This is a genomic window from Streptomyces sp. P5F9, from assembly GCF_057961495.1.
Map to the genome: position 1 here is coordinate 1 of NZ_JBXVPZ010000024.1, position 47,581 is coordinate 47,581.

48 protein-coding genes and 2 riboswitches are annotated in these 47,581 nt (G+C 69.8%); of the genes, 14 read left to right on the forward strand and 34 right to left on the reverse strand.

Annotated elements, in window-relative coordinates; all coding sequences use genetic code 11:
- The coding region (locus tag AC31A1_RS07010) for a hypothetical protein (RefSeq protein WP_489652379.1) at positions 1–300 on the reverse strand (300 nt) is incomplete at its 3' end.
- Between the two features lie 140 nt (positions 301–440).
- Positions 441–1,418, reverse strand: a complete 978-nt coding sequence (locus tag AC31A1_RS07015) for a helix-turn-helix transcriptional regulator (RefSeq protein WP_489652380.1) — start codon at positions 1,416–1,418, stop codon at positions 441–443.
- Between the two features lie 78 nt (positions 1,419–1,496).
- On the opposite strand from AC31A1_RS07015, the gene AC31A1_RS07020 reads away from it, so the two are divergent.
- Entirely contained in the window at positions 1,497–2,084 is a 588-nt protein-coding gene (locus AC31A1_RS07020) for a TIGR03086 family metal-binding protein (RefSeq protein WP_489652381.1), read from the forward strand.
- On the opposite strand, the gene AC31A1_RS07025 is transcribed toward AC31A1_RS07020, so the two are convergent.
- On the reverse strand, positions 2,077–2,949 hold the full coding sequence (locus AC31A1_RS07025; protein WP_489652382.1) for a thioesterase family protein: 873 nt from the start codon (positions 2,947–2,949) through the stop codon (positions 2,077–2,079). The two genes, AC31A1_RS07020 and AC31A1_RS07025, sit on opposite strands and share 8 nt — an antisense overlap.
- A gap of 163 nt (positions 2,950–3,112) precedes the next feature.
- On the opposite strand from AC31A1_RS07025, the gene AC31A1_RS07030 reads away from it, so the two are divergent.
- A complete protein-coding gene (locus tag AC31A1_RS07030; RefSeq protein WP_489652383.1) occupies positions 3,113–4,351 on the forward strand; it encodes an alpha/beta hydrolase in 1,239 nt (412 codons plus the stop codon).
- On the opposite strand, the gene AC31A1_RS07035 is transcribed toward AC31A1_RS07030, so the two are convergent.
- From AC31A1_RS07035 to AC31A1_RS07080, 10 genes are all read right to left on the reverse strand, one after another.
- The gene (locus AC31A1_RS07035; RefSeq protein ID WP_366434180.1) at positions 4,260–4,916 is read right to left on the reverse strand and encodes a trimeric intracellular cation channel family protein; all 657 of its coding nucleotides are present in this window, start codon (positions 4,914–4,916) and stop codon (positions 4,260–4,262) included. The two genes, AC31A1_RS07030 and AC31A1_RS07035, sit on opposite strands and share 92 nt — an antisense overlap.
- Before the next feature lie 46 nt (positions 4,917–4,962).
- Complete coding sequence (locus AC31A1_RS07040; RefSeq protein WP_489652384.1) at positions 4,963–6,354, reverse strand: M1 family metallopeptidase; 1,392 nt, start codon at positions 6,352–6,354, stop codon at positions 4,963–4,965.
- 97 nt (positions 6,355–6,451) lie between these two features.
- Positions 6,452–7,678 (reverse strand): ABC transporter ATP-binding protein, encoded by a 1,227-nt coding sequence (locus AC31A1_RS07045; RefSeq protein ID WP_489652385.1) that lies wholly within the window; start codon positions 7,676–7,678, stop codon positions 6,452–6,454.
- Entirely contained in the window at positions 7,675–8,772 is a 1,098-nt protein-coding gene (locus AC31A1_RS07050; RefSeq protein WP_489652386.1) for an ABC transporter ATP-binding protein, read from the reverse strand. Before AC31A1_RS07050 ends, AC31A1_RS07045 begins: the two co-directional genes overlap by 4 nt.
- Entirely contained in the window at positions 8,769–9,776 is a 1,008-nt protein-coding gene (locus AC31A1_RS07055) for an ABC transporter permease (protein ID WP_033282771.1), read from the reverse strand. The genes AC31A1_RS07050 and AC31A1_RS07055 overlap by 4 nt, the downstream gene beginning before the upstream one ends.
- Positions 9,777–9,851: 75 nt before the next feature.
- Positions 9,852–11,600, reverse strand: coding sequence for an ABC transporter substrate-binding protein (locus AC31A1_RS07060; RefSeq protein WP_489652387.1), 1,749 nt, complete (start codon positions 11,598–11,600; stop codon positions 9,852–9,854).
- 53 nt (positions 11,601–11,653) lie between these two features.
- On the reverse strand, positions 11,654–12,652 hold the full coding sequence (locus AC31A1_RS07065) for an ABC transporter permease (protein ID WP_489652388.1): 999 nt from the start codon (positions 12,650–12,652) through the stop codon (positions 11,654–11,656).
- 343 nt (positions 12,653–12,995) lie between these two features.
- Positions 12,996–13,790, reverse strand: a complete 795-nt coding sequence (locus AC31A1_RS07070) for an enhanced serine sensitivity protein SseB C-terminal domain-containing protein (RefSeq protein WP_489652389.1) — start codon at positions 13,788–13,790, stop codon at positions 12,996–12,998.
- Positions 13,791–13,946: 156 nt separating this feature from the next.
- Positions 13,947–14,732 (reverse strand): enhanced serine sensitivity protein SseB, encoded by a 786-nt coding sequence (locus AC31A1_RS07075; protein WP_489652390.1) that lies wholly within the window; start codon positions 14,730–14,732, stop codon positions 13,947–13,949.
- 64 nt (positions 14,733–14,796) lie between these two features.
- On the reverse strand, positions 14,797–15,480 hold the full coding sequence (locus AC31A1_RS07080; protein WP_489652421.1) for an AAA family ATPase: 684 nt from the start codon (positions 15,478–15,480) through the stop codon (positions 14,797–14,799).
- Between the two features lie 149 nt (positions 15,481–15,629).
- Positions 15,630–15,729: riboswitch (glycine riboswitch) on the forward strand.
- Positions 15,730–15,839: riboswitch (glycine riboswitch) on the forward strand. It abuts the riboswitch before it with no gap.
- Between the two features lie 34 nt (positions 15,840–15,873).
- Here AC31A1_RS07080 and gcvT point away from each other — a divergent pair.
- From gcvT to AC31A1_RS07120, 8 genes are all read left to right on the forward strand, one after another.
- Positions 15,874–17,001 carry a glycine cleavage system aminomethyltransferase GcvT gene (gcvT, locus tag AC31A1_RS07085; protein WP_489652391.1) on the forward strand — a complete coding sequence of 376 codons (1,128 nt, stop codon included), beginning with the start codon at positions 15,874–15,876 and terminating at the stop codon, positions 16,999–17,001.
- 111 nt (positions 17,002–17,112) lie between these two features.
- The gene (gcvH, locus tag AC31A1_RS07090; protein ID WP_019058529.1) at positions 17,113–17,490 is read left to right on the forward strand and encodes a glycine cleavage system protein GcvH; all 378 of its coding nucleotides are present in this window, start codon (positions 17,113–17,115) and stop codon (positions 17,488–17,490) included.
- A 15-nt stretch (positions 17,491–17,505) separates the two neighbouring features.
- Positions 17,506–18,780: a serine hydroxymethyltransferase gene (gene glyA / locus AC31A1_RS07095; protein WP_489652392.1), complete on the forward strand. Its 1,275-nt coding sequence runs from the start codon at positions 17,506–17,508 to the stop codon at positions 18,778–18,780.
- Positions 18,781–18,871: 91 nt separating this feature from the next.
- Positions 18,872–20,239 carry an L-serine ammonia-lyase gene (locus tag AC31A1_RS07100; RefSeq protein ID WP_489652393.1) on the forward strand — a complete coding sequence of 456 codons (1,368 nt, stop codon included), beginning with the start codon at positions 18,872–18,874 and terminating at the stop codon, positions 20,237–20,239.
- 261 nt (positions 20,240–20,500) lie between these two features.
- The gene (locus tag AC31A1_RS07105; protein ID WP_489652394.1) at positions 20,501–21,115 is read left to right on the forward strand and encodes a type IV toxin-antitoxin system AbiEi family antitoxin domain-containing protein; all 615 of its coding nucleotides are present in this window, start codon (positions 20,501–20,503) and stop codon (positions 21,113–21,115) included.
- Entirely contained in the window at positions 21,115–22,014 is a 900-nt protein-coding gene (locus AC31A1_RS07110; RefSeq protein ID WP_489652395.1) for a nucleotidyl transferase AbiEii/AbiGii toxin family protein, read from the forward strand. The genes AC31A1_RS07105 and AC31A1_RS07110 overlap by 1 nt, the downstream gene beginning before the upstream one ends.
- Before the next feature lie 378 nt (positions 22,015–22,392).
- Positions 22,393–25,608, forward strand: coding sequence for a tetratricopeptide repeat protein (locus tag AC31A1_RS07115; protein ID WP_489652396.1), 3,216 nt, complete (start codon positions 22,393–22,395; stop codon positions 25,606–25,608).
- Between the two features lie 211 nt (positions 25,609–25,819).
- Positions 25,820–26,236 (forward strand): hypothetical protein, encoded by a 417-nt coding sequence (locus AC31A1_RS07120; RefSeq protein ID WP_489652397.1) that lies wholly within the window; start codon positions 25,820–25,822, stop codon positions 26,234–26,236.
- Positions 26,237–27,310: 1,074 nt separating this feature from the next.
- Here AC31A1_RS07120 and AC31A1_RS07125 read toward each other — a convergent pair.
- The 9 genes from AC31A1_RS07125 to AC31A1_RS07165 all read right to left on the reverse strand — a co-directional run bounded on the left by AC31A1_RS07125 (position 27,311) and on the right by AC31A1_RS07165 (position 34,406).
- Complete coding sequence (locus tag AC31A1_RS07125) at positions 27,311–28,495, reverse strand: GTP-binding protein (protein WP_489652398.1); 1,185 nt, start codon at positions 28,493–28,495, stop codon at positions 27,311–27,313.
- Positions 28,496–28,501: 6 nt separating this feature from the next.
- Positions 28,502–28,672 carry a 50S ribosomal protein L32 gene (rpmF, locus tag AC31A1_RS07130; protein ID WP_019065309.1) on the reverse strand — a complete coding sequence of 57 codons (171 nt, stop codon included), beginning with the start codon at positions 28,670–28,672 and terminating at the stop codon, positions 28,502–28,504.
- A gap of 119 nt (positions 28,673–28,791) precedes the next feature.
- Complete coding sequence (locus AC31A1_RS07135; protein WP_489652399.1) at positions 28,792–29,208, reverse strand: Fur family transcriptional regulator; 417 nt, start codon at positions 29,206–29,208, stop codon at positions 28,792–28,794.
- Positions 29,208–30,047, reverse strand: coding sequence for a metal ABC transporter permease (locus AC31A1_RS07140; RefSeq protein ID WP_489652400.1), 840 nt, complete (start codon positions 30,045–30,047; stop codon positions 29,208–29,210). The genes AC31A1_RS07135 and AC31A1_RS07140 overlap by 1 nt, the downstream gene beginning before the upstream one ends.
- Positions 30,044–30,949: a metal ABC transporter permease gene (locus tag AC31A1_RS07145; protein WP_489652401.1), complete on the reverse strand. Its 906-nt coding sequence runs from the start codon at positions 30,947–30,949 to the stop codon at positions 30,044–30,046. The genes AC31A1_RS07140 and AC31A1_RS07145 overlap by 4 nt, the downstream gene beginning before the upstream one ends.
- On the reverse strand, positions 30,946–31,866 hold the full coding sequence (locus tag AC31A1_RS07150; RefSeq protein WP_489652402.1) for a metal ABC transporter ATP-binding protein: 921 nt from the start codon (positions 31,864–31,866) through the stop codon (positions 30,946–30,948). Before AC31A1_RS07150 ends, AC31A1_RS07145 begins: the two co-directional genes overlap by 4 nt.
- Complete coding sequence (locus AC31A1_RS07155) at positions 31,863–32,825, reverse strand: metal ABC transporter solute-binding protein, Zn/Mn family (protein ID WP_489652403.1); 963 nt, start codon at positions 32,823–32,825, stop codon at positions 31,863–31,865. Before AC31A1_RS07155 ends, AC31A1_RS07150 begins: the two co-directional genes overlap by 4 nt.
- Before the next feature lie 158 nt (positions 32,826–32,983).
- Positions 32,984–33,376, reverse strand: coding sequence for an SCO5389 family protein (locus AC31A1_RS07160; RefSeq protein ID WP_489652404.1), 393 nt, complete (start codon positions 33,374–33,376; stop codon positions 32,984–32,986).
- Positions 33,377–33,446: 70 nt separating this feature from the next.
- A complete protein-coding gene (locus AC31A1_RS07165) occupies positions 33,447–34,406 on the reverse strand; it encodes an ATP-binding protein (protein ID WP_489652405.1) in 960 nt (319 codons plus the stop codon).
- A 370-nt stretch (positions 34,407–34,776) separates the two neighbouring features.
- Here AC31A1_RS07165 and AC31A1_RS07170 point away from each other — a divergent pair, with 370 nt between their 5' ends.
- The gene (locus AC31A1_RS07170; RefSeq protein ID WP_489652406.1) at positions 34,777–34,917 is read left to right on the forward strand and encodes a hypothetical protein; all 141 of its coding nucleotides are present in this window, start codon (positions 34,777–34,779) and stop codon (positions 34,915–34,917) included.
- 4 nt (positions 34,918–34,921) lie between these two features.
- Here AC31A1_RS07170 and AC31A1_RS07175 read toward each other — a convergent pair whose 3' ends face one another.
- The 8 genes from AC31A1_RS07175 to AC31A1_RS07210 form a co-directional block, all read right to left on the reverse strand.
- A complete protein-coding gene (locus AC31A1_RS07175) occupies positions 34,922–35,242 on the reverse strand; it encodes an ArsR/SmtB family transcription factor (RefSeq protein WP_489652407.1) in 321 nt (106 codons plus the stop codon).
- A 60-nt stretch (positions 35,243–35,302) separates the two neighbouring features.
- Positions 35,303–35,605, reverse strand: coding sequence for a hypothetical protein (locus AC31A1_RS07180; RefSeq protein WP_489652408.1), 303 nt, complete (start codon positions 35,603–35,605; stop codon positions 35,303–35,305).
- Between the two features lie 137 nt (positions 35,606–35,742).
- The gene (locus AC31A1_RS07185; RefSeq protein ID WP_489652409.1) at positions 35,743–36,111 is read right to left on the reverse strand and encodes an ArsR/SmtB family transcription factor; all 369 of its coding nucleotides are present in this window, start codon (positions 36,109–36,111) and stop codon (positions 35,743–35,745) included.
- Complete coding sequence (locus AC31A1_RS07190; RefSeq protein ID WP_489652422.1) at positions 36,098–36,520, reverse strand: (2Fe-2S) ferredoxin domain-containing protein; 423 nt, start codon at positions 36,518–36,520, stop codon at positions 36,098–36,100. The genes AC31A1_RS07185 and AC31A1_RS07190 overlap by 14 nt, the downstream gene beginning before the upstream one ends.
- A gap of 17 nt (positions 36,521–36,537) precedes the next feature.
- Positions 36,538–37,563, reverse strand: a complete 1,026-nt coding sequence (locus AC31A1_RS07195; protein ID WP_489652410.1) for a WD40 repeat domain-containing protein — start codon at positions 37,561–37,563, stop codon at positions 36,538–36,540.
- Positions 37,560–38,576, reverse strand: a complete 1,017-nt coding sequence (locus AC31A1_RS07200) for a CobW family GTP-binding protein (RefSeq protein ID WP_489652411.1) — start codon at positions 38,574–38,576, stop codon at positions 37,560–37,562. Before AC31A1_RS07200 ends, AC31A1_RS07195 begins: the two co-directional genes overlap by 4 nt.
- A 9-nt stretch (positions 38,577–38,585) precedes the next feature.
- The gene (locus tag AC31A1_RS07205) at positions 38,586–38,804 is read right to left on the reverse strand and encodes a hypothetical protein (RefSeq protein WP_489652412.1); all 219 of its coding nucleotides are present in this window, start codon (positions 38,802–38,804) and stop codon (positions 38,586–38,588) included.
- Positions 38,805–38,812: 8 nt separating this feature from the next.
- Positions 38,813–39,286, reverse strand: a complete 474-nt coding sequence (locus tag AC31A1_RS07210) for a Fur family transcriptional regulator (RefSeq protein WP_489652413.1) — start codon at positions 39,284–39,286, stop codon at positions 38,813–38,815.
- A gap of 144 nt (positions 39,287–39,430) precedes the next feature.
- Between AC31A1_RS07210 and AC31A1_RS07215 the strand changes: the two genes are divergently transcribed.
- Both AC31A1_RS07215 and AC31A1_RS07220 read left to right on the forward strand, forming a co-directional pair.
- A complete protein-coding gene (locus tag AC31A1_RS07215; RefSeq protein ID WP_489652414.1) occupies positions 39,431–39,766 on the forward strand; it encodes an ArsR/SmtB family transcription factor in 336 nt (111 codons plus the stop codon).
- Positions 39,766–40,494, forward strand: coding sequence for a cation efflux transmembrane domain-containing protein (locus tag AC31A1_RS07220; protein WP_489652415.1), 729 nt, complete (start codon positions 39,766–39,768; stop codon positions 40,492–40,494). Before AC31A1_RS07215 ends, AC31A1_RS07220 begins: the two co-directional genes overlap by 1 nt.
- Positions 40,495–40,529: 35 nt before the next feature.
- Here AC31A1_RS07220 and AC31A1_RS07225 read toward each other — a convergent pair whose 3' ends face one another.
- Positions 40,530–42,506, reverse strand: coding sequence for a heavy metal translocating P-type ATPase (locus AC31A1_RS07225; RefSeq protein WP_489652416.1), 1,977 nt, complete (start codon positions 42,504–42,506; stop codon positions 40,530–40,532).
- Positions 42,507–42,600: 94 nt separating this feature from the next.
- On the opposite strand from AC31A1_RS07225, the gene AC31A1_RS07230 reads away from it, so the two are divergent.
- Positions 42,601–42,987 (forward strand): ArsR/SmtB family transcription factor, encoded by a 387-nt coding sequence (locus AC31A1_RS07230; RefSeq protein ID WP_489652417.1) that lies wholly within the window; start codon positions 42,601–42,603, stop codon positions 42,985–42,987.
- Between the two features lie 607 nt (positions 42,988–43,594).
- Here AC31A1_RS07230 and AC31A1_RS07235 read toward each other — a convergent pair.
- The 3 genes from AC31A1_RS07235 to AC31A1_RS07245 are packed head-to-tail and all read right to left on the reverse strand — an operon-like array spanning position 43,595 to position 47,500.
- Positions 43,595–44,653 carry a bifunctional class I SAM-dependent methyltransferase/NUDIX hydrolase gene (locus AC31A1_RS07235; RefSeq protein ID WP_489652418.1) on the reverse strand — a complete coding sequence of 353 codons (1,059 nt, stop codon included), beginning with the start codon at positions 44,651–44,653 and terminating at the stop codon, positions 43,595–43,597.
- Between the two features lie 28 nt (positions 44,654–44,681).
- Positions 44,682–46,583 carry an ATP-binding cassette domain-containing protein gene (locus tag AC31A1_RS07240; protein ID WP_489652419.1) on the reverse strand — a complete coding sequence of 634 codons (1,902 nt, stop codon included), beginning with the start codon at positions 46,581–46,583 and terminating at the stop codon, positions 44,682–44,684.
- Positions 46,580–47,500, reverse strand: a complete 921-nt coding sequence (locus AC31A1_RS07245) for a phosphotransferase (protein ID WP_489652420.1) — start codon at positions 47,498–47,500, stop codon at positions 46,580–46,582. Before AC31A1_RS07245 ends, AC31A1_RS07240 begins: the two co-directional genes overlap by 4 nt.
- Between the last annotated feature and the right edge of the window lie 81 nt (positions 47,501–47,581).

Genomic DNA, 47,581 nt, shown 5'->3' on the forward strand with positions numbered 1-47,581 from the left:
GCCCTGGCCGCCCCGTCCGCCGCCCCCGCCGGGGCCACCGGTCGGCATGCCGGAGGCGTTGCCGGTCGGCATGCCCGTCGGCTTGCCCGAGGCCGCGGCGCCCGTGGGCGCGCCGGAGGGGGCGCCGCTGGGCCGTGCCGTGGCGTTGCCGGTGGGCCTGCCGGAGGCGGAACAGGACTGGGTGGAACCGGAGTTGCCGCTCCCGGAGGACGACGACGAGTCGCTCGACCCGCAGGCCGCCAGGGCCAGGGGCGAGAGCGCCAGCAGGGCCACTGCGGGGATGAGACGCGCACGCTTCATGAGAAACAACTCCAAAAACGATGAGGATGTCTTGTGACGGGAACTCAACCAACGCCGCTTAGGGCTTCGTTGTCCGAGCCCTGTCCTCACCCTGTGCGTGGGGTAAAGGGCAACCCAAGAGGCCACCCTGACCTGCGACTTCACGGTCGGGCCGCGCCTACTCGCTGGTACAGCTCCGTGACAGAGGCGGCCGCCGCGGCCACCTCCGCGCGCACCTCCGGCGGCGATACGACCTCCAACGCGTCGGCGAACTGGAGCAGTTGACGGGCCTCGCGGACGACGCCGTACGACAGCCGGGCCGTCACCCACTCGTTCTCTCCCTCGTCCTCGGGGAGTTCGGCGAGCGAGGAGGCGTTGAGGCGCAGGAACATGTCGAGGCGGGAGCGGCGGACGCGGACGGTGACGTCGAGTCCGCCGGGGCGTTCCTCGACCTGGCGGCGCAACTCCTCCCAGGCATCGGCGAGTTCGACACCCGGGCGGCGCTTCACGGGGTCGGGGAGGAGGGTGGCCGAGTGCACGCGGTCGGCGCGGAAGAGGCGGGGGCGCGCACGGCGGTCGGCGACGAGATACCAGACACCGGCCTTGGAGACGAGGCCGTACGGGTCGACGGTGTAGGTGCTCGGCTCCTTCGCGCCGCTGTGTCGATAGCGCAGCCGCAACCGCCGGTCGGCGAAGACCGCGTCCTGCAACACGTCCAGATCCACGGCGGGTTGGGGCCCGCCCTTCCACCGCGTGGCGTCGACGAGGATGCGCCGCGAGGTCAGCTCTGCGGCCGGCCGGTACGGCGCCGGCAGCGCGGCCATCACCTTGCGCAGCGCGGAACCCAGCGCGGCGTCGAGACCGAGTGCGGCGTGGGCGCCCTGCGCGGCCAGGATGAACAGGGCGCGCGATTCGTCGGCGGTCAGTCCCGTGACGTCCGTGCGGAACCCGGCGAGCAACTCGATCCCGCCGTGCCGCCCGCGCTCGGCGTACACCGGCACCCCGGAGGCGGACAACGCCTCGACGTCCCGGTAGATGGTCCGCACCGACACCTCAAGCCGGTCGGCGAGTTCGTGCGCGGGGACGCGCCCCCGGGTCTGCAGAAGCAACAGGATCGAGAGCAGTCGGTCGGCCTTCACACCCCCAGGATCCACGGCCGGAAACCCTCCGGCAAATGCTGACGGAAACTGTCAGGTTATGGATTCACCATCACTGCCATGAACCCCAACGCGAACGACCCCCGCCCCCTGTACGCCCGAGCCACCGAGCAGGCCGCCGCCCTGATCAGGACGGTACGCCCGGACCAGCTCTCCTCCCCCACCCCCTGCACGGAGTTCGACGTACGCACCCTCCTCAGCCACCTCACCGGCGGCACCCACCGCATCGCGACGATCGGCGAGGGCGGCGACGGCATGGCCGTACACCCCTTCGTGGACGGTGTGACCGACGAGGGCTGGCCGGCCGCGTACGAGGAGGCCCGCGTCCGGGTCCGCGAGGCCTGGGCGGACGACACGCGGCTGGACGCGCTGGTCCAGGTCCCGTGGGGCGAGGCACCGGGCCGTATCGCCCTCTCGGGCTACCTCATGGAGGGCGTCACCCACACCTGGGACCTCTCCGAGTCCCTGGGCCACCCTCTCCAACTCGACCCGGAACTGGCGGAGTTCGCCCTCGCGATCGCCCGCCGGGTCCTCCCGGACGAGCAGCGGGACGCCGACACGCCCTTCGACACAGCCGTGCCGGTGGCCGAAGGGGCCGACGCGTACGGGCAGTTGGCGGCATGGCTGGGGCGGAAGCCGGTCAGCTGAGCCGGGCCCGCGCCAACTGCCGTGACTGGGCGACCAGTCGGTCCTCGCTGTCCCAGACCTCCGCGTCCTCCTCCAGGAAACCGCCGGCCAGGTTGCGGGTGGTGATCGACACCCTCAACGGTCCCGGTGCGGGCCGGGCGCGGACGTGGACCGTGAGTTCCACCGTGGGGACCCAGCCCTTCAGGCCGATCTCGAAGGCGGTCGGGGGGAGGGCGTCCACCGCGAGGAGGAGGGACAAGGGGTCCGCGTCCCGGCCGTCCGCGAGGCCGAACCAGGAGCGCATCTCGCCCTTGCCGGAGGGGGCGCCCAGGGCCCAGCCGAGGGTGGACGGGTCGAGCTTGAGCATCAGGCGGTCGGCGATCGCCGAGCTGCCGGAGACGGGGGCCGGCCCGTCCTCCGGGCCGAAGCACTGGTCCATGGGCGGGAACACCGGCGGGCGTGCCGTCGTACGGACGTCGTCGGGGAGCGCGTCCAGGTCGCCGTAGGAGGCCAGGACCCGGATGCGCTCGACCTCCGCGCCCTCGTCGTCGTACTGGAAGAGGGAGGCCTGGCCGGTGGAGAGGGTGCGGCCGGTGCGGACGGTGTCCGTGCGGATGACCGCCGGGCCGGGCTGGGATGCCGTCAGGTAGTGGGCCGAGATCGTGAACGGGTCGTTGTGGGGCAGCGCGTCCGCCAGGGCTCGGCCCAGGACGGCGAGGAGGTAGCCGCCGTTGACCGCGCTGATGATCGTCCAGCCGGCCGAGAGGTCGATGTCGTAGACGCCCGGCGCGCGGCGGGTGACCGCCGTGTCGCGGTCGAACTCGCTGTCGCCGATCGTGGCCCGTCTGGCCCGTGTGGGCGCCGGGGCGGGTGCTGCTTCTCGCATGGATGAACCGTACAACATGACATTACTAAGCGGTAGCTTTGTTGTTGCGGGCAGATGAAAACACCGGCAGACCATCGGCCGGGCGGGTGAGGAACCGGCAATTTCTTGGTAAGTGTCCGAACTCGTCCGTGACGCGCGGCCCGTGATCCCCCTCTTTGGGGACATGAGCCTCACCGGGACTCCGTTCCTCTACACCGCAGTCGTGCTGACGATCGTCGCCCTCATACTGCCGCTCGTGCTGTGGTCGCGGATGCGCGGCCCCAAGGCCGTACGCGTGGCGGCACGGGCCCTGATGCTGCTGTTCGCCCAGGCGACGGCCGTCACCCTGGTCTTCGTCATGGTCAACAACGAGAACAACCTCTACGACAACTGGGCCGACCTCCTCGGCACCGGCAACCACGTCCAGCAGGCCGCCGACCTGGGCAAGAACGGCACCGGAGACATCTCGCTGAAACGGTTGCCCAAGGTGAAGCAGGCCTTCTCCCCCGCCGAGGGCCCCGGCATGCGCGCGGCCGGCGGGGTCGAGGTCACCCAGCTCAAGGGCCGGGTCTCCGGTGTCAACGCCGAGGTGTACGTGTGGCTGCCGCCGCAGTACAAGGAGCCCGCCTACCGGCACCACAAGTTCCCGGTCGTCGAACTGCTGCCGGGCTATCCGGGTTCGGCGAAGGCCTGGTTCGGGTCGCTGCACGCGAACGAGCAGCTGCTGCCGCTGATGAAGAGCGGGCGGGTCGCGCCCTTCATCCTGGTCGCGCCGCGCACCAACCTGCTGGCCGGCGTCGACACCGGCTGCGCCAACATCACCGGCACGGTCAACGCCGACACCTGGCTGAGCGTCGACGTACCGAAGATGGTCATGGACAACTTCCGCGCCGAGGCGGCTCCTTCGGGCTGGGCGGTGGCCGGCTACTCGGCCGGCGCGCACTGCGCGGTCAAGCTCGCCGTCGCCCACCCGGACCGGTACCGCGCGGCCGTGGGCATGTCCGGCTACAACGACCCGATCGCCGAACGCAATTCACTCGCCGCCGCGAGCCCGGCCCTGCGCGCCGCGAACAACCCGTACCTGCTGCTCAAGGCGAAGAAGACGCCGCCGCCGATCGCCCTGTACATCTCCGGCGAGTCCGGCGACGGCTACGAGGCGGGCACCGGGCTGGCCTCCGTCGCCGAGGCGCCGACGACCGTGCACGTGGTGTTCCTGCCGCGCAGCGACGGCGGTCACACGATGGCGCTGTGGCGGCCGCAGGTGAAGGCGGTGTTCCGCTGGCTGACCCTGGAGATGGGCAAGAACCGTCCGCACGCGAAGGCCGGGACGACTACTCCTCACGGACGGTCGACCTCCGGTTCCACGCACGCGGAGCTCGCCAGTGGAACCGCATCGCGAGCAGGCGCAGCACGAAGGCGGTGACGACCGCGAGCCCGCTGGTGAACGGGCCGAGCGCGTCGTAGCGGATGCAGACGGCGACCATGGTGGCACCGACGATCGCCGGGACCGCGTACAGGTCGCGGTCCCAGCGGAGCAGGGACGGAGTCTCGTTGGCCAGGACGTCCCGCAGCACACCGCCGCCGACGGCGGACCCGAGGCCGAGGGCCACCGAGGCGGTCAGGCCGAGCCCGTAGTCGTACGCCTTCACCGTGCCGGTGACACAGAACAGGCCGAGGCCGGCCGCGTCGAAGACGTTGACTCCGGCCTGGATGCGCTCCACGTGCGGATGGAGGAAGAAGACGAGGAGCGCGGCGAAGAGCGGGGTGCTGAAGTAGCCCAGGTCCGTGAAGGCGGCCGGGGGTACGGCCCCGATGATGAGGTCCCGGAAGACCCCTCCGCCCAGCGCGGTGACCTCGGCGAGCACGGCGATGCCGAACACGTCGAAGTTCTTGCGGACGGCCAGCAGCGCGCCGGAGATGGCGAACACGAAGATGCCGACGAGGTCGAGCGTGTGCTGGACGGAGGGGCTGAACAGTTGCTGGAGCACCCCACATTCTTACCTGTAGAAGGGTGCCTCCCTTTCAAAGCAAGGGTTACAGGGTCGGTTTCCCTGGCGTGAACAGCCAGGTCTGGAACAGGTCGTCGAGCTGTTGCCCGCTGATCTTCTCGGCGAGCTTGATGAACTCGGCGGTGCTCGCGTTGCCGTAGCGGTGAAGCTTCGTCCAGGTGGGCAGCAGCTTGAAGAACGCGGTGTCGCCGATGCGTTCGCGGAGCATCTGGAGGGTCATCGCGCCGCGCTGGTAGACGGCCGAGGCGAACATGGTGTCCCGCTGCGGATCGGCTACGACGGTCTGCCAGAAGGCGTTGTCGGCGGGGCGGGAGTTGTAGCCGGCCAGGAACGAGTCGTGCGCGGTGCGGGTGCCCTGGTGTTCGGCCCACAGCCACTGGGCGTAGGTCGCGAAGCCCTCGTTGAGCCAGATGTCCTTCCAGTGCGCGACCGACACGGAGTCGCCGAACCACTGGTGGGCCAGCTCGTGCACGATCGTCGTCTCGTTGCGCACGGCCGAGTAGGCGGGCTTGCTCTGCACCTCCAGCGAGAACCCGGCCTCCGGCATGTCGTCGACGATCGCGCCGGTCTCCTCGAAGGGGTACGGCCCGAAGACCTGCGACCAGTAGTCGGTCGCGGCGGCTGTCACGGCGTACACGTCGACGCTGTTGCTGTTGGCGAGGACCGGGTCGATGGCGACGTAGATCGGGGTGCCGCCGGGGGTCGTACCCGTCTTCACGTCGAACTTCCCGATGGTGGCGGTCGCGAGATAGGTGGCCATGGGCTTGCTCTCGCGCCAGTGGGTGTACGTCGAGTCGCCCTTGTCGTACGTCGAGACGAGCCGGCCGTTGGAGACTCCGGTGAGGCCCTTGGGGGCCTTGATGCGGATGTCGTAGGTGGCCTTGTCGGAGGGGTGGTCGCTGGACGGGAACCAGGTGGAGGCGGCGTTGGGTTCGCAGGCGACGAAGACCCCGTCGGTGGTCTTCATCCAGCCGTAGTCGGAGCCGAACACGATGGGGCCGTTGAGGGGTTCGGGCACCCCGCCGTAGGTGACGGTGACCGTGAAGTCCCTGCCCTTGCGGAGCGAGTCCTTCGGGGTGATGCGCAGTTCGTCGCCGGTGCGGGTGAACCGGGCCCGTCTGCCGTTCACTTCGACCTTGGTGACCTCCAGCTTCTGGAGGTCGAGGTCGAAGGAGGAGAGGTTCTGGGTGGCGCGGGCGGTGAGGGTCGTACGGCCGTCGAGGCGGTCGGTGTCGGGGTTGTAGGCGACGTCGAGGGCGTAGTGCCGGGCGTCGAAGCCGCCGTTGCCGAGTTGCGGGAAGTAGCTGTCACCGATGCCGTCGGCGCCGGGGGTGGGGGCGGAGGAGGCGGCTATGACAAGAAAAGAGGCCGCCGCGGTAGCGAGGGCCCCTAAACGTGCCGAACGGGAGAGTGCCATGAGTCGTCCCTTCGGGTGCGTTTCCGATCAGTCGGACACGCTCGACTCTGCACTCTCCCGTTTCGTCATGGTCATGACTTTACCAACTTGTCATGCCCTACTTGGCAGTTGACTCCTGATCGCCGGATTCCGCTTCGGGGGTCTCCGTCTCGGGAGTCTCCGCCTCCGGGGCCTCCGCCTCGGGAGTCTCCGCCGGCTTCTCCAGGACCGCGGCGCCCACCAGTTCCACCGCTTCCTTCGCGGCGCTCAGCAGGACGGTGTCCTGCGGGGCCTGGTCCGCGAAGTTCTCCGGGTGGTGGCAGGCGACCTGCTGGCCGGGCCGGAGCTCGATCAGCTGGGGTTCCTTCGTGCGGCAGATCTCCGTGGCCTTCCAGCAGCGCGTGTGGAAACGGCAGCCGCTGGGCGGGGAGATCGGCGAGGGGACGTCGCCCTTGAGCAGGATGCGCTCGCTCTTGGCGCCCCGGCGCTTGGGGTCCGGCACCGGCACGGCCGACATCAGGGCCTTGGTGTACGGGTGCATCGGCGACTCGTACAGCTTGGTGCTGTCGGCGAGTTCGACGATCTTGCCGAGGTACATCACCGCGACCCGGTCCGAGACATGGCGTACGACGGAGAGGTCGTGCGCGATGATCACGTACGTCAGGCCGAGCTCCGTCTGGAGGTCGTCCATGAGGTTGACGACCTGCGCCTGGATCGACACGTCGAGCGCCGAGACCGGCTCGTCCGCCACCACGAGCTTGGGCTTGAGGGCGAGCGCGCGGGCGATGCCGATGCGCTGGCGCTGACCGCCGGAGAACTCGTGCGGGTAGCGGTTGAAGTGCTCGGGGCTCAGACCGACCAGCTCCAGAAGGCGCTGGACCTCCTTGCGCACCCCGCCCTCGGGCTCCACGCCCTGGAGCCGGAACGGCGCCGAGACGATCGAGCCGATGGTGTGCCGGGGGTTCAGGGAGCCGTACGGGTCCTGGAAGATCATCTGGATGTCCCGCCGCAGCGGACGCATCCCGGCCGCGTTCAGGGTCGTGATGTCCTGGCCCTCGAAGTGGATCGAGCCGCCCGTCGGGTCCTGGAGCCGGGTGATGACCCGGCCCATGGTCGACTTGCCGCAGCCCGACTCCCCGACGACGCCCAGGGTCTCGCCCTTGCGCACCTCGAAGTCGATGCCGTCGACGGCCTTCACCGCGGCGACCTGACGCTGCAGGATCCCCTTCTTGATGGGGAAGTGCTTCTTCAGGCCCTCGACCTTGAGCAGCACCTCACGGTCCCCCGAGGAGGCCGCCTGCTCCGGTACGACCGCGGTGGCGGCCTGTTTGTTCGTATCGCTCACAGCTTCGGCGCAATCTCTTCGGTCCAGATCCGCGTACGGTCCGCAGCCGGGAGGTGACAGGCGGACCAGTGCCCGCCGGCGACCAGCTCCAGCTCGGGGCGCACGGTTCGCGTGACGTCGCCCTTGGGGATGTCCGCGTACGGGCAGCGCGGGTGGAAGGCGCAGCCCGAGGGGACGTTGATGAGGCTCGGCGGCTGGCCCTTGACCGGGATGAGCCGCTCCGAGGTCTCCCGGTCGATGCGCGGCATCGAGCCCAACAGGCCCCAGGTGTACGGGTGTTGCGGCTTCTCGAAGATCTCGTCGACGGGACCGCGCTCCACGCACCGGCCGCCGTACATGACCAGGACGTCGTCGGCGATCTCGGCGACGACACCGAGGTCGTGGGTGATCAGGACGACCGCGGAGCCGAACTCCTTCTGCAGGTCCCGGATGAGGTCGAGGATCTGCGCCTGGACGGTCACGTCCAGGGCGGTCGTCGGCTCGTCCGCGATGAGCAGTTCGGGGTTGTTGACCAGGGCCATCGCGATCATCGCGCGCTGGCGCATACCGCCGGAGAACTCGTGCGGGTAGCCGTCGACGCGCTTGGCCGGCTCGGGGATGCCGACCCGGTCGAGCATCTCGATGGCGCGCGTGCGGGCGGTCTTCTTGCTGACGTCGTGGTGGACCCGGTACGCCTCGACGATCTGGTCGCCGATCTTGTAGTACGGGTGCATCGCGGACAGCGGGTCCTGGAAGATCATGGACATCTGCTGGCCGCGGAGCTTGCGCACCTCGTCCGGCTGGGCGCCCACGAGTTCCTGGCCGTCGAGCCAGATCTCGCCGGTCATCCGCACGTTCTTGCCGCGCGGGCCGAGCCGGTGCAGGCCCATGATCGCCAGCGAGGTGACGGACTTGCCGGAACCGGACTCGCCCACGATGGAGAGGGTCTTGCCCTTCTCCAGCGAGAAGCTGAGCCCGTCGACGGACTTGACCACGCCGTCGTCGGTCGGGAAGTGCACCTTGAGGTCGCGGACTTCGAGGAACGAACTCGGGGCGTCCGAGGGCGAGTTGACGGGCTCGCCGACCGCGGCGCCGGTCTTGGAAAGGTCGGTCACGAGAGCCTCACCCGCGGGTCGGCGGCGGCGTACAACAGGTCCACCAGGAGATTTGCGATCACTACGAAGAACGCTGCGAGCAGGGTCACGCCGAGGATCGGGGGCAGGTCGTTGCTCTCGATCGACTGCACCGCGTACTGGCCGATGCCGTGCAGGGAGAACACCGACTCGGTGATCAGCGCACCGCCGAGCAGCAGACCGAGGTCCATGCCGAAGACGGTGATGATCGGCGTCAGGGCGGCCCGCAGACCGTGCTTGACGACGACGTTGCGTTCCCGCAGGCCCTTGGCGCGGGCCGTGCGGATGAAGTCCTCGTTCATCGTCTCCAGCATGCCCGAGCGGGTGAGCCGCGCGTAGATGGCGGAGTACAGGAGCGCGAGCGAACACCAGGCCGGGAACAGCGTGTTGGCCCACTGCGCGGGGTTCTCGGTGAACGGGACGTAGGTGCGGCCGAAGATCGGCCACTGGTACGTGAAGAGCAGGATGGCGAGGTTGCCCGTGAAGAACATGGGCAGTGAGACACCCGCGAGCGCCACGCCCATGAAGGCGCGGTCGAAGAACGACCGCGGCTTGAGCGCGGAGATCACACCGACCGTGACACCGGACAGCAGCCAGAGCACGGCGGCGCCGGAGGCCAGCGAGATGGTGACCGGAAGGCGGGAGGTGAGCTGCGGCCAGACCTCGACGTGGTCCTTGAAGGAGTAGCCGAAGCAGGGCGCGTCGCAGTGCACCGTGGTGGGGCCGAGGTTGTAGGTGGCGCCCGCCACGATCCCCTTGATGAAGTGCCAGTACTGCAGGTAAAGAGGCTGGTCCAGACCGAGGTTGTGCTTGACCGCGGCGATGTCCGCCGCCGACGGGCTCTTCCCGATGTACTGCTGGGCCAGCTGGTCCGCGGTCTGGCCGGCGAGCCGTGGCAGCAGGAAGAAGATGCCGAAGGTGACCGCGGAGACGACCAGCAGCAGGATCACCGCTGCGACCGTCCGACGGAGAATGTACGAGATCACGGGGATCGGCGCTGGTGCCCGCGGGCCGCAAAGCCCGCGGGCACCAATGCCTTCACCTGCCTTCCGGGGCTACGACTACTTCGTGGTGCCGATGTTGAGGTAGTCGTACTGGCCGCTGAAGGCCGCCGTCGACACCAGGTTGCTGTAGTTCGCCGGACGAGCGAGCAGGACCTTGAAGTAGGTCAGCGGAACGAGGGCCGCGTCGCTCATGGTCTGCTTGTCGATCTGGGCGTACATGCTGTTGCGGGTGGCCACGTCCTCGGTGCCGATGGCCTTGGCGAGGAGGGCGTTGACCGACTTGTTGTCGTACTGCGACAGGTTGGTGTTACCCGACGCGCCGATCGCCTCACCGTTCAGGATCTGCTGCTCGAAGCCGTAGCCGGAGGGCCAGTCGGCACCCCACTGCATCATGATCAGGCCGATGTTCTGCTGCTCGGTGAACTTCGGGACACCCGCGTAGTCGGTGAAGTACTTGCCCGACGGGTACTGCTTCAGGCTGGCGTTGATGCCGACGGCCTTCAGCGAGTTGATGATCGCGGTGGCCGCGGAGATCTCCTGCGGGCGGTCGCTGCGGGCCGAGAGGTTCGTCGAGATCGACGTCTTGCCGCAGGCCTGCAGCTGCGCCTTGGCCTTGGCGACGTCACCCTTGTTGCCGGTGGTGGCGTACTGGTCGGCCTTCTGGTAGCCGGTGATGTCCGGCGGCAGGACGGTGCTGGCGATCTCACCGCGGATCGGGCCGCCCTCGGCGGTCTGCACGGAGACCTTGTCGATGGCGTACTCGACGGCCTTGCGGCAGGCCACGTTGTCGAACGGCTTCACCTTGGTGTTGATCGCCATGTAGACGAGACGGCCACCGAAGGTGTTGTCCGTGCCCGCCTTCTTGTCGGCGGAGGTCAGCAGCTGCGCCTGAGTCGCGGCCTGGACACCCGTACCGCCCATGTCGATCGCGTTGCCCGCGAGGACGTCCTTGTCGATCGTGTCGGCGTTGACCTTCAGGTTCACGACGATCTTGTCCGGGTACTGCTTGCGCAGCGGGTCCGTCGCCGCGTTCCAGTTCTTGTTGCGCACGAGGACGGCCTGCTTGCCGTCCTGGTAGCTCTGGAACTGGTACGAGCCGGAGGACACGATGTTCTTGACGTAGTCGACGCCGGTGTCCTTCGCCTGCGGCACCGGAGCCGTCTGCGGCGCCGCGACCAGGTAGTCGAACTCCTGGAAGGCCGTGTTCAGGTGGAAGACGATCGTGGTGTCGTCCGGGGTCGCGATGGACTTGAGGCCGTCGGCGCTCTTGTCCTTGTACGGGCCCTTGTAGTCCTTGCCGCCGACCAGGAACTGCTGGAAGTAGTTCGGGCCGAGGGAGAGCACGTCACGCGCGAAGTTCGAACGCTCCACGGCGTACTTGACGTCCTTGGACGTGATCGCCGTGCCGTCCTGGTACTTCAGGCCCGAACGCAGCTTGTACGTCCAGGTCTTGCCGCCGTCGCTGGAGACACCCTTGCTCGCGGCGAGGTCCGGGACCAGGGTGTTGCCCTTGGAACCGGGGCCGGGCTCGAACGTCATCAGCGGACGGGCGTACAGCCGGCTGAAGTTGTACATGTACGCGTAGTACGTGTTGCCCGGGTCGAACGAGTCCGGGACGTCGGACAGTTCGTAGGTGACCGTCCCGCCCTTGTGCGTAGAGGCGTTGACGACGTCCTTGGTCGCTGCGTTGGCCCCAGCCGCCTTCGTACCGTTGTCACTCTTACTGTCATCGGCCTTGCTGCAACCTGCCATGAGCAGTGTCGCGGAGCCGATGGCCGCAACTGCGGCCAGCGCTGACCTTCGCATGATGGTCTGCTTCCTCCATTGTCGGAAACTTGGTGGACTCTCGGGTGCGGGCCCTAGCGGCTGCGGGGGTCGAGAGCGTCGCGGAGACCGTCGCCCAGCAGGTTGAACGCCAGGACGGTCACGAAGATGGCGAGGCCGGGAACGATCATGTACGCGGGGTCGACCTCGTAATAGGTGACCGCGTCCCGCAACATGCCGCCCCAGGATGCCTGCGGGGGCTGGATACCGACCCCGAGGAAGCTGAGAGACGCCTCGAAGAGGATGTTCGTCGGGATGAGCAGCGTCGAGTAGACGATGATCGGGCCGACCAGGTTGGGCAGCAGCTCCCGGAAGAGGATGTACGGCGCCTTGGCGCCCATGCCCCGGGAGGCGTCCACGAACTCCCGCTCGCGCAGGGCGAGGGTCTGGCCGCGGACGATCCGGCCCAGGTAGGGCCAGTTGAAGAAGCCGATGACGAAGATCAGCACGCTCAGGTGCAGCGGCAGGCCGTTGAGGCCGAAGGCGCCGCCCTGGAGGGTCGCCGAGATGGCGATCGCGAAGAGCAGCAGGGGGAAGGCGAGGAAGGTGTCCATCAGGCGGCTGATGATCGAGTCGACCCGGCCGCCGTAGTACCCGGCGACGACGCCGAGGATCGTGCCGATCACGTTCGACAGGATCGTGGCGCCGAAGGCGACCACCAGCGACACCCAGGAGCCTTCGAGGATGCGGGTGGCGACGTCCCGGCCGAACTGCGGGTCCACGCCGAGCGGGTGGTCCCAGCTCATGCCGCCCCAACCGCCCGTGGGCAGCGAGGTGTTGGCGTCGATCAGGTTCTGGTGGAAGGCGTCGGGATCCAGCCCGAACATCGACTGGATCGGACGGGAGAGTGCCGCGACCAGGATCAGCAGGACGACGATGACACCGCCGGCGACGGCGACTCTGTCCTTCTTGAACCGGGTCCAGGCGATCTGTCCAAGGGAACGGCCCTCGATCTGCCCCTTCTCGGCGCCGGCGAGCACAGCCTCCGGCTGCGCCCCGGCTTCCGCCCCCGTGGTCTCGATCGGTGCGGTCACTGTGACCCGACCCCTCTCGCCGGTGGTTACCGGCTTACGCCTGCCGCGGATTAGCGGCTTTGTCGACTTGCAGTGGACATGGGTCCCCGGACCCTGTGTCTGAGTCGCGAGTCTTCAGCGTGGCTGCGATCACCCGCCAGGCCTGACGGCGAAAGTATGCGCAACCGTGATGCTTAACTAGGGATTCCGTTATCCGAACAGCGGGTAACGCCCCCCGGACGCCGGGCACTTTGGACAGAACGGAGATTCGACGTCTTTCGGGGCACCACGCCGCCGTCTACGCGCGAAGAAATGTGTCGTAGACGTAAATCCTGCGGAGAAGCTGGGAAGAGGACTCGCGGGTTCAGTATCCACCACGGACGGGCGGGTAGCCGTACCCACCCGCCGGGGCGGGCGCCGCGTGCGCCTCGCGGTCGTAGAACGGGCGGGCGTTCGCCCGCAGCCACAGCGCCACCGGGTCGTAGTCGTCGGACATCGCCACGGTCGAGACCGGCAGCCCGTCGGGGACCGCGCCGATCGACTGCTGCATCATGCCGCGCACCGAGTCGACGGCCGGGGGGCTGGTGTCGTAGACGTCCAGACCGATCGCGAGATACGGCGCTCCGAGCGCGGGCTGCACCCAGGCGCGGCGCAGCGCGCGGACCGCCGGGGTGCGGTGGGCGTTCTGCGTGAGCAGGGCGTAGAACTGCGGGATCTCGATGCCCGGTTCCGACAGGCGCAGGGGCCCGGCCGGCTGGCGTTCCAGGCCGGTGGCGATCCGGCGGAGGTCGAGCCAGGGGATGCCGACGCCGCCGCCCGGCGCGTGCGGGTTGAGCCAGAGGCCGAAGTGGTCGGGGTAGAGGGTGCGGGCCACGTCCAGGCCGTCGACCACCTCGTAGGAGCGGTTCCAGCCGCTCGCCGACAGTTCCTGGGCGGAGGTGACGCAGGGGGCGTAGCCGTACGTGTCGACCTGCATGTTTCCGTACTGGGCGTCCGGGGAGCCGGACTGGCCGTGCCACAGGAGCATCCAGATCTGACCGGAGTGGGGGGTCGCGAGGGCGCGCAGGAGCGCCTCGTAGGCGTCGTAGCGCCCGGGCGTCACCTGGCGCAGCATGTGCTCGACCTGGCCGGTCGCGGTGCGGCTGCCGCTGGCGCTCAACGTGTACCGCCCCTTCTTCTGGTTGGTTGCCCTGCGTTGGAGACCAGCTTAAGCGCCCAAGGGGTGGGGGCCTGGTGTGCGTTCGCGAGTGGCGGTGCGTTGTGGCTGAGCGCGCAGTTCCCCGCGCCCCTAAGTTGGCTGCCCTTCTCGGAACTTCTAGTGACCCTGTGTATAGAAGGGGCGTACCGTCTGGCGCATCCAGTCCGCCACGGGGTCTTGAGTCACGTCGAGCAGAACCAAGTTGACCTGCCACTGGACCGTTACCTGGCCCAGCGCTCGGGCAAGCGCTTCCATCGGGGCCGCTCTCAAGTCGCCGTCCCAGTTGGTGAGTTCGACGCCTACGAACATCACCGGGTCGGCCGTTTCGATGGCGGCCAGGCAGCGGCGGGCCGAGGCGACCACGCCGAGGGTGGCGAACTCGGCGGAGGCCGCGGCGAGGAAGTCGACCGGGTCGTCCTGCCAGTCGGGTTCGAAGAGGCGGACGCGGCCGCCGCTGGTGGGGCCGTCGAGGGCGGTGCGGCCGATGCGGCACAGCTCGGCCACCGCGAGGGGCGGGAGCGGGACGCCGACCATGCCGCCCGGGTTCACCGCGATGCCGACCTGCGGGGGCAGCCCGCGGGCGAACTCCACCGCCGGCGCGATCGTGAACGACAGATGCGAGCCGACGACCTGGCGGAACTGCTCCTCGGAGCTGAAGACCGGGACGTACGCCTGCCCCTCGATGTCCAGCGTCGGCAGGTCCAGGGGACCGCTCTGCGGGCCGCCGCCGCTGGGGAGCGGGACCCAGACGAAGCTGCGGCCGAGCACCTCGACGATCCGGCCGCCGGCCGAGGGCATGCCGAGGGACGTCGAGAGCACCTCCTCCAGCTCGTTGCCCGGCCAACCGCCGTGCGGATGGGGGTGGGGGTACGCCTGTCCGGGGAAGTCCGCCGGGAAGTCCATCTACCTACCGCCTGCTGGTGAAACCGCCTGCTGTAACCCTGCTGTGGCTGAAAAGGCTAGCGGCTCAGTCCGCGAAGTCGATCCGGCGCAACTCGTCCGCCGCGTCCCGGTCCAGGAGGACCACCGAACCCACTCCGTGCGGCAGCTCGCCGCGCTCCACCGCGCGCAACAGGCGGGCGGCGGCCCTGCGGTGGCGCAGGAACGCGTACCGCGAGACTCCGCGTCCCCGCTCGCGCTGGCCGTCGAGCGCGGTGTCCGGGGTGACGTCGAGGAACACCAGGTGCAGCGTGCCGCCCCGGCGCCCGGCGGCACGGGCCAGCCAGCCGCGCACCCACGTCTGCGTACCGCAGTCGTGCACGACGGCTCCGGACGCGGAACGGAGCACGCGGTGCAGTCCGGCGTAGTGGGCGAGGCGGACCAGGGGACGGTAGATCGCGTAGGGCAGGACTCCCGCTGTGCGGGCGTCCCAGCGGTCCCGGGTGTCCTGACTGTCGACTCGGACGCCGTCGCCGCCCGCCACCGCGCGCCGCATCAGCGTGGACTTGCCGCTGCCGGGCAGGCCGGTGACGACGACCAGGTCGCGGGGGCCGAAGCGGAGTCCGTGCGGGCTGTGGCCGGCGCGCTCGCGGAGATCGCGGACCGTCGGTACCGGGCGGGCCGGGCATGCCTCCCTGGCCGGGGCCGAGGGCTGCTCGGGCAGCGCTACGGCCGAGGTCGTGGCGTACGCCGTGGTCCTTGTCACCGTGATCGTCCTCCCTGCGGGGTCAGGAAAGGTTCTCCCCACTGAACGTAAAGAGAAGGTAATGCACGGTGTCTCGCGGTTCCGTTCGCGTCCAGCCACAGGCCTGTTACAAAGCCTGTGCGATGATGTGGCCGCCTAACTGCATACCGGCCGCTTGAATCCGCGCGGGAGAGTCCCCAGTCGTACGTCACCTGGGGCGCCGAAGGAGCAAGTCCCTCCCTTGAATCTCTCAGGCCCCGTTACCGCGCGGGCGAGGCACATCTGAAAAGCGGACCGCCAGCGACGGTGGTCCCACCCAAGGTGCAACCCATGTTCCGCGTGCGGTCATGGCGAACCTCTCAGGTCCCGATGACAGATGGGGAGGAACGACCTCGCCGTCATGCCTTGGGAGACCGACCGATGAGCAGTACCGCCACCCCTGAGAAGCGCCGCACCGCGCTCGACGCGCTGCACCGCTCGCTCGGTGCGACGATGACCGACTTCGCCGGCTGGGACATGCCGCTGCGCTACGGCTCCGAGCGCGACGAGCACCTCGCCGTCCGCACGAAGGCCGGCCTCTTCGACCTCTCCCACATGGGCGAGATCACGGTCACCGGACCGCAGGCCGCCCAGCTCCTCAACTACGCCCTCGTCGGCAACATCGCCTCCGTGGGCCTCGTCCGCGCCCGCTACACCATGATCTGCCGGGCCGACGGCGGCATCCTGGACGACCTCATCGTCTACCGGCTCGCCGAGACCGCGTACATGGTGGTCGCCAACGCCTCCAACGCGCAGGTGGTGCTGGACGCGCTCACCGAGCGGAGCGACGGCTTCGACGCCGTGGTCCGTGACGACCGTGACGCGTACGCCCTGCTCGCCGTCCAGGGGCCCGAGTCCCCCGGCATCCTCAAGTCGCTCACCGACGCCGACCTCGACGGCCTGAAGTACTACGCCGGTCTGCCCGGCACGGTCGCGGGCGTCCCCGCGCTGATCGCCCGCACCGGCTACACCGGCGAGGACGGCTTCGAGCTGTTCGTGAAGCCGGAGCACGCCGTCGAGCTGTGGCAGGCGCTGACCAAGGCCGGCGAGGGCGTCGGTCTGGTCCCCTGCGGACTGTCCTGCCGGGACACGCTGCGCCTGGAGGCGGGCATGCCGCTGTACGGGCACGAGTTGAGCACGGAGCTGACCCCCTTCGACGCCGGGCTCGGCCGGGTCGTGAAGTTCGAGAAGGACGGCGACTTCGTCGGGCGTACGGCCCTGGAGGCGGCCGCCGAACGCGCCGCCTCGCAGCCCCCGCGCGTCCTCGTCGGACTGGTCGCCGAGGGCCGCCGGGTCCCGCGCGCCGGGTACCCCGTCGTCGCGGACGGTCAGGTGATCGGCGAGGTCACCTCCGGCGCCCCCTCCCCCACGCTGGGCAAGCCCATCGCCATGGCCTACGTCGACGCCGCGCACTCGGCGCCGGGCACGGCCGGTGTCGGCGTGGACATCCGGGGCAGTCACGAGCCGTACGAGGTCGTGGCGCTGCCGTTCTACAAGCGCGAGAAGTGACAGTCGTCGTAGCGTCACGTCTGTGACCCGGGGCGGATCGCCCCTGCCCGCCGATGTCCTCCGTAGTCCCCCATTCATCAGCACTCCCCCGCGTACAGGAGAATTCAGGCCATGAGCAACCCCCAGCAGCTGCGCTACAGCAAGGAGCACGAGTGGCTGTCGGTCGCCGAGGACGGCGTCTCGACGGTCGGCATCACCGAGTTCGCGGCCAACGCGCTCGGCGATGTCGTCTACGCCCAGCTCCCCGACGTCGGCTCCACGGTGACCGCGGGCGAGTCCTGCGGTGAGCTGGAGTCGACGAAGTCGGTGTCCGACCTGTACTCGCCCGTCGGCGGCGAGGTCACCGAGATCAACGAGGACGTCGTGAACGACCCGTCGCTGGTGAACTCGGCCCCCTTCGAGGGCGGCTGGCTGTTCAAGGTGCGCGTCGCGGAGGAGCCGGGCGACCTGCTCTCCGCCGACGAGTACACCGCGTTTTCCGCCGGCTGAGGAGTCGTACACCTGATGTCTGTTCTGAACACGCCCCTGCACGAGCTCGACCCGGACATCGCCGCCGCGGTCGACGCCGAGCTGCGCCGGCAGCAGTCCACGCTGGAGATGATCGCCTCGGAGAACTTCGCTCCGGTCGCGGTCATGGAGGCGCAGGGCTCGGTCCTCACCAACAAGTACGCCGAGGGGTACCCGGGCCGTCGTTACTACGGCGGCTGCGAGTACGTCGACGTGGCCGAGCAGATCGCGATCGACCGGGTCAAGGAGCTGTTCGGCGCCGAGTACGCCAACGTGCAGCCGCACTCGGGCGCCTCCGCGAACCAGGCCGCGCTGTTCGCGCTGGCCCAGCCCGGCGACACCATCCTCGGCCTGGACCTGGCGCACGGGGGTCACCTGACCCACGGGATGCGGCTGAACTTCTCCGGCAAGCAGTTCAACGTGGTCGCCTACCACGTGGACCCGACGACCGGCCTGGTCGACATGGCCGAGCTGGAGAAGCTCGCCAAGGAGCACCGGCCGAAGGTGATCATCGCGGGCTGGTCGGCGTACCCGCGCCGGCTGGACTTCGCGGAGTTCCGCCGGATCGCGGACGAGGTCGAGGCGTACCTGTGGGTCGACATGGCGCACTTCGCGGGCCTGGTGGCGGCGGGTCTGCACCCGAACCCCGTCCCGTACGCCGATGTCGTCACATCCACGACCCACAAGACGCTGGGCGGCCCGCGCGGCGGCATCATCCTGGCGAAGAAGGAGTTCGCGAAGAAGCTGAACTCCTCCGTCTTCCCGGGCTTCCAGGGCGGTCCGCTGGAGCATGTGATCGCCGCGAAGGCGGTCTCCTTCAAGGTCGCGGCCGGCGAGGACTTCAAGGAGCGGCAGCGGCGTACCGTGGAGGGTGCGCGGCTGCTGGCCGAGCGCCTGGTGCGGGACGACGTGAAGGCCGTAGGGGTCGACGTCCTGTCCGGTGGTACGGACGTGCACCTGGTCCTGGTCGACCTGCGGAACTCCGAGCTGGACGGCCGGCAGGCCGAGGACCGGCTCCACGAGGTCGGCATCACGGTCAACCGCAACGCCGTCCCGAACGACCCGCGGCCCCCGATGGTGACGTCCGGCCTGCGCATCGGCACCCCGGCGCTGGCGACCCGCGGCTTCTCGGCCGAGGACTTCGCCGAGGTCGCGGACGTGATCGCCGAGACGCTCAAGGCGCCCAGTCCCTTCGGGGAGGCCGACGTGGAGGGTCTGAAGGCCCGGGTGACCGCGCTGGCGGAGAAGTACCCGCTGTATCCCGGGCTGTAGCCCGTCGGGGACACCGGCGCACACTGGGAGGTGTGCGCCGGTGTCCTACCCCTTGCACCACCCCGCACGTCTTGCGTTCTGAGGAGTCACCGTGGCCATCTCGGTCTTCGACCTGTTCTCGATCGGCATCGGCCCGTCCAGCTCCCACACGGTCGGCCCGATGCGGGCGGCCCGCATGTTCGCGCGCCGGCTGCGCAACGAGGACCTGCTGGACTCCGTCGCCTCCGTCCGCACCGAGCTGTACGGCTCCCTCGGCGCGACCGGCCACGGGCACGGCACCCCGAAGGCGGTGCTGCTCGGCCTGGAGGGCGAGTCGCCGCGCACGGTGGACGTGGAGGGCGCGGACGAACGGGTCGAGCGGATCAAGGAGTCGGGCCGCATCCGCCTCCTCGGCGAGCACGAGATCCCCTTCTCCTACGACGCCGACCTGAAGCTGCACCGCCGGAAAACCCTGCCGTACCACGCGAACGGCATGACGCTGTGGGCGTACGACGCGGCGGGCACCGAGCTGCTGTCGAAGACGTACTACTCGGTGGGCGGCGGTTTCGTCGTCGACGAGGAGGCGGTCGGCGCCGACCGCATCAAGCTGGACGACACGGTCCTCAAGTACCCCTTCCGCACGGGCGACGAGCTGCTGCGCCTCACCCAGGAGACGGGTCTGTCGATCTCCGCGCTGATGCTGGAGAACGAGCGCGCCTGGCGCACGGAGGAGGAGATCCGGGCCGGGCTGCTGGAGATCTGGCGCGTGATGCAGGCGTGCGTCTCGCGGGGCATGTCGCGGGAGGGCATCCTGCCGGGCGGCCTCCGGGTCCGCCGCAGGGCCGCCATGTCGGCACGCCAACTCCGGGCGGAGGGCGACCCGTTGGCGCACGCGATGGAGTGGATCACGCTCTACGCGATGGCCGTGAACGAGGAGAACGCGGCGGGCGGCCGCGTGGTCACCGCCCCCACGAACGGCGCCGCCGGCATCATCCCGGCCGTCCTGCACTACTACATCAACTTCGTGCCGGGCGCGGACGAGGACGGCGTGGTCCGCTTCATGCTCTCGGCCGGCGCCATCGGCATGCTCTTCAAGGAGAACGCCTCCATCTCCGGCGCCGAGGTCGGCTGCCAGGGCGAGGTCGGCTCCGCCTGCTCGATGGCGGCGGGCGCGCTGGCCGAGGTCCTCGGCGGCTCCCCCGAGCAGGTCGAGAACGCCGCCGAGATCGGCATGGAACACAACCTCGGCCTCACCTGCGACCCCGTCGGCGGCCTGGTCCAGATCCCCTGCATCGAACGCAACGGCATGGCCGCGGTGAAGGCGGTCACCGCGGCGCGGATGGCGATGCGGGGAGACGGGTCGCACAAGGTGTCCCTCGACAAGGTCATCAAGACGATGAAGGACACGGGGGCGGACATGAGCGTGAAGTACAAGGAGACTGCTCGGGGTGGGCTCGCGGTGAACATCATCGAATGCTGAGGGAATGGGCCCTGAGCAGCGCGTTCGTTTCTTTCAGTGCTGTCAGGGCCTTCCCTGCTTGCTCGGCGGAAAGTCCCTGGAAACGCCCTGGGACAGGCGTGAAAGTCCCTGAAAAGTCCCTGGGTTGTCCCACGGGACAGGCGCCTGACCTGGGGAATCGCAACACCCTCGATTGCCGCTCCGCTTCGCACAGGCCGCCGACAATCGCGAGGATGTATCAAATCGATCCCCTAAGGCCACCACAGGGGTACCATTCGATACATGAGTGCTGCGGAGAACTCGCGCCTGGAGCAGCGGCTGACCGGCCTCTCCCCCACGTTCACGACGGCGCAGGCACGTCAGGTCCTGCTCTCCCCTCGTGATCTGGCGTCCTTGGTCGCGGCGGGAGAGATAGACGAACTGTCCCGGGGGGTCTACCGGCGGGCAGACGCACCGGAGACAGCGCACGCCGATCTGCTTGCTGTGTGCGCGCGGGCTCCGCGTGCCGTCGTATGCGGTGAGTCCGCTCTGGCTCTGCATGAGCTCATCGACGACATCCCTACAGCGGTACACATCGCCGTGCCGCGCGGTACCCGCCGTCCCACAATTTCCTACCCGCCGACCGTGGTCGCGCAGTACGCCCCGACGACCTTCGCCCTCGGCGTCGAACGATTCGAAGCAGCCCCTGGAGAAACCATCCCCGTGTACAGCGCCGCCCGCAGCGTCGTCGACGCAATGCGCCACCGCAGCCGCATCGGCGAGACCCTCGCCCTGTCCGCGCTCGGCCGCTATCTGCGCCAGGGCGGACGTCGTAACGTCGGCGAACTCCAGGACGTCGCGAGCGAGTTGGGTGCTCTCTCCGTCATCCGCCCTGCCGTTGAGGCGGTGCTCGCCTGATGGCCAACCCCACTCGTGACACCACCGCCGGCCGCGTCTACAACGACCTGCGCAACCTGGCCCGACGCACCAGCCGGTCAACGGACGAGATCATGGTCGAGTACGTCCTCGAACGCTTCCTCTACCGCCTGGCCGCATCGCCCCTCGGCCGCGAACACTTCGTCCTCAAGGGTGGCCTGCTCCTCGCCCAGTTCGGCGCACGCCGGATGACCCGCGACATCGACGTCCTCGGCCGCTCGTTCCCGGGCACCGAAACCGAAACCGTCCACAGGATCGCGGCCATCGCCGCCACCGAGATCGACGACGGAGTCGTATTCGATCCCGCGACGCTCAGGACCGTGCCCATCCGCGAGGAGGACGAGTACCACGGCCTGCGCCTGTCGATGGCCGCATCTATCGCCCGGGCCCGGCTCAAGCTCCAATTGGACGTCAGTTTTGGCGACCCCGTCACCCCTGGACCTCGGACCATCAACTACCCGCAGCACCTCACCGCGGAAAGCTTCCAACTCTTCGGCTACCCGCTCGCTACCGTCATCGCCGAGAAACTCTCCACCGCCGTCTCACTCGGCGATCTCAACACCCGCGACCGCGACTACGGCGACCTCTACCGCCTGCTCGCACTCAACGACCTCGACGGCCAGGAACTCACCACCGCGCTGACCGCCACAGCCGCACACCGCGACATCACCCTGAAACCCCTCAGCACCGCCATCAGCGACCTCGGCGAACGTCGCCAGACCTCGTACACCGCCTGGCGCCGTCGGCAAGGTCCCGCTGCAACCGGCTACCCCGAACGCTTCACCGACGTCGTCCGACAGGTCACCGCCTTCGCGGACTCGCTTCTCAACGGCGAGGCTCTCACTCTCACTTGGAGTTCGGCGACCCTCACGTGGTCATGAACCAGACCCGGCCGACCGGCCAGGCTTCAGGGCGAACCCGAGACGTACGCATTACGAGTTGTCCGATCTTGGCCCACCGGCTTCAACAGGCGTCCACCAAGACAACGACACACCTGGTCAGTGTTGATGTCGGACGACCATGGACGAGAGTGGACCACCCCGGATTCCCCGCCAACTGAGACCACAACTGACCCACCATGAGGAACGCGTACGCTCCGTGCTGGAGGGCAAGACATCCAGCCGTCCTGCAGATGGGACTGAGATGAGGGCACACAGTAGGCCGTCGGTGCGCCACCCTTTTCCGTTCCGGGCCATGCCCCGAAACGGCAGAGAAAAGTCGACGGTCACCGTTGGCCACGAGAGCCGGCGGGTCCTGCGGTGACGGACTTCATTTTCGAGGCGATAGGGACCGGATCCGTCGCCGCCCACCGCATCGGGACAGCGATCACCGGCCCGGTCACCGTTCTGACGGCCGAGTTGATGAACTCGGCGCGCGATGTCCAGGCGCCTGCCGGGCTCACCAACCTGCCGCCGCTCCCTCTGTGCTTCGGCCGCACGAACGAGCTGGGCTGGCTGCTGCATGGCACGCTCGGGCAGCGAGCCGCCGGGACTGCCGTCGTCCAGGGCCTCGGCGGCGTCGGCAAGAGCACCCTCGCACTTGCGTATGCCCACAGACACCGTCGCGACTACGACGTGGTGTGGTGGATTGCCGCCGGATCGCCCGTCCACATCGAGCAATCGCTGGCCGACCTCGCTCTGAGGCTGATCCCCGTGTGGGCAGGCAGCGCATCTACCGAAGAGCGCGCCGCCTGGGCGATGTTGTGGCTGCAGTGGCATCCGGGGTGGCTGCTGGTCTTCGACAACGTTGAGGATCCGGCCGATCTGCAGCCCTACGTCAGCACGCCCAACGGCCACGTCATCGTCACCAGCCGGCGGTCAGCCAGCTGGCCGACCTCCGTCGCAACGCTGGCCCTCGACGTACTCAACCTGGCTGCAGCGAGTGAACTCCTCTGTAGGTGGGTGCTCGGCACGACTCCGCCGACCCACCATCAGATGCAGGAGACCCGAGCCCTCTCCGCTGACCTGGGGCAGCTTCCCATCGCACTGATGCAGGCCGGCGCCTACCTCGCGCAGAATCCGACGATCAGCATCGAACGTTACCGCCAAAAGCTGATCGGCAAGTTGGACAAGGCTACCGAAGGTGTAGACCCAGAGCGCACCGTCGCCCGGATCTGGCGCCAGACGATCAGCACCCTCACAGAGCGCAACCCCTTGGCAGTCTCCGTCCTGTCCACTCTGGCGTGGCTGGCCCCCGACGACATCCCAGTGGAACTGCTGACCCCTATCGCCGACGACAGTGACGACCTTCATGAGGCCCTTGGGATTCTTGCTGTCTACTGCATGATTTCCCTCACCCGGGACACAGTGAGCATCCACCGACTGGTCCAGACCACGCTCCGGAATCAGTCGAATCTCGGTGACACAGCGCCAGCCGGCAGGCCCGAGGCCGAACGGCTGCTGTGTACCGCAGTCGTCCCGCTGGGAGAACCGCCCAGCTCTGGCCGGTCCTCCGCCTGGGATCGGCTGCTCTCGCACCTCGTCGCGCTCGCGGCCACCACTCCTGACGGACACGCTGACACCTTTCCCGCCGGACGATACGCGAGCGCTGCGGGCTATCTCATCAACCTCGGTCACGACGCCCGCGCCGTTCCGCTGCTCACGGCGGCCCTCGCCCGCTGCGAAGCACTCGCCGGCGCCGAACACGAACTCACCATGAAGGTCCGCGCGAACCTGGCCAACGCCTACCACGGCGCCAGAGACCTCGGCCGGTCCATCGCGATCCTCGAACCGATGGTCGCCCAGTGCGCGCAAGTCTTCGGCGACTCTCACCCGGGGACGCTGACCGTCAACTCCAACCTCGCCAACTCCTACCGTGACGCCGGCGACCTGGATCGTGCGGTAGCACTCCACGAGGAGACGTTGGACCGGCGTAGGCAAGCACTTGGCGGCGACCACCCCGACACTCTCGTCAGCTGCGAGGAACTGGCCCGCACCTACAAAGAGTCCGGCGACCTGGATCGTGCCGTCTCCCTGCATGAAGCGACCCTCAAGCAGTACGAGCGATCCCTAGGACCAACCCATCCTGCCACGCTGAGCAGCCAGAACGGCCTTGCGGCGGCCTACCTCGCCGCAGGCAATCTGTCCCGCGCCATTCCGATGTACACCGCCGTCCTCGCCCAATGGCAGCAGGCGCACGGCGACAGCGATCCCGAAATCATCACCAGCCGGAACAACCTCGCCTACGCCTATGCGATCGCCGGACGCCCCGACAAGGCGGCGCAGCACCTCGAAACGGCCCTGGTCAGGTGCGAGGAGGTGTACGGCGAGGCGCATCCGGAGACCATTGCCGTCCGCGCGAACCTCGGCTGCGCCTATCGGGACGCCGGGCACCCGTCCCGTTCGCTCCCACTGCTGGAGACCGCGGCCGCGCAGAGCGCCCACCTGCTCGGCGACACCCACCCCCAGACCCTGACCACCAGGAACGGGCTGGCACAGGCTTACCAGGCCGCCGGCGACGCCGGACGGGCGATCGCCCAGTACGACACCGTCCTCGAACACCGTGCCACGCTGCTCGGCGAGACCCACCCCCACACCCTCGCCACCCGAAACGGCCTCGCGAAGGCTCACCTCGCGGCGGGCAACCCCGCTCGCGCCGTCCCGCTGTTCGAGACCGTCGTCGCCCAGTGCGAGCAGGTCTTCGGCGAGTCCCACCCGGACACTCTGGCCAACTACATCGGCCTGGCGGACGCGTTGCGCCAGACGGGCGATCCGGCGCGGGCCGTGCCCCTCGCGGAGTCGACGCTGGAACGGTGCATCCGGTCGCTCGGCGAGGACCACCCGCACACCATGGTGTGTCGGAGCAACCTGGCCACCGCACACCTCACAGTCGGCAACGCCACACGCGCCGTCCAACTCCTCGAAGCCACCGTGCGGAACTTCAGCCTCATCTTCGGCGACACGCACCCGAACACCGTCACCAGCCGGACGAACCTGGCGGCCGCCCACCTCGAGTCCGGCAACGCGGCGCAGGCAGTCGGCGTCCTGGAGGACGTCCGCTCGCAAGTGGACACCGAACTCGGCGGCACCCACCCGCGAACACTGCACTGCACCACCATGCTGGCCCGCGCCCACGGCAGGTCCGGCGGCCTCACCCGGGCAACCGAACTGCTGGAACACAGCGTCGCGCTCACCGAGAAGGAACTCGGCGCCACCCACCCGGACACACTCGCGCAACGGCAGTACCTGGCCGAGATCTACCGGGCCGACGACCGACCCGATCTGGCCGTGCCAATGTACGAAGCCAACCTCGCCCATTGGCAGCACACCCTCGGCGACCACCCGAATGTCATGAGCGCCCAACTCACCCTGGCGGACACTCACCAGGAGGCTGGCTCACACCGAAAGGCGATCGCCCTCTATCACGTAGCCCTTGAACGGATCGAGCCCGCCCTGGGCCCAGAGAACCCACTCATTGAACAGATCCGCGCAAAGATCGATGCAGCCGAGTACACCACTTTGCGGTCTGACCGTTAGTACTCCATTGAAGTTCTCCATTTCCCTGGTCAGCAGCCTGGCAGTCGGGAGCGTAGCCAAACCGCGCCAGGGGCAGGAGGGTGTTCGCTTGGCTCGCGTGGAGTGAGGCCGGTCGACGGCCCGCGAATGCCCAGTTGCCCCGTGCGCGTCGGCTGAGCGGCTTAGTCTGATGCCTCGGCCTCAGTCAGTGACAGGAATTCAGGGGTGGGTTGTGGGAGCGGAGATCGTGCAGTTTATGGAGCAGGCAGGGCCGTATCTAAGCGCGGCCCTGGGTGCCTATGGTGCGGGGATACTGGCCCGGGCTGAGGACGCTGCGGTAGGAGCCACGGCAAACGCAGGGCGCAGTATTTTGCTCGCGGTCTGGCGCCGCCGGAGCCCGGCCGGACGCCCGGAACTGGAGGCGGCGGTGCGTGAGGCGGCCGAGGAGCTGGAGGACACCGATGCTGCAGCCGCGCTGCGTCAGCAGATCAAGCGGACGCTAATGGAGAATCCGCAGCTGCTTGCGGAACTGGCCGCCAACCTTCCCGCGGCCGGTGCGGTGACGATCACCGCGTCCGGTGAACGGTCCATCGCCGCACAGACAATCGGCACGGCCGTCACCGGAGACAACACCACGATCCGTCCGTGACCCTGCTCGCTATGAAGTTCTGCCGCCAGCCTTCGAACTGTGCGCGATGCCGTCGGCCCTGCTCTGATCCACCCCGCACGCCAGGAACCGTCGGTCGCTGAACCGACCGACGCCAGCCGGAACCTGATGCGCCTTCCGATTCCCTCAGGCTCCTCGCACCCGTGCGGCGCGCTCTTTCATTTCAGCCCGTCCGTAGCAGCTCGTGGTTCGGCTGACCTCCCTGTTGTCCGAGCACCGGACCTTGGCTCTGTGCTTCGACTGCTGCACAGCCACAACTGGTCAACGGCGGCCGTGACCTGCGGCCGTCTCCTCGATCAAAGTCTTGACCTGCTGCTGAGCTGTCGGCAGTGTCGACGTTGGTCATCGTTGAGCGCCCTTCTACTTCCCGGGAGGGCGCTCGCGTATGAACACCGCATTACAAGTGCGGGGCTCACCGAAGTCATCGGATGCCGCCCGAGCATCAACGACCCAACCCCACAGGCGTCTCACGCAGCATGGGACACGTTGTAATCAGCCCCCGATAAGAAGTCCCCAAAAAGTCCCTGACGTGATTCAAGGCAAGCCTGGGTATATCAAAACCGCAGGTCAACCCCATGATCATCAGTCGTCCACACGTACGCGAAGTACAAAGAGACTGCTCGGGGTGGGCTCGCGGTGAACATCATCGAGTGCTGACGGGATCGGCCCTGACTTCTCAAGGCGGTTCGCGGACAACGAGCAGGCGGAACAGATCACCGGGCTGAACAGGGTTGCCGCGCCTCCCGGCGTCCCTTTTCGCCGAGGGGAGGCGCGCCACGCGCCCCGAACATCGCCGAACCGCACGCCTCCGACGACACGGGCCGACGTCGGGCCGACCGCCACCGTGTCATCGCCCGGCCCGACAGCTGCCGTCCCGGTGTCCCGGATGAACTTTGTTCCGCGCGGCCCGGTCTGCCCGGGTCGCGTCAGTCGGCTGTCCCGACTCGTGCGACCCGAACAGGCCCTCGGGAGAACTCAGCGGTGCCGGGTGACGGCCGTGCGGGTCACCTGTGGTGCGGGGAGGTCGGCAAGTCGTCGCCTTCGCGGACACTCCCCTCACGCGACGAGTTCGGGGGGCTCGTGCTCGCAGGTGTGGTCGATGCCGTAGGTGTCCCAGGTGGGGAACGGGTCGACGGGTGGGAGGTTCTCGCTGCCGGTCATGAGGCAGTTGGTCAGGGCCGCGTGTAGGGCATTCGGGTGCAGGTGTGTGCCGATGAAGACCAGTTCCTGCCTTTCGGGGCTGTCGGTGCTGTCGGGGTCGCTCGCGGCGGAGGGTTCGAAGCGGGCGACGGAGCCGGCCTGTGACCACAGGCCCGTCACCCGTGGGCGGCTGGCCAGGGTGAAGAAGCCCTTGGAGCGCAGGATCTGTCCGTATGCGCCGCTGTCGAGTTCCTCGGTCACGAAGGTCCACAACCGGCCTGGGTGGAAGGGGAGTTCGGAGCGGAAGACGGTCGAGGAGATGCCGTACTCCTCCGTCTCGGGGACGTGGTCGCCGTTGAGCTCTCTCACCCAGCCGGGGGCCTGTTGGGCGCGTTCCAGGTCGAAGAGCCCGGTGCCGAGGACGTCTGCGACCTGCACGCGGCCGTGGACGGCCGGGACGATGCGTGCGGCGGGGTTGAGGCGGGTGAGTGTCGCCCGCAGGCGGTGTGCCGACTCCTCGTCGACGAGGTCGAGTTTGTTGAGGACGATGACGTCGGCGAACTCGATCTGGTCCATGAGCAGGTCGCTGACGGTGCGTTCGTCGTCCTCGTACTGGTCCAGGCCGCGTTCGGCGAGTTCGTCGCCGCCAGCCAGTTCGGGCAGGAAGTGGGCGGCGTCGACGACCGTGACCATGGTGTCCAGGCGGGCGATCTCCCCGAGGGTGGCGCCGTCGTCGCGGGCGAAGGCGAAGGTCGCGGCCACCGGCATGGGTTCGGAGATGCCGGACGACTCGATGAGCAGGTAGTCGAAGCGGCCCTCGCGGGCCAGCTTGTCGATCTCCTCCAGCAGGTCGTCGCGCAGGGTGCAGCAGATGCAGCCGTTGGTCATCTCGACCAGGCGTTCCTCGGTGCGGGACAGTGCCGCCTCGCCGCCGCGCACCAGGGCGGCGTCGATGTTGACCTCGCTCATGTCGTTGACGATGACGGCGACGCGCAGTCCCTCGCGGTTGCCGAGGACGTGGTTGAGGAGAGTGGTCTTGCCCGCGCCGAGGAATCCGGACAGGACGGTGACGGGCAGCAGGTCGTGAGAGCCGTAGGACATGGACGGTCAGCCCTCGGGGCGCAGCAGTCCGCGCTCGTACGCCTTCGCAAGCCGCTGGGGCACCAGGTACGGGACGCCGTCGATGGTGATCGGCACGAGCGTCGGCGTGGCCGCCTTCCACTGGGCGCGGCGGTGACGGGTGTTGCTGCGGGACATCTTCCGCTTGGGAACGGCCATGGGGTCCTCCTGGACGACGGTGATGGCTACGACGACCGCGACGGCTGCCGGTGAGTCGCAGCAAAGCTATATGAAAATGGATACCATTAACAACTGGGGGTGATGGTCGATACACCGGTCTACGGCGTGCGGCACTGCGGGCAGAGGCCGGTGAGTTCGACGGTGTGCTCGACCTCCGCGAAGCCGGAGGTGTCGGCCACCCGCTCGGCCCAGGTCTCGACCGCCTCGGAGTCGACCGGGGTGCTCAGTCCGCAGGCGCGGCACAGCAGGTAGTGCTGGTGCTCGGGGAACGGGCGGTGGCGGAAGAGGCGTTCGCCGCCCCGGTCGCGTACGACGTCGGCGCGGCCGGCGTCCACGAGGGCGGCCAGGGTGCGGTAGACGGTGTTGAGGCCCACCCGCGCGCCTTGAATCCTCAGTACGTCGTGCAGGGCCCGGGCGCCGACGAATCCGCCGTGGTCGATCAACGCCCTTACGACGCTGGTCCGTTGGGCGGTGCGGCGGCCGATGAGGTCCAGGTCGTCGGCCGGTGCGCCCATCACGCCTCCGCGAGACCGAGGCGGGCGTGGGGCCGGCGTACGGCGAGGAGCGCGACCGCGTAGACGGTGGTGGCGACGGCCATGATGGCGAAGCTGGGCGGCAGTTGGGAGACGTAGTAGCTCAGGGCCAGGCCCGCCCACATCTCTCCTACCGCGAGTCCCGCGGACAGGGCCAGGGCGTGATAGGGCCGGTCGGTCAGCCGTTGCGCGGCGCCGGCGGGTGCGGCGAGCAGACCCAGGAGCAGCAGCGACCCGACCGCCTGGGTGGCCTCGGCCGCGCAGGCGCCGACCAGGATCAGGAAGGCGAGGCCCAGCAGCCGTACCGGCACCCGACGGGCCGCCGCCACCGCCTCGTCCACCGAGGCGAAGAGCAGGGGCCGTGCGACGGCGAGCACGGACAGGCAGATGAGGGCTCCGACGACGGCCGCGAGCCACGTCTGTCCGGCCGACAGGCCGAAGATCGACCCGAAGAGGACGTTCACCCCGGCGGTGCCGTTCCCCGTGTTGCGGGACGTGGTGTAGAGGGTGAGGAAGAAGACGCCCAGGCCCAGGATCCAGGAGAAGAGGCTGCCGATGGCGACGTCGTCCGCCCGTCCGCGGCGGCCCAGCGCACCGAGCACCACGGCGAACAGGACGGTGGCCGCGAACAGTCCGAGCCGCAGGTCGAAGCCGAGTGCGAGGGCGGCGAGCGCCCCGGTGAACGCCACGTGGCTGAGCGCGTCGCCGGTGAACACCTGGGCGCGCAGCACCAGGAAGTACCCCACGAGACCGGCCGCCAGGGCGATCGCGGTGCCGGCCAGCAGCGCGTGCACGAAGTAGGGGTGGGTGAAGGCACTCATGCGAGAGCACCTGCTCCCACCATGCGGTGCCTGCCGACGGCAGCCGCGAGGGTGCGGCCGGCGCGGGCCAGGACGTAGACGGCGAAGGCGAATGTGGTCACGTAGAAACCGATCGGGTACGGCGAGTAGTAGGCGGCGATCAGCCCCGTCCAGGTCACCGCGATCGCGATCACCACCGAGAGCACCAGGCTGATGGAGGGCCGTGCCGTGAGCTGCTGCGCGGACGCGGCCGGCATCACCAGCAGGGCGAACACCAGCAGCGTGCCGGTGATCTGACTGGCCTCCGCGGTCGCCGCCCCGAGGAGGACGAGGAAGACCACGGACAGGGCCCGCACCGGCACCCCGCGTCCGGTGGCGACGTTCTCGTCGACGGAGGCGAACAGCAGCGGCCGTCCGATGACCGCCAGCACGCCGAGCGCGACCGCGGCCACGATCGTCAGCACGGTCACCTGAACGGTGGTGATGCCCAGAAAGCTGCCGAACAACAGGGAGTTGACCCCGCCGAGGAACCCTTTGTAGAGGGCGACGAAGAGGAATCCGCACGCCAGCAGGAACGCCTGGACGGTGCCGGTCAGCGCCGACTCCTGGCCGCTGCCGCCCTGCCCCGAACGCGGGATGGCGGCGATCACCAGGGCGCCGCCGATACAGAACGCGAAGTAGCCGAAGCCCGCGCTGATGCCGAGCAGCGTCGCGCAGGCCGCGCCGGGAAAGCTGACCACGGCCAGGGTGTGTCCGGCGAAGCTCTGCCGCCGCAGCACCATGAACCAGCCCATCACGGCGGCCAGTACGGCTACGACCGTACCGGCCCGGAAAGCGTTGACCATGAACGGGAACGCCCAGATCTGCTGAAGGTCGGTCATCGGGTTCCACGACCAACCGGCCGTCGTATCAGCCCAGTTCACGACCCGCCTCCCTCGGCGTGCCGGTCGGTGTGGACGGCGGGCGCCTCGGGCTGGCCGACGACCACCAGGCGTCCGTCGCTGGTGCGCAGCACCTCCACCGGCACGCCGTAGAGCCGCGAGAGCGTCTCGGTGGTGATCACCTCCTGCGGTGGGCCCGCGACGGCACCGCCCTCGGCGATGTACACCACCCGGTCCAGCCACGCGAGGATGGGGTTCACGTCGTGCGCGACCATGACGACGCTGACGCCGGCCTCCCGGCAGATCCGCCCGATCAGCGCGGCGACCGCGCCCTGATGCGACAGGTCGAGACTGTCCAACGGCTCGTCCAGCAGCAGCAGTTCGGGGTCCCGCACGAGTGCCTGGGCGATCAGCAGCCGCTGCTGCTCCCCGCCCGAGCACTCACCGATCGGCCGGTGCGCGTACGCGCTCGCTCCGACCAGGTCGACGACCTCGGCGATACGGTCCCGTGCCGCCCGGCGCCGGGCGCTGAACCGAGCCGGCACCGGCAGTGGTACGCCCCAGCGGTCGCCGTCCAGGCCGAGCCGCACGATGTCGGTGCCGCGGATGCGCAGGCTCGCGTCGAAACTGCGCCGCTGCGGCAGGTAGCCGACGCGGTGACCGGCCTTTCCGGGCGCCTCGCCCAGCACGCCGACCTCACCGGCGGCCGGAGGCAGGATGCCGAGCAGCATCTTGACCAGGGTCGACTTGCCGACCCCGTTCGGGCCCAGGACGGCCACGAACTCACCGGCGCCGACCTCCAGATCGACACCCGACCACAGGGTGCGGCCGCCGACGCGCACACCGGCGCCGCGCAACGACACGACCGGGGAACGCGGCGGCTGTGATGCGGCCGGCTGTGCGGGGACGCGGTGCCGGGCCGTGTCGCCCGGCCGGATGGCCGGATTCACGGTGCTCACCTGCCCGTCGCCTGCCCCAGGGCCTTCTCGATAGCCTGCAGCTGCCGTACCTGCCACGCCTGGAAGGACGCCCCGGCCGGGGTGAGGGTCTCGGTCACGGTGGCGACCGGGATGCCCTTGGCCTTGGCGGCCTTGACCTGGGCCTGCACGTCCGGGGTGGCGTTCTGGCTGTTGTAGACGTAGACCTTGATCTGCTTCTCGCTGATCTGCCGGTCGATGGTCTGCTTGTCCTTGGCCGTCGGGTCGGTGCCCTCGCTGATGGCGTCCAGGAAGGACTCGGGCGTGAGCATCTTCAGCCCCAGGCCCTCGGCGAGCGGGGTCACGATGGACTCCGAGGCGCCGATCGCCGTGTTCGCGTACTTGGCCTTGATGCCGGCGATCAGCTTGTTGTACGGCGCGAGGGTCTTGGTCTCGAAGGCCGTCTTCCGGGCGTCGAAGTAGGCGGCGTCGGCCGGGTCCAGCTTCTTGTAGTCGGCGGTGATCTTCTCGACGACCTGGTGGACGTTGTCCGGCGAGTACCAGCGGTGCGGGTTGCCGCCCGGCTTGATGCCCACCAGGTCGCCGACCTTCAGGTCCGTACGGCCGCTTTCGGGGTTGGCGGACAGCAGCTTGTCCGCCCAGGCGTCGTAGCCGATGCCGTTGACGATCGTGTACTGGGCGCCTGCCACCAGACGGCCGTCGGCGGCGGTCGGTTCGTAGTCGTGAGGGTCGGCGTTCGGGTTGTTGATGATGCTCTTGACCTGCGCGTGGTCGCCGCCGAGCTGGGAGGCGATGCTGCCCCAGAAGTTCTCCGCGGCCACGACCTTGATGGTCTTGCCTGCCGTGGTCGACCCGGCGTCGGCGGTGTCGGAGGACGAGGAGGTGGAGCAGCCGCTGGTGGCGGCCAGCGCCGCGACGGCGGCCAGGCCGCCGGCGATCAGGCGGGCGGGGCGGGATATCGGGATGCCGGCAGTACGCACGACGCGGTCTCCTTGACGGGCTGATGGGCCTCGCACACAGGGCAGGGCCCGGTGGAGCGGAACACTCACGACCGTAGATGGAAACGATTGTCACTACTAGAGAACCGGCTGATCTAAATGAAAATCATTACGCATACTTGACTCTCGCGGCAGCGGCGTCAGCAGTCGCGGAACTCCGGGGACTGGTTGAGGACCTGGGCGCGCAGAGAGGTGAAGCGGGCGTACGTCTCGCCGCCGCGGCCCTCGGGGCGGAAGGCGGCCACGCGGTGGCAGTTCTGGAAGGCGAGGACGATGCCGAAGTGCCGCTCCAGGCTGCCGCGGATCGCGTCGCTGGACAGGGCGCGCAGCAGCTGGCCGCGTTCCTTCTCGGAGGGCGGCGGGGTCTGGTTGTCGGTGAACTCGGCCGTACCGGACAGCAGTTCGCTGACCAGGCGGTCGACGAGGTCGTAGGCGTACGGCAGGGATGTACGGACCGTTTCCACGAAGTCCTCTTCCCGCACCTCACCGTTCTGGGCTTCGGCGAGCAGCTGCGGGGAGACGTCGAGCGACATGTAGGGAAGTCCTTGTCTTTTGGGGCTTGTTGCGGCTTGTCGGATCTGTTGCGGAGCTGGTCCTGCCGGGTCAGGCGAAGGCGGCCAGGGCCGCGGGGCCGTGCCGGAAGTCGGGGTCGACCTGGGTGGCGAGGTCGTGGCCCGTGGCCTCGTCGGCCCAGGCGGTGGCGTTGCGCAGGTGGAAGTCGACGGCGTGCCGCTGGAAGGCGGTCCAGTCCTTGGGGCGGGCGTCGACGGCCTCGCGCAGCCGGTCGAGGGTGCGCGCGTTGTGGGGCTCCAGCTCGCCGGGGGCGCGGCCCTGCTCCTGGGCGCGGACGAACGAGGACTGCTCGCAGTGGGCGACGAGGTCGGCGCCGACGTGCTCCCGGAGGAAGGCGAGGTCGTCCTCGCCGGTGACCTTGTTGCCGACGACGCCGATCGGCACGCCGAACTCGGCGGCGTGGTCGCGGTACTGGCGGTAGACGGAGACGCTCTTCCGGGTCGGTTCGACGACCAGGAAGGTCATGTCGAAGCGGGTGAACAGGCCGGAGGCGAAGGCGTCGGCGCCGGCTGTCATGTCGACGACGACGTACTCGCCGGGTCCGTCGACGAGGTGGTTGAGGTACAGCTCGACCGCGCCGAGCTTGGAGTGGTAGCAGGACACCCCGAGGTCGCTCTCGTCGAAGGCCCCGGTGACCATCAGCGCCACCCCGCCGACGTCCTGGACGTGGTGGGCGTGGATCTCGTCGTCGCCCAGCAGCCGCAGCAGGCGGGAGCCGCGCCCGGGCGGGGTCGTCTTGACCATGGCGGCGCGGGAGGCGATCCGCGGGTTCGTGCCGCGGAGGTAGTCCTTGATCTCGCCGGTCCGCGCGCTGAGCGGCGGCGCGGCGAAGAACTCGTCCTCGTCGAGACCGAGCGCGTAGGCGAGGTGCTGGTTGATGTCGCCGTCTACGGCGACGACCGGTGCGCCGGAGCGCGCCAGGTGACGGGAGAAGAGGGCGGACAGGGTCGTCTTGCCGCTGCCGCCCTTGCCGACGAATGCCACGCGCATGTCTAGCCATCCCTGTTGGAAATGGATTTCATGAGCATAGAGTGAGGAGGCGGCTGTGCGGTGTCAAATCATTCGCCGCCAAATGGCTTGCTGCCGGAGTGAGTTGAGCCCGAATCCGAAGGAGGCCACGGACATGAGCGACGCGGATCGCGGCCGCCGGAGCCACCCGTTCACCCTTGTCGTCTGCTCGTCCTGCCGGGGCGCGGCGGACCAGGTGATGGACGTGCTGCGCCGGGCCGTTCGAGACTGCCCGCACGGCGTCATGGTCTCCACCGGGTGCCTGGAGAGAGTTCTGCACTGCCGTCGCGACCACGGAGTGCATGCAGCGGTGCAACCGTGCGGGGCGGACCGCAGGCCCACTGGAGGTGTCATGCGCATTGGCCCGGTCGTCACCGTCGCCGACGCCGAAGCGGTCGGGGTGTGGCTGCGGGGCGGGATGCCCGACGACGGCACGCTGCCCGAGCGGCTCCGCGCGGCCCCCGCTCCGTGGCAGGTCGCCCGCCTCAACTGAGGGGCTACTCCTGCGCGTGCCGGATGGCGTCCAGCACGATGTGGGCGACGTGGTCGTCGGTGAGGCCGTACTGGATCTCGCGGGCCTGCCGACGGGCGGTCACGATGCGGGAGTTGCGCAGAACGCGCAGGTGCTGGGAGACCAGCGGCTGGCTCACCCCGAGGGCGGCGACCAGTTCGTGGACGTACTTTCCGCCCCCGGACAGCTCTCGCACGATGCCGAGGCGGACGGGCGAGGCCAGTGCCTTGAGGAGGTCACTCGCGGCCTCCAGGGCGCGTATCGGCTCGTCCGCGGGAGCTGCCGGGGAGGGGGGAGTCGTCGTCACATGCATACATTAGCAAGTGACAATGATTTTCGATCCGGGTGAGGGCCGCCCGGGGATGGATCAGTGATCGTCCCAGTGGCCCTCGTGGGCGGCGTGACGGTGGCCGTCGTGCACGTAGTCGACGTGGTCCTCGTGCGGAACGGCGACATGGCCGCAACCCTCGCCGTGCAGGTGGTCGTGCCCTTCGTGGGCACTGTGGCCGACGCTCGCGCACTCGTCGACGTGGTCCTCGTGGACCTTGTGGAGGTGGCCGCCGTGCGCGTAGTCGGTGTGGTCGCCGTGCGGAACGGCGACGTGGCCGCAGCCCTCGCCGTGGACGTGCGTGTGGCTGTCGTGCGTGCGGTGCTCGGTGGCGGTGGTCATGTCGTACTCCTGCTTCCGCTTCTGCTTTCAGGGTGCCTGCGGCCGTGCCCGGCAGGCGATGCATGGCGACATTAACATATAGCAATCCACGCATGTATTGGTCGAGGTGCAGCACCCGGCGCCTCGCTCGTTCGATGTCAGTCGAGGGTGCGTGCGCCGAGCCGCAGGTGCTCGATGTGGTGGACGGCCTGGTCGAGGAGTTGGGCGACGTGGTCGTCGTAGAGGCGGTAGACGATGCGACGGCCGTCGCGTTGCCCGGTGACGAGGCCGAGGGCGCGCAGGAGGCGGAGTTGGTGGGAGACGGCGGACTGTTCCATGCCGACGGCGGCGGCGAGTTCGGTGACCGAGTGCGCGGAGTGGCGCAGGGTGGTGAGGATCAGCAGTCGGGAGGGGGTGGCCAGCGCCTGGAGGGTGGCGGCCACCGAGGTGGCGGTGACCTCGTCGAGGCGGGCGGCCACGATGACGTCGCGGCCGCCCGCCTCGACGGGATGCTCACCGGCGTGCACGGAGCCGGGCCTCGCGTGGCGGGCGGACGAACTGGAGCTCCAGCGTGGCCGGGGGCTGGGCGACGCCCGGTCCGCCGGCCGCCGCCCAGTTCACGATCTCCTCCGTGCAGTCGTCGTCCATCGCGAAGCCGATCCAGACGGCCCGGCCGCCGGCCCGGCGTCCGGCGGCGGAGGGCTGGACGACGACGACGTTGGCCTGGTCGCAGGGGCCGAGGCAGTCCGTCGTACGGACGTGGAAGCCGTGCTCGGCGGCGCCGGCGCGCAGCCGGTCGAGCTGCCAGGCGTGGTCGGTGCCGGGGTGCTTGCGGGGGCTGCCGCAGCAGCAGCCCCGGCAGACGACCAGGGTGCAGGGTTGCTGGGGGTACCGCCCGGTCGAGCGAAGCCGAGACTGGGGGAGGGCGGCGCCGATCGTCACCGTACGAGGGCTCACAGGGCGGTCCTGGAGGGGACGCCGTAGGCCCGGACGCGGCCGTTGCGGTACGCGGCGATCAGCAGGTGAGGTCCGGCCCAGGCGAGGGCGGCGACGGCCGCGCCGTCACCGGTCAACTCCCGTGCAGGGCGCAGGCGTTGCTGGGCCCGTCCGGCCGTGGCGTGCCACAGCGCCACCGTGCCGTCGTCCCCGCCGCTGGCCAACTGGCCGCCGGCGCCCGGTCGCCACGCCAGTGCCGTGATCGTCTCGTGGCGGCGCAGGGAGCGCGGCGCTGTGCCTTCCGGGCCCTTGCCGGAGAAGTCCCAGACGGTGATGTCCGGTGCTCCGTCGGCGGCGAGCCAGAATCCGCTGTCGTCGAAGGCGAGGCGGGAGATCTTCTCCGGGTAGCCGGACATGGTCAGTTCGCCGGCGTCGCGCGTACGCCAGATGTGGATGGACGCGTCCTGGTTGCCGCTGCAGATCCAGCGGCCGGTGGGCGCGACGGCGAGCGCGAGGTGCGAGCCGACGTACGGGTAGGTCACCACGGGCTTCGGCGTGTGCCGCTCGTGCCCGTGCACCGCCCCGTACGCGGCCACCGCGAGCCGCCGCCCCTGCCGCATCCAGGCGAGGTCGGTGACGGTGGACGCGGCGGGGTCCGTACGCCACAACTCCGCGCCGTCCGTGTCGAGTACGAGGGCGCGGCGTCCGGAGGCGATGGCGACCCGCGAGGGGTCGGCCCAGGCGGCGGCCGCGGACCAGGCGCCGGACTCCCGGACGGTCGTCCTCCCACCCGTGCGCCGCCACAGCGCGTAGCCCATCGGCCCGGTCGCGGCCAAGTGACCGGCATCCGGGGCGAGTTGGACGGACAGCGCCCCACCCGGCAGCTCAAGGGAACCCAACTCCGCCCCCATGGCCGCATCGAGTACCCGGACCGTGCCCTCGGCCCCGGCGACGGCGATCAGGTCGCCGCGTGCGCTGAGGGAGACGGGTGCGTCGTCGACGGCGATGTCCCACACCGTCGGAGCGTCGACGGCGGTGCTCACGCGAGTGCCCCCGCCGTGGCCAGGCACGCCGCGAAGCCGCGCTCCAGTTCCCCGCGGTCGAGGTTGCGGCCGATGAAGACGAGCCGGTTGCGCCGTTCCTCGCCGTCCCGCCAGTCCCGGCCGAACTCGCCGTCCAGGAGCATGTGCACGCCCTGGAAGACGTACTGCTTCGGTGCCCCGGCGATGGCGAGGATGCCCTTGGAGCGGAAGATGTCGACACCCTTGGTGCGCAGCAGTGTGCCGAGCCAGGCGTTGAGCTTGTCCTCGTCGAGTTCGCCGGGCAGGTCGATGCCGACCGAGGTGACGGTGGCGTCGTGCTGGTGCTCGGTGTCGGTGAGGAAGGACGGGTCGTCGGCGAGCACCCGCTCCAGGTCGAACGCGCCTACGTCCAGGACCTGTTGGAGGTCGATGCGGGCGTGCCGGGCGGGGATGACGCGCACGCCTGAGTTGATCGCGCGGACGCGGCGGATCACGTGCCCGATGGTCTCCTCGTCGGCGAGGTCGGTCTTGTTGAGGACGACCCGGTCGGCGAAGGCGATCTGCTCGACGGCCTCGTTCTCCACGCCCTCGGGCTTGACCTCGTCGAGGTGCTGGAGCACGTGGGCGGTGTCGACTAGGGTGACGATGGCGTCCAGGCGCAGCTGGGCGGCGATCTCGTCGTCCATGAAGAAGGTCTGGGCGACGGGCGCCGGATCGGCGAGCCCGGTGGTCTCGATGAGGATGTGGTCGAACTTCTCGCGCCGGCGCATCAGCGCGCCCAGGATGCGGATGAGGTCGCCGCGCACGGTGCAGCAGATGCAGCCGTTGTTCATTTCGAAGATCTCCTCCTCGGCGTCGACGACCAGCGCGTCGTCGATGCCGACCTCGCCGAACTCGTTCTCGATCACGGCGATCCGCATGCCGTGGTGCTCGGTGAGGATGCGGTTGAGGAGGGTCGTCTTGCCCGAACCGAGGAAGCCGGTCAGGACGGTGACGGGCACGCGCGTGTCACGAGGTTCCGCTGTGGTGGTCAATTCGGGCTCCTAGTCGTTCTGTTGGTCCTGGTCGGTGGCGAGCAGGACGCGGCGCAGGTCGGCCTCGGTGATCCGCTCGGCGGGCGCGTGCAGGGTCCAGCGGCGGGCCGCGCCGTCCATGGGGAGTACGGCGACGACCGTCTCCACGGGCGGACAGCCCGGCTCGGCGCAGGCGAGCTGACGGACCATCACGGCGGTGTCCTCGTCGAGGCCGAGCAGCCGGCGCACGGTCTCCTTCAGCTCGCGCAGCTGCGGGCTCGGCCCCGGCTGCCTCGGTGATCGGGCTCCCAGCGGCACGACGGCCCCTCTCCTCGTTCGTCTGCGGTGGTGTCGCAGTCGGCGCACAGGCCGGTGAGTTCGACGGTGTGCCGTACCGCGGCGAAGCCGGTGTCAGCGGCGATCCGGTCGGCCCACTCCTCGACGACCTCGGTCTCCACCGGACGGCTGCGGCCGCAGCAGCGGCAGATCAGGTAGTGGCGATGACCGTCGGCGGGCCGCCGCCGGTACAGCCGCCCGCCCGCCTCGTCCCGTACGACATCCACACCGCCGTCCGCCTCCAGCTCATTCAGTGCCCGGTAGACGGTGGTCAGGCCGACCGGCTGAGCCTCGGCGACCAGCAGTGCGTGCAACTCCTGGGCCGACACGAAGTCCTGACGGCCTGTCAATAGGCGCAGAACCGCCCTTCGTTGCCGGGTTGTCCGCCCACCCACAGCGGATCACCTCCATCAGCGCTCGCCGCTTCGGTACGGTCCGACCGTAGATGAAAATGACATCCATGTCCATGTGAATGCCGGTTCAGGCAGGGCTGGCAATTCATGGTTCCCTGAATTCAGCATTCTCTGTACTGTTGGGTCATGCTGACCGTTGCCTCTGACATCGACGTGCTGGCGCGGTTCGGTCGCGCGCTCGCCGACCCGATCCGCTGCCGCATCCTGCTCGCCCTGCGCGAGGCCCCGGCCTACCCCGCCGATCTCGCCGACGCCCTCGGCATCTCCCGTACCCGGCTGTCCAACCACCTGGCGTGCCTGCGCGACTGCGGCCTGGTCGTCACCGTGCCGGACGGCCGCCGTACCCGCTACGAGCTGGCCGACGAACGCCTCGGGCGTGCGCTGGACGACCTGCGCGCCGCCGTGGTGGCCGTGGAGACCGACCGCACGTGCGTCGACGCCGACGACAAGGGGTGCTGCTGATGACGGCGATATCCCTCGGTCCGCCTCCGGCCCGCCGTGATCTGCTGGCCCGTCGGATACGTCTGCTGGTCGCCGCGACGATCACCTACAACGTCGTCGAGGCGGCCGTCGCTCTGACCGCCGGCACCCTCGCCTCGTCCACCGCCCTGGTCGGCTTCGGGCTGGACTCCGTCATCGAGGTCTCCTCGGCCGCCGCGGTCGCCTGGCAGTTCTCCGCCCGTGAGCACGCCGTACGCGACGCCCGCGAGAAGACCACCCTGCGCATCATCGCCGTCTCGTTCTTCGCGCTCGCCGCCTATGTCACCGCGGACGCCGTACGCGCCCTCACCGGATCCGGCGAGGCCGAACGCTCCGTCCCCGGCATCGTGTTGGCCTCCCTCTCCCTCGCCGTGATGCCGTTCCTGTCCGCCGCCCAGCGCCGCGCGGGCCGCGAACTCGGCTCCGCCAGCGCGGTCGCCGACTCCAAGCAGACCCTGCTGTGCACCTACCTCTCCGCTGTGCTCCTGACCGGCCTGATCCTCAACGCCACCCTCGGCTGGTCCTGGGCCGACCCCGTCTCCGCCCTCGTCATCGCCGGCGTCGCCGTCAAGGAGGGCCGCGATGCCTGGCAGGGCAAAGGCTGTTGCGCGCCGTCCGGCGCTTCGGCCGTCCCTGCCGCCGAAGCCCATGTCGCTGTCGAGGTGGGCGACGCGTGCGGGTGCCGTCCCGGGTGCGACTGCTGCAACTGACCCGCCGCCGACCCGAGGATGGGGAGCAAGAACGACTACACGGTGTCCTCGGCGGGGTCGCACCAGGCGGCCTCGCGCAGCAGGCGCAGGCCGTTGAGGCCGACGATGACGGTGGAGCCCTCGTGCCCGGCGACGCCGAGGGGCAGCGGGAGACTGCCGATGAGGTCCCAGCCGACCAGGGCGGTGATGAACACACCGGCGATGGCCAGGTTCTGGACGACCAGGCGGCGGGCAGTGCGCGAGAGCTTCACGACAGCGGGGACGGCGGCCAGCTCGTCGCGGACGACGACTGCGTCGGCGGTCTCCAGGGCGAGGTCGGAACCGGCCCTCCCCATGGCGATGCCCGTGTGGGCGGTGGCCAGCGCGGGTGCGTCGTTGACGCCGTCGCCGACGACGAGCACCTTGCGGCCCTGCTCCTCCCACTCCCGCACGGCTGCCACCTTGTCCTGGGGCAGCAGGCCGGCGCGTACCTCGGTGATGCCGACCTCGGCGGCCAGGTGCCGCGCGGCGCGCTCGTTGTCGCCGGTCAGCAGGACCGGGGTGCGGCCGGTCAGGCGGGTGAGCGCGGCGACGGTGGCGGCGGCGTCCGACCGCAGCCGGTCGGCGATCCCCAGTACCCCCACCGGCGCACCGTCGCGCAGCACGACGACCGCCGTACGCCCGGCCTCCTCCAACTCCCCCGCCACCTTCTCGCAGGTCCGGTCGGCGCCGGCGGCGGGCAACCGGGCGGGAGAGCCGACCTGGACGGTGTGGCCGTCGATCGTGGCGGTGACGCCCTGGCCGGGGACGGAGGCGAAGTCGTCGGCGGCGGCCAGGGGCAGGCCGCGTTCGCGGGCGGCCGTCACGACGGCGCGGGCCAGGGGGTGTTCGCTGGGGTGCTCGGCCGAGGCGGCGAGCCGGTGCAGGGCGTCCTCGTCCAGGCCGCTGCCGGGCAGGGGGCGGATGTCGGTGAGGCGGGGGGTGCCCTCGGTCAGGGTGCCGGTCTTGTCCAGCGCGACGGTGTCGATCTGCCCGAGGCGTTCCATCACGACGGCGGACTTCGCGAGGACGCCGTGCCGTCCCGCGTTGGCGATCGCGGACAGCAGCGGCGGCATGGTGGAGAGCACCACCGCGCACGGCGAGGCGACGATCATGAACGTCATGGCCCGCAGCAGGGCCGGCCTCAGTTCCTCGCCGAAGACGAGCGGGACGGCGAAGACGGCGAGGGTCGCGAGGACCATGCCCACGGAGTAGCGCTGCTCGATCTTCTCGATGAACAGCTGTGTGGGCGCCTTGGTCTCGGAGGCTTCCTCGACCATCCTCACGATCCGGGCGATCACCGAGTCCGCCGGATCGCGCTCGACGCGTACGCGCAGGGCGCCGGTGCCGTTGACGGTCCCGGCGAACACCTCGTCCCCGACCTGCTTGGCCACCGGCAGCGGCTCACCGGTGATGGTGGCCTGGTCGACGTCACTGGCCCCGTCGAGGACCTGACCGTCGGCGCCGACGCGTTCACCAGGCCGGACCAGGACGATGTCTCCCACCGTGAGCCGTTCAGCCTCGACGCTCTCCTCGGTGCCGTCGGGCAGGAGGCGGGTCGCCGTGGTGGGGGCGAGGTCGAGGAGGCCGCGCACGGAGTCCGCGGTCCGCGCGGTGGCGATGGCCTCCAGGGCGCCGGAGGTGGCGAAGATGACGATCAGCAGCGCGCCGTCGAGGACCTGGCCGATCGCGGCGGCGCCGAGCGCCGCGACGACCATCAGCAGGTCCACGTCCAACGTCTTGTCCTTGAGGGCCTTCAGCCCCTCCCAGCCCGGGTCCCAGCCGCCGGTGACGTAGGTCGCGGCGAACAGCGGAGCCCACGACCAGGCCGGGGCGCCCAGCAGGTACAGCGGCATGGCGAGCAGGAACAGCAGCAGCGCCGCGAGCGCCCAACGGGCTTCCGGCAGCACCAGGATGCGGGTGCGGCGCCGCGGAAGGGTCGGTCGCGGACCCGCGGCGGCCGGTGCGGGCCGTCGATCCAGGACAGAAGACATGACAAAACAACCCTTCACGGGCGGACGGGGCAACAGCTCCCACCATACAGGAACATCTGAACAGGTCTTCAGTTGTCATGGGTAGGATGGACACATGGGCCACGGAACCGACGCCACCAGCAGTGCCACCACGCGCGAGCGGCTCGACGCGGTCGGCACCGCCGACGTCGCCGCCACCCTCCAGGCCCTCGCCACCCCCTCCCGGCTGCACATCCTGGCCCGGCTCCAGGAGGGCCCCTGCTCGGTCGGCGACCTCGCCGACGCCGTCGGCATGGAAGCCTCCGCCTGCTCCCACCAACTGCGCCTGCTGCGCAACCTCGGCCTGGTGACCCGCGAACGGCACGGGCGCTCGATCATCTACGCCCTCTACGACAACCACGTCGCCGAACTCCTCGACCAGGCCCTGTACCACGTCGAGCACCTGCGCCTGGGCGTCCGCGACCTACCGGCCGAACTGCCCGAGCCCGTCACCGCGGACTGAGACCGGCGCGCCGGTCATCGAGGAGCTTGGTGGCGCGCCCGGCGTGGGCCGGCTGTGAACATCGTCGAGTGCTGAGGAAGCAGGCCCTGAGCAGCCCATCGCCCGGGTCACCCAGGGCGGCGACGGTACGGTCCCGCGCCGGCCGGAGACCGCCGAGGCCCGCATCCGCCTCGACCGGCTGGGCGACCGGGAACGCGAGGTCGCCGTGACCGACCAGACCATCGGCGTCCAGGTGACCGCCTGGCCAAGTGGGAGCAGAGCAGCACGAGTTGTTCGTCCAGCAGGTCCTGGGCTTCCGGACGGCCGCCGCCGCTGTGGGGCGGCGGCGGCCGTGGCCACGAGGATGAGAGGCCCCCCTCCACCGTTTCCTCGCGCGTGTCCTCCACGGCGGCGGGTCTGGTGGGAGCACCCCGTCGGAACTGCCGGGAGAACGGAGCGGGAGCCGCGCACTCCGGCGATGCGGCTCCGGCCGGTCTCGATTCCGGCTCGGGGGCTGGGAGCCTGGGCGGGGAGATGCACCGGTTCCGGACGTACGACGTACATGGTCCCGGTCCCGTTCTTCCCTCCCTGGAGCCTAGAACAGACGGGGGCAAAGCGGAACAGTGTCTTACGCCGGATCCGCGGCCGGAGCGATCGGATACCGGTGGACAGGTGGCAGGCCGGGCAGCAACCCCGGCCAGACCGTGTCGATGACATGCGCGCTCGGCGTGAACAGCGGCTGCGCCAGGGTCGGCAGGTCGGCGGCCTCGTGCCACTCCCAGCGGTGGATCAACTGCGGTTCGGTGACGGCCGGTTGACCGGTCCAGGCGGTGACGCGGACGGCGCCCGTCAGCCGGGGCATGCCGTGCGTGGAGTCCATCAGGAGGGCCAGCAGCCGCGCCCCTCCCGGGATCGGGTCCGCCTTCAGGCCGGTCTCCTCCTCCAACTCCCTTACACCCGCCTCCAGAAATCCCTCGCCGGCGTCGTTCTTGCCGCCGGGCAGCTCCCAGACCCCGCGCACCGACCAGCCCAGCAGGATCCGCCCCGCCGAGTCGGTGACGACGACTCCGGCACCGGTGAGGGCGTGCGGTGACGGCCGCTTCTTGCCCGCGCAGGTGAGGGCCGCGGGGGCGGGCCCGCGCAGGACGACGAATGCGAGGCCGTCGGCGTCGTACCGCTCGGCCGCCGCCCAACTCCCGTACAGCGCGCGGAGCTCCTCGTCGTCGAGGGCGATGGAGCGCCTGCTGTCCGCCGCCTCCTCCGCAACGGGCGTGATGACGCAGACGACACCCCCCGGGCGCAGCCGCTCGCGCAGCCGGTTCATCACGCGGGTGCGGTCGTGGACGAAGGCCCAGCTGAGGCGGAAGGTGATCAGGTCGTAGGCGGGATGCGGCAGGGCGTCGAGGCTGTCGTGCTCGATGTCCAACAGGCGGTATTTCACCGCCGAGTTGGCGGAGGGCTGGGCCTCGGCGCGGGCGAGAGCGGCGGGCGCGAAGTCGACGGCGTCGACCTCGTACCCCGACTCGGCCAGATGGCGGGCGAGTTCACCCAGCCCGCAGCCGACGTCCAGGGCGTGTCCGCCGCCCTCGGGGGCCGGTGCGTGCTCGGCGAGCAGCGCGCGTTCGGAGTCACGGAGCGGGCTGAAGGTGTTGCCGCCGGCGTAGTGCGCGTCCCATGCGTCGGTCACGGGGTTCTCCCTGCGAGGTGGTCATCGGTCAGCGGTCGTTCGACAGCGCCAGGAGTTCGGCGAACAGGCCGCCGCCATGGGCGAGTTCGTCGTACGTACCCTGTTCGGCGATGCGGCCGTGCCGCATGACCACGACCCGGTCGGCGATCTTCGTGTTGACCAGTTGGTGGGTGACGACGATCGTCATGCGGCGGGCGGCGATCGCCTTGATCCGTTCGAGGATGGCGTGTTCTCCGCGGGCGTCCATCTGGCTGGTCGGCTCGTCCAGGATCAGCAGGTCCGGCTGCCGGTACAGGGCCCGCGCACACGCCAGCCGCTGCCACTGCCCGCCGGACAGTTCGGTACCGCCCCACAGCTCGCGGGCGAGCAACGTGTCGAGTCCGTACGGGAGTTCCTCCACCGCCTCCCGCAGTCCTACGGCGTCCAGCGCCTCCCACACCAGCAGGTCGTCCCCGGTGCGGGGCTGGCCGAGGGTGACGTTGTCGCGGACGTTGAGGGGCCACTGGGCGAAATTCTGCGGCACCAGTCCCGCCAACTCCCACAGCCTGTCGGGGGCGAGGCCGGCGAGGTCGTGCCCGTTCCAGCTGACCGTGCCCTTGTCGGCGAGGAAGATGCCCGCGAGGAGCCGGGTCAGCGTGGACTTCCCGGAACCGTTCTCGCCGACCACGGCGAGGATCTCCCCGCGTCGCACGGTCAGCGAGACCCCGGCCACCGCCGGGATCTCCTTGCCCGGGTAGCAGTAGACGGCCTCGTCGAGCCGGATCTCCTCCACCGGCTCACCCGGCCCCAACTCCCCTCGCCTCGGGGCGCGTTGGGCGGCGAAGGCGAGGAAGCCCTCCAGGTCGGCGAGGTAGAGGGCGGTGTGGAACATCGCGGCGCCGTAGATGACGAGCTGGCCGAGTGCGGCGAGGGTGGTCTGGACGGCGACGACCGCCGTGGCGGCGATGGCGGGTTCGACGCGTCCGGTGGCGGCGAGCCAGGCGAGCGCGGCCCAGGTCGCGATGAGGAAGACACCGCCGATCGCCGAACTGGCCAGCACGATCCGCAGCATGCGCGGTGCCACGTCCAGGACCCGGCGGTCGATGCGTTCGGAGATCGTACGGTGCCAGAACCCGAGGTAGGGGACCATGCCGTTGGCGCGGATCTCGTCGGAGAACTTCGGGCTGGTCACCCAACCCCGCATGTTCTGGCGGACGTTGCGGTCGCCGATGTTGGCGTAGTGCGTCTCGTACTGGACCTTCGCGTGCAGGATCGCGCCCACGCCGGCGGGCACGACCGCGAGCAGCAACAGGGGCAGCATCAACGGGTGCAGCACGGACAGCACCCCGCTCGCGCTGACCATCCGGACCACGGCGGCGGTGAAACGCGTGGCGTCCTGCACCATCACATGGCCCCGGATCACCCCCATCTCCGCGGCCTCCTGCCGGTCCGCGAACCCGTCCTCGGCGCGCGCGGCGGCCTCCACCCGGCACACCGCCTCGACGAGGGAACTGTCCGCCGCCGTGGTCAGGCGCGGGGTGATCCGTCCGTCCGCGTACGAGGACAACGCGCTCGCGACCCGGCCGACCGCCGCCGCGACGGCGATGACCAGCAGCGCGGGCAGTGCCTGATGCAGCCGGTCGCTCACGGGCCCGGCGGCCAGCACCGAGCGCATCGCCCGCGCGGTGGACAGCAGCAGCACCACGGCGGCGGCGCCGACGGCCAGTTGGCAGCCGGCCAGCAGCAGCACGGCGGACCGGTCGATGGCCCACGCCATCCGCGCGGTCTGCGCGAGCACGGAGGGCAGGCGCGCGCACAGCTTCCCGAACTCGGCCTCGGCCAACGGGTTCTGGGCGTGCCGGCCCTCGTAGCGGATCTCGGCGGGCTGGGGTGGCGGCACACGCGAGGCGGTCCCGGGCAGCGGTGCCGGGCCGGTCGTCCCGGCGCTCATCGGGCCGTGCTCTCGGCGCGGCGGGGCGTCAACTGCCGTTCGGACAGGCGGTGTTCAAGGTGAGTCATACGGCAGCCTTCCCCGACGGCTCCCGTGCCAGCCGCCCGAGCACCGGCCCCGTGCAGCGCGGTCAGGCAGAACAGGGCGCGCTTCTCCTCCGGGATGAGGCGGCGGCCGTAGCCGGTGAAGAACGCGGTTCTCAGGCGGGGTTGTTGGGCCCAGGGTCCGCAGGCCAGGGGGACGAAGTCCTGGACGACGGGGGCGAACCGGGCGCGCTCGAAGGCGGTCAGCGCGAGGGGTTCCCGGGTGCCGGACCACCGCAGGGTGTGCTCGTCCAGGTTGCCGTGGATGTAGCCGAGCGGGACCCGCCCCACGGTGCGCAGTTCGGCGGCGCGGGCCAGCACGAACTCCCGTTCCGCGGTGGGCATTTGGTCGCCCGACGCGTGGACGCTCCGCTCGGCGCTGTCGGCGGTGCGGCGCAGTGCCTGTGCCGCTTCCTCGCGTGCCGCGGGGGTCAGTTTCCCGGCCTGGTGCAGTTGGGCGACGAGGGCGCCTGCCTTGCGGTGGACGGTCTCCAGCGCGGGACCGGTCGTCCTGAGGCCGCTCAGCGGGGTGCCGGGGAGGGCGGTCATGAGCAGGGCGAGGTGCTGGGCCGAGGTCGCGGTGAGGCGGGGTGCGCGGCCGGGGCCGAGGTAGGACACGGCGTGCCGGTGGGCGAGGGTCTCGCGGGTGAAGGCGAGGGAGGAGGCGGCGAGTTTCACGCAGAAGCGCTGTCCGCTGCCGCTCTCCGGTCGTGTCGTCACCTCCCATACGCGTGAGGAGTGGGCGGCGGAGGTGTCGTCGAGGCAGGTGAGGGGGCCGATGACGGATTCGGCCCAGGCCCGGACGGGGTCCGGCAGTGTGGTCGCTCCGGTCATGCCCCCCACCTCGGTGCGCGTCGTGACGTATCCGCGTCGGCGGCGGCCGTGGCGTCAACCTCGTGCAGCGCGGGCGGGAGC

Excerpts from the sequence above, each read along its gene's own strand:
- AC31A1_RS07170 (WP_489652406.1), top strand. The coding sequence starts at position 34,777 with ATGCGCATTGGCCCGGTCGTCACCGTCGCCGACGCCGAAGCGGTCGGG.
- AC31A1_RS07125 (WP_489652398.1), bottom strand. The coding sequence starts at position 28,495 with ATGTCCTACGGCTCTCACGACCTGCTGCCCGTCACCGTCCTGTCCGGA.
- AC31A1_RS07140 (WP_489652400.1), bottom strand. The coding sequence starts at position 30,047 with ATGAGTGCCTTCACCCACCCCTACTTCGTGCACGCGCTGCTGGCCGGC.
- AC31A1_RS07075 (WP_489652390.1), bottom strand. The coding sequence starts at position 14,732 with ATGGACTTCCCGGCGGACTTCCCCGGACAGGCGTACCCCCACCCCCAT.
- AC31A1_RS07025 (WP_489652382.1), bottom strand. The coding sequence starts at position 2,949 with ATGCGAGAAGCAGCACCCGCCCCGGCGCCCACACGGGCCAGACGGGCC.
- AC31A1_RS07135 (WP_489652399.1), bottom strand. The coding sequence starts at position 29,208 with ATGGGCGCACCGGCCGACGACCTGGACCTCATCGGCCGCCGCACCGCC.
- AC31A1_RS07245 (WP_489652420.1), bottom strand. The coding sequence starts at position 47,500 with ATGACCGGAGCGACCACACTGCCGGACCCCGTCCGGGCCTGGGCCGAA.
- AC31A1_RS07160 (WP_489652404.1), bottom strand. The coding sequence starts at position 33,376 with ATGTCGCTCGACGTCTCCCCGCAGCTGCTCGCCGAAGCCCAGAACGGT.
- AC31A1_RS07060 (WP_489652387.1), bottom strand. The coding sequence starts at position 11,600 with ATGCGAAGGTCAGCGCTGGCCGCAGTTGCGGCCATCGGCTCCGCGACA.
- AC31A1_RS07110 (WP_489652395.1), top strand. The coding sequence starts at position 21,115 with ATGGCCAACCCCACTCGTGACACCACCGCCGGCCGCGTCTACAACGAC.
- AC31A1_RS07220 (WP_489652415.1), top strand. The coding sequence starts at position 39,766 with ATGACGGCGATATCCCTCGGTCCGCCTCCGGCCCGCCGTGATCTGCTG.
- AC31A1_RS07230 (WP_489652417.1), top strand. The coding sequence starts at position 42,601 with ATGGGCCACGGAACCGACGCCACCAGCAGTGCCACCACGCGCGAGCGG.
- AC31A1_RS07040 (WP_489652384.1), bottom strand. The coding sequence starts at position 6,354 with ATGGCACTCTCCCGTTCGGCACGTTTAGGGGCCCTCGCTACCGCGGCG.
- AC31A1_RS07180 (WP_489652408.1), bottom strand. The coding sequence starts at position 35,605 with ATGACCACCGCCACCGAGCACCGCACGCACGACAGCCACACGCACGTC.
- AC31A1_RS07240 (WP_489652419.1), bottom strand. The coding sequence starts at position 46,583 with ATGAGCGCCGGGACGACCGGCCCGGCACCGCTGCCCGGGACCGCCTCG.
- AC31A1_RS07030 (WP_489652383.1), top strand. The coding sequence starts at position 3,113 with ATGAGCCTCACCGGGACTCCGTTCCTCTACACCGCAGTCGTGCTGACG.
- glyA (WP_489652392.1), top strand. The coding sequence starts at position 17,506 with ATGTCTGTTCTGAACACGCCCCTGCACGAGCTCGACCCGGACATCGCC.
- AC31A1_RS07105 (WP_489652394.1), top strand. The coding sequence starts at position 20,501 with ATGAGTGCTGCGGAGAACTCGCGCCTGGAGCAGCGGCTGACCGGCCTC.
- AC31A1_RS07165 (WP_489652405.1), bottom strand. The coding sequence starts at position 34,406 with ATGCGCGTGGCATTCGTCGGCAAGGGCGGCAGCGGCAAGACGACCCTG.
- gcvT (WP_489652391.1), top strand. The coding sequence starts at position 15,874 with ATGAGCAGTACCGCCACCCCTGAGAAGCGCCGCACCGCGCTCGACGCG.
- AC31A1_RS07225 (WP_489652416.1), bottom strand. The coding sequence starts at position 42,506 with ATGTCTTCTGTCCTGGATCGACGGCCCGCACCGGCCGCCGCGGGTCCG.
- gcvH (WP_019058529.1), top strand. The coding sequence starts at position 17,113 with ATGAGCAACCCCCAGCAGCTGCGCTACAGCAAGGAGCACGAGTGGCTG.
- AC31A1_RS07020 (WP_489652381.1), top strand. The coding sequence starts at position 1,497 with ATGAACCCCAACGCGAACGACCCCCGCCCCCTGTACGCCCGAGCCACC.
- AC31A1_RS07215 (WP_489652414.1), top strand. The coding sequence starts at position 39,431 with ATGCTGACCGTTGCCTCTGACATCGACGTGCTGGCGCGGTTCGGTCGC.
- rpmF (WP_019065309.1), bottom strand. The coding sequence starts at position 28,672 with ATGGCCGTTCCCAAGCGGAAGATGTCCCGCAGCAACACCCGTCACCGC.